The sequence below is a fragment of the Catenuloplanes niger genome (genome assembly GCF_031458255.1).
Classification (GTDB): Bacteria; Actinomycetota; Actinomycetes; order Mycobacteriales; family Micromonosporaceae; genus Catenuloplanes; species Catenuloplanes niger.
In genome coordinates this window covers 7302501-7359841 of record NZ_JAVDYC010000001.1, presented here as the reverse complement: position 1 = coordinate 7359841, position 57341 = coordinate 7302501, and the positions used below count along the sequence as shown (strand labels likewise).

The following is a 57341-nucleotide window of genomic DNA, read 5'->3' as shown; positions in this document are numbered from 1 at the left end:
GGCCGCGATCGCGCCCGCACCGATCAGCGCGAAGTCCACCAGCGGGGCGATGCCGGCCACGTACAGCCCGGTGGCCACCGCGCCGACGAGCGCGAACATCCACCACAACCGGTTACGCCACCGGTCGCCGCCGTCCGCTCCCGCTCGTCCGCTCAGCCGTCCCACCCCTGAAGGTCGATGAACACCCTTCCGATCGGCAGGCCGGCGCGTTTCATTCGGCTTTCCGCACAGACCCGCACCCGGCCGACCTACCGCGGATCTTCATCGATCCACCGAGGTAGCGTAGATCCTCTTGCCCGCGCACGGGACCCGAAAACCTCAGCACCCCCACAAAGATCAAAGGCTCCGGGCCCCTCTTCCCACTTCCGGCGTGGCCGCGTCCCGAGTGCTCCCGCGGGCACCGGTCGGCCGCGGGCGGCCTCCCTGCCGGCCGGGTGGCCGGTCACCGAACACCCCGACCCGCCACCGGCGGGCGTCAGACCGTCACGGAGGTGAGGTGGCGGGCGATGGCGACGGTGGCGGCGCCGCGGGCCCACTGCGCGAACGGGAGCGGGCGGACCTCGACCGTGGCCCGGGCGGCGGCACCGAACGCGTGGGTGTCGATGGCGGCGCGGATGTGCGGGTCGAGGAGCGCGAAACCGTCCAGGTGGTCGGCGGAGAAGACCACCAGCTCGGGGCCGAGCAGGTTGATCACCCCGCCGACCGCCTGCCCGATGGCCCGGCCCGCCTCGGCGAATGCCTCGCCGACCCGCGGGTCGCCGAGACGGGCCAGCTCGATGGCGCGACCCAGCGTGATCGCGGGGATGCCGGTGATCTCGGCGACGCGCCGCAGCAGCGCGGGCTCGGACGCGATCGCCTCGAGGCAGCCGCGCGCGCCGCAGTAGCACTTGGGGCCACGCCGGTCGACCGGCACGTGGCCCAGCTCGCCCGCGACCCCGTGCGCCCCGGTCAGCACCCGGCCGTCGACGGCCAGGCCGCTGGTGACGCCGGAGCCGACCGCGACCAGCAGGAACGACCGGGCGTCCGCGCCCGCGCCGAACCAGTTCTCCGCCTCGGTGAGCGCGCGGATGTCGTTGTCCGCGACCGTGGGCAGGCCGGTCTCGGCGGTGCACAGCGCGGCGAGCGGCACGTCGTGCCAGCCGAGGAACGGCTCGTAGCGGGCCAGCCCGGTGGTCCGGTCGACGTCACCGGCGACCGAGACGCCGAGCCCGCGCACCGGCCGCGCCGCACCGCCGCGCAGCTCCGTGACCAGGCGGGCGATCGCGCGGACCACGTCGGGTGGCGTGCGGGCGTCGCCGAGCGGCGCGTGCGCGGTGACCCGGACGACCGCACGCAGGTCGGTGACCACGCCGATCAGCTCGCCGGGCGTGACCTTGACCCCGGCGAAGAACTCACGGTCGGCATGCACGTCGAGCGTCGCCGCCGGCCGGCCGATCCGCCCCGGCCCGCCGCCCGCGGTCGTCTCGGTGAGATAGCCGGCGTCGATCAGCGCCCGGGTCAGTTTCGCGATCGTCGGCTGGGACAGGCCGGTCCGTGCCTCCAGGTCGGCGCGGCGCAGCGGGCCGGCCGCGAGCACCGACCGGACGATCACAGTGATCGATGACCGGCGATCCATAGACGGGCACGCTAATCAATGGACTTTCATTCGTCAAGCATTGAAGTGTTTCGGACGTGAGAACTAAGGTGCGGTCGTGGACCTCCCCGCGGAAGACCGGACCCGCTCGCCGTACACCGGCTGGACACGCGCGCACTGGGAGGCGATGGCCGACCACCTGCTGGAGTCCGTCGTCCCGTTCGCGGTGCCCGGTTTCGCCCAGTTCCGGCTGCCCGGCCGGACCAGCTGGGCCGGCGTCGAGTCGGACGGCTTCGAGGGGTTCGCCCGCACGTTCCTGCTGGCCGGCGCGCGCATCGCCGGCGAACGGGGACAGACCCCCAGAGCCCGGACCCTGATCGAGCGGTACGCCGAGGGCCTGGCCGCCGGGACGGATCCGCGCCACCGGTACGCCTGGCCGCCGATCGAGGACTACTCGCAGCCGATCGTGGAGGCGGCGTCCGTCGCGCTGATGCTGGCCGAGACCCGCCCCTGGCTGTGGGACCGGCTCGGCCACGACACCCAGCGGTCGGTGCACCGCTGGCTGGAGCAGATCGTCGGCAAGCGCCCGTGGCCGTGCAACTGGCTGCTGTTCCAGGTGATCGTCGAGCAGTTCCTGGCGGACACCGGCGGCCGCTTCCGGCAGAAGGAGATCGACGGCGGCCTGGACGCGATCGAGGACTGGTACCGGGGCGGCGGCTGGTACTCGGACGGCGCCGGCCAGCACTACGACCACTACACCGGCTGGGCCATGCACCTCTACCCGCTGCTCTGGGCCCGCATGCCGGGCGCGGCCGGCAGCGACCGGGTGGCGCGCTACCGGGAGCGGCTGCACGCGTTCCTCGACGACTTCCGGCTGATGTTCGGCGCCGACGGCGCACCGATGCACCAGGGCCGGTCGCTGACCTACCGGTACGCGGCCGCGGCCGCGCTCTGGACCGGCGCGCTCGCGGACGCCACACCGCTGCCGCCCGGCGAGACACGGCGGCTCGCGTCCGGCACGCTGCGCTACTTCGCGGACCGCGGCGCGCCGGACGAGGCCGGGCTGCTGCGGCTCGGGTACCACGGCCAGTTCCTACCGATCACGCAGCCGTACTCCGGTCCGGCCTCGCCGTACTGGGCGGCCAAGGGTTTCGTGGGGTTGCTGTTGCCGGCGGACCATCCGGTGTGGACCGCGACCGAGGAGCCGGCCGCGGTCGAACGCGGCGACTTCACCCGGACGCTGCCGGCGCCGGGCTGGCTGCTGCACGGCACCCGGGCGGACGGCGTGGTGCGGCTCTACAACCACGGCAGCGACCACATCAAGGTGCCGGCCGAGCTGGGCGACGACCCGGAGCGGGACGACCCGCACTACGCCAAGATCGGGTACAGCACGCACACCGCGCCGGAGACCGAGGCGCGCGCGTGGGAGGCGGACGTGGACGGCCACACCGGGCTGGTGCCGCCGGGCGGCGGCGCGGTGACCCGGCGGCGGCGCATCCACCGGATCGGGTGCGCGGACCGGTTCGCCGCGTCGTACTACACGGACGGCGACGTGCGGGTGGAGACCGCGAGCGTGCTGCACCGGGACGCGGGCGAGCTGCGGATCGAGCGGATCACCGGGCCGGCCGGGTGGATGCCGCGGACCGGCGGGTTCGCGATCGCGGGCGCGGAGACCCCCGCGGGACGCGCGCACGAACGCACCGCCGAGGTCACCGGCCCGGACGGGCCGACCAGCCGGGTGGTGGGGCTGCTGGGCTGGTCGGCCGCGGGCGTGCAGCGGATGTCCGGGGCGAACGCGTTCGGGAACCGGTCGGCCACTCCCTACCTGACCGCGGCGCCGCTCGCCGGGACCGCGTACTTCGCCGCCCTGGTCACGCTCTCCACCGGCCGGCCCGGCGCCGACGTGCGGGTCACCCACGACGGGGACGAGGTGGTGGCGGTCTTCGCGGACGGGGAGGAGATCCGCGTGCGCCTCGGCGACGCCCCCCGATACTCCCGCCGTCCGCCACCGGGCGGCGGGCCGTCCATCACCTGGGATCCGACCGTCCCATGACGCCCACTTGGAGGTCGGCGTGTCCGCCCGTACCCGTACCCTCGCTGCTCTCGCGGTTCTCGCCGCGTCGGCGGCGCTCCTCGCTCCCGTCGCTCCCGCCTCGGCCGCCCCCGTCACGGTCACCAACGCGGTGCAGTTCCGCGACACCGCCGGCAACCCCGTGCACGCGCACGGCGGCGGCATCCTCAAGCACGGCTCCTACTACTACTGGTTCGGCGAGAACCGGAACGCGAACAACACGTTCCGGGCCGTCTCGGTCTACCGCTCCACGGATCTGCGCACCTGGGAGTTCCGCAACGACGTGCTGACCCAGTCGTCGGCCGCGGAGCTGCAGGTCGCGAACATCGAACGACCCAAGGTGATCTACAACGCGAGCACCGGCCAGTTCGTGATGTGGATGCACAAGGAGAACGGCGTCGACTACGGCGAGGCGCGCGCGGCCGTCGCGGTCTCCGCCACGGTCGACGGCGACTACACCTACCGCGGCAGCTTCCGGCCGCTCGGCCAGCACATGTCCCGGGACATCACCGCGTTCGTGGACACCGACGGCACCGGCTACATGATCTCGGCGGCGAACGAGAACTACGACCTGCACGTCTACCGGCTGACCGCGGACTACACGAACACGGCCGCGCTGGTGCGTTCCTGGCCGGGCGACCACCGCGAGGCACCGGCGCTGTTCAAGCGCAACGGCGTCTACTTCATGCTCACCTCCGGCGCCACCGGCTGGAACCCGAACCAGGCCAGGTACTCCACGGCCACCTCCATCACGGGTACGTGGAGCGCCTGGCAGAACGTGGGCGACAGCGTGACGTTCGGGTCGCAGAGCACGTTCGTGCTGCCGGTCGGCAACGCGTTCCTGTACCTGGGCGACCGCTGGGGCAACTCGATCGGCGGCACGGTCAACGACTCGCAGTACGTGTGGCTGCCGGTCTCGTTCCCGTCCTCGACCACGATGAGCCTGTCCTACTACCCGGAGCTGTCGATCGACGCGGCCGCCGGCACCGTGTCCGGGCTCACGTCCGGTTACGTCACCCTCGCCGCACGGCACTCCGGCAGGTGCGTGGACGTGGTGAACGGCAGTTCGGCGAACAACGCGGAGGCCGTGCAGTACGCCTGCGGCACCGGGCACAACCAGCAGTTCTTCCTCAAGCCGCTGGGCAACGGGTACGTGCAGCTCCAGGCCCGGCACAGCGCGCGCTGCCTGGACGTCACGTCCGGCAACACCGCGGACGGCGCCCGGGTCATCCAGTACGCGTGCGGGCTCGGCACGAATCAGCAGTGGCAGGTGCAGGACGCCGGCTCCGGCTATGTGCGGCTGGTGGCCCGGCACAGCGGCCGCTGCCTCGATGTGATCAGTGCCTCGACCTCGGACGGCGCGAGACTTGCGCAGTACGGCTGTAATGGTGGGGCCAACCAGCAGTGGCTGTGGCGGACACCCTGACCTCACCAGGTGTATGGGGTGGCCGATGCAGTGATCGTTGTCCTACTATCAGTCGCCCCTTCCACCTGAGCAGGACGGATGAACGTGAAAGCGCGGTATGTCTCGGTACCGGAACGGCTCGGCCTCGTCGGCCTCGCCGCCGGCGTCGCGGCGGCCGGGTGGCCCATGTTCACCTCCGCGACCGGGTTGGGTGCGCCGTGCCCGCTCTACACGGTGACCGGCGTGCCCTGCCCGTTCTGCGGTCTGACGACCGCCTCCGTCGCGCTGGTCCACGGTGACGTGGCCGGCGCGGCCGCCGCCAACCCGGGCGTTCTGGCCCTGGCGGCGCTCGCGATCTCCGTGGTGCCGTTGCTGGCACTGCGGGCCGCAGGGATCATGGCGGCGCCGCGGCCCATCGGGGGCGCCGCGCGACGGTGGCTGGGGGCGAGTGCCGCTCTCCTCGCCGTGGCGAGCTGGGTGTTCCAACTGAACCGGCTCGTTCTGAGCTGATCCTTCAAGGAGCTTCACGTGACATACCCGCCGAACCAGGGCCAGCCGTACGGGCAGCAGCCCAACTACGGCCAGGGCCAGCAGCCGGGCTACGGGCAGCAGCCGCCGTCGTACGGGCAGCAGCCGCAGCAGCCGTCGTACGGTCAGCCGCAGCAGCCGTCCTACGGGCAGCAGCCGCAGTCGTACGGGCAGCCGCAGCAGCCGTCCTACGGGCAGCAGCCGCAGTCGTACGGGCAGCCGCAGTCGCCGGCGTACGGTCAGCCCGCGTACGGCACCCCGCAGGGCGGTGGCGGCTACGGCGGCGGTTACGGCGCGCCGCAGGAGTACGCGAGCTGGTTCCACCGGGTCGGCGCCACGCTGGTCGACGGCCTGGTCGTCGCGCCGTTCTCGATCCTGGCCGTGATCCTCGGCGGCTCGTTCTCCACCCAGGTCGACCCGACCACCGGCGTTGCGACCCCGACCACGCCCAACGCGCTGTACTTCATCTTCCTCGCGCTCGGCGGTCTGCTCGGCATCTACAACCAGATCTGGCTGCAGGGCAAGACCGGTCAGAGCTGGGGCAAGAAGGCGCTCGGCATCAAGCTGATCAGCGAGAACGACGGCCAGCCGATCGGCCCGCTGCTCGTCTTCGTCCGCGGCATCGTGCACATCCTGGACAGCTTCCCGTGCTACATCGGTTACCTGTGGCCGATCTGGGACGACAAGAACCAGACCTTCGCTGACAAGATCATGAAGACGGTCGTCGTCTCGGCGCGCTGATCTTCCCGATGGGGCCGCCCTCCGGGGCGGCCCCATCTTTTTTCCGGCTTTTTCCGGGCCGCGTGTCGATCGGGGCCCCGCTCGTTCGTGTAGGTGGTGGAAGCACCCACGAACCGTCGGAGGACGACATGCCGAAGTACCTGCTCAGCATCGAACAGCCGGACGGTCCCGCGCCGGAGCCGGAGATCCTCGAACCGATCATGCGGGAGGTCGGCGCGATCCGGGACGCCATGCGCGAGGCCGGCATCTGGGTCTTCGGCGGCGGCCTCACCGCGCCGGAGTCCGCGACCGTCGTGCGCGACACGATGATCACCGACGGGCCGTACGTCGAGGGCAAGGAACACCTCGGCGGGATCACCGTCATCGACGTGCCGGACCTGGACACCGCGCTGCACTGGACCAAGCGCCTGGCCTCGGTCATGGGCCTGCCGATCGAGGTGCGCGCGTTCCACTGGTCGTGACCCCGGCCACGCCGGCACCGGCAGGAATCTCCCAGGCGGGGATGGCAGGGTCGGCCCGGTGAGGGCGAGCGAACTCGACGCGATCTACCGGGCGGAGTACGGGCGGGCCGTCTCCGTGCTCACCCGCGCCTACGGCGATCTGGACCTGGCCGAGGACGTGGTGCAGGACGCGTTCGCGGCGGCGGCACGGCGCTGGACCACGCACGGGCCGCCGCCCAGCCCGGCCGGCTGGATCATCACGGCCGCGCGGAACCGGGCCGTCGACCGGCTGCGGCGCGAGGCGGTCGGCCGGGACAAGCTGGCGCTGCTGGCCTCGTCCGAGCCGGCCCCGTCCGGCGCGCCGTCACCCGGCGACGACTACGGCGACGACCGGCTCCGGCTGATCTTCACCTGCTGCCACCCGGCGCTGCTCCTGCCGGCCCGGGTGGCACTCACGCTGCGGCTGCTCGGCGGGCTGGGCACCGGCGAGATCGCCCGCGCGTTCCTGGTGCCGGAGCCGACCATGGCGCAGCGCCTGGTGCGGGCGAAGGCGAAGATCAGGGACGCGCGCATCCCGTACCGGATCCCGGCCGGCGACGAGCTGCCGGAACGGCTGGCGGCGGTGCTCGCGGCGATCTACCTGATCTTCAACGAGGGGCACACCGCCACCGCCGGGGACGCGCTCACCCGGGACGACCTCGCGGCCGAGGCGATCCGGCTCGGCCGGCTGCTGGTGCACCTGATGCCGGACGAGCCGGAGGCGACCGGGCTGCTCGCGCTGATGCTGCTCGCCGAGGCCCGCCGGCCCGCGCGCGTCGACGCGGACGGCGACCTCGTGCTGCTCGCCGACCAGGACCGGGCACTCTGGGACGCCGCGCTGGTCGCCGAGGGCCACGACCTGGTGCGGGCCTGCCTGCGCGCCGGGCGGCCGGGGCCGTACCAGATCCAGGCCGCGATCAACGCGGTGCACACCGCGGCCGAGACGGACTGGGCGCAGGTGGTGACGCTCTACGACCAGCTGCTGGTCGTCGCGCCCGGCCCGGTCGCGGAGCTGAACCGCGCGATCGCGGTCGCCGAGGTGCACGGCCCCGCGGCCGCGCTCGCGCTGGTCGACGCGTTGCCGCTGCACGACTACCAGCCGTTCCACGCGGCCCGGGCCGACCTGCTGCGCCGTCTCGGGCGCGCGGCGGAGGCGGTCGCGGCCTACGACGAGGCGATCGCGCGCACGGGGAACGGCCCGGCCCGGGCCTTCCTGCACCGGCGGCGCGCGGCGCTACAGTGACGGAAACCTGGGGAGGTGTGCGGTGAGCGGTGCGGGACGACGGGCACCGGGTGCGCTGGAGGCGGAGGTGATGGCCGCGCTCTGGGCGGCCGACCGTGCGCTGACACCGTCCGAGGTGCAGGCCGCGCTGGGCGGCACGCTGGCGTACAACACGGTGCTCACCATCCTGGGCCGGCTCCAGGACAAGGGCCGGCTGATGCGGCGGCCGGAAGGGCGCGGGCACGTCTACTGGCCCGTCAAGGACGAGGCCGCGTTCGCCGCCGAGGCGATGCGCGCCACGCTGGCCGGCCGGCCGGACCGGGAACGGGTGTTGCAGCAGTTCGCGGCCACGCTCGACGACGCGGACGCGGCGGCGCTGCGCGCGTTCCTGGAGGCGGGCCGCCCGTGACCGTGTGGGTCTACGTCCCGATCGTGCTGTCCGCCGCACTCGCGCTGCTGGCCCGGCCGATCGCGGCCGGATCCGCCCCCGCCGCCGCGGCCCGCGCGCTGGCCCGTGCCGCGCTGATCGCGGCCGTGACCTCGACCGCGTCGCTGATCCTGCTGGTCGCCACGCTGCTCGACCGCCTGCCGCCGCCGCTGGTCGCCCGCAACGAGCCCGGGCGTCCCCGGCTCCCCGAACCGGTCCCGGACGTGGTCGCGATCACCGCGGTCGTGCTGCTGATGATCGCCCTGGTCCGCTACGGCGTGGACGTGCGCCGCCGGGACGCCGTCCACCGCGGCCTCCGCGCGGCCGGCCGTCCCGGCGACGACGGCGTGGTCGTCGCCGACTGGGCCGCCCCGTTCGCGGTCGCGATCCCCGGCCGGCCCGGCCACGTCCTGCTGACCACCGGCATGATCCGTCTGCTCACCGCGGACGAACGCCGCGTCGTCCTCGCCCACGAACGCGCGCACCTGGCCCGCCGGCACCACCGGCTGATCGCCATGGCCTCCACCGCGGCCGCCCTCAACCCGATCCTGCTGCCGGCCCGCGACGCCGTCTCCTACCTGGTCGAGCGCTGGGCCGACGAGGAGGCCGCGACCGAGGTGGGCGACCGCCACCTCACGGCCCGCAGCGTCGCCAAGGCCGCGCTCGCCACGCTCGACCGTCCCGTCGCTGCCGCGGTCCCGGCCACCGGGCCGCGCCACGACCGCACGGCCGGCGCGGCGGGCGACGCGGCCGCGCACGCGCTCGCCGGGCCGGGCGGGGCACGCGGACCGCAGACGCCGGGGGTGGCCGGCATGCACGGGTCGCGGCCCGGTCACGCGCTGGGCCGGGTCCGGGCGATGACCGATCCGGCGGTGACGACGCGGCGCACCCGCGCGGGCCTGATCGCGCTGGGGCTGCTCAGCCTCGCCTTCGTGCTGACCGACGCGGTGGCCGCCACCGACTTCGTGGTCTTCGCGACCGCCTGGATGCCGTGAGCGGCCCCGCCCGGCGGCCGAGGGGAGCCGGCGGGGGTCAGCGGGCGCGGTAACCGGCCAGGCCGTTGAGTTCCTGACTGGCCAGGAAGACCGAGGAGGCGTGCGTGAGGACCTCCTCGACGTGCGCCGGGCAGCCCCAGGCGTGGTCGCCCCAGGTGTCCGCGACCTTGAGCTCGGCCGGCGCGGTGCAGCCACCGAGGCCGCCGAGCTGGCAGGACTGCGGGAGCAGGCCGGCGTCGCGCTGGGCGGCGCCGGCCGCGCGCATGCGGTTGACCAGCGCGGCGGAGGCGGTGGCGCGGGCATCCGCGTCGTGGCGCAGGGCCTGTTCCGCGCGGACCGCGAGCAGCGTGGCCAGGCGCAGTTCGAGGTGCTGGGCGACCAGGCCGGCCAGGTCGGTGAGCAGCGTGGTCTCGTCCTCGGTGACGTCGCGGGGCGCGGAGTCGATGACGTTGACCGTGCCGAGCCGGTGACCGTCGCGGGTGGTGATCGGCGCGGCGGCGTAGAAGCGCAGGCCGAGTTCGCCGCGGACCAGCGGGTGGTCCATCGTGCGCGGGTCGACCAGCGCGTCGTTCACCACGTACGGCCCGGCGCGCAGCACCGCGGACGCGCACAGACCCGGCTCGGTGCCGATCTGCGCGACGCCGGGGAGGCCCTCCGCGGCCGCGAACCAGACCCGGTCGGCGTCCACGATGGTCACGGTCGCGATCGGCACGCGGAACTGGCGTGCGGCGACCCGCGCGAATCCTTCGAACGTGCCGTCCCGGGGGGTGTCCAGGATCTCGTAGCGGTAGACGGCGGCCAACCGCGCGTCGATGGTGCCGGTCACGGGTGCTCCTCTCCCTCGCGCCTCATCCTGGCCGCGCGGCCGGCGGTCAGCGACGGACACGGGGTCCGTCGTGTCACGCGCCGCGGACCGCGGCCTTGCGGGCGCGGTAGCCCGCCGCCTTGACCCGGTTGCCGCACTCGCTCATGCCGCACCAGGTGCGGGTGCGGCCCCTCGACCGGTCGAGGAACAGCCGGGTGCAGTCCTGCCGCTCGCACTCCCGCAGGTGCGGCCCGCGGCCGGCGTGCAGGTCGGCGACCAGCGTGATCGCGGCGACGGCCACCTCGGCCCCGATGGCCGCGGCCGCGCCGGTGCGGCGGGCGTCCAGGCCGGCGAGGCTGACCAGGACGCGCGGGCCGGCCGCGGCCGCGTTGACCGCGGCCCGGTCGGCGGGCGGGATCGGCGTGCCCACCCGCACGGCTTCGACCAGGCGATAGACGCTCTCCCGGAGCGCGCGGAGCGCTTCCACGTCGGCCGGGGTCAGCGCCGGGGGGACCGTGACCAGCCCGGCCTCGACCGCCCAGCGCGCGGCGTCGTCGGGCGTGCGCAGCCCCTCGAGCGGCTCGGTGCGGCGCCACTTGAGCGTGCCGAGCAGGTCGAGCGCCAGGTTCCCGCCGATGAACACGAACTCCACGTCACCACCTTGACAGGTGACGCGTACCCGCGCAATGGTTCTTGCCGTCACCGGCTGAGGCGGTGACGCAGACGCCCGGAGGCCGGATTGATATCAACGGATGACTACCTCTACTTCGCCGGACGCGCGCTCGGCGGGATGTCCGCGATCGTGGCGGAGCTCGGCGACGAGCTGGCCAACACGACGCCGCCGCTGCCCGGTGCCAACTCGCCGTTCGCGCTGCTGACACACTGCGTGGGCGTGGCCGACTACTGGTCCGGCGCGCTCGTCGCGGGCCGGGCCGTCCCGCGCGACCGGGACGCCGAGTTCACCGCGACCGGTCCGGTCGCGCCGTTGCTGGCCGAGGTGCGCGCGCTGCGCGACCGGCTCGCCGCGGACGTCGCCGGCCTGACCGGTGACGCACCGCTGCGCGGCACTCCCCCGGCCGCCTACGCCGGGCCGCCGCGCACACTGACCCGCGGCGGCGCGCTGCTGCACGTGCTGGAGGAACTGGCCCAGCACCACGGCCAGATGGAGATCCTGCGCGACGCGCTGCGGAGCGGGGTCCGGTCGTGAGCGACTTCGCGGTGGACACCGCCCGGCTGCGGTCCGGGCACGGCGTCAAATGGGGCTCGCTGCCGCCCGGCACGCTCGGCGCCTGGGTCGCGGACATGGACTTCGCGCCCGCCCCGGTCATCCGCCGGCGCCTCGCCGAACTCACCGACCTCGGCTACCCGCACTGGCCGGACGGCGACCCGGTGATCGCCGCGTTCGAGGAGCGGATGGCGGCGCGGCACGGCTGGACGCCCGCGCCGGGCCGGACCCGGATCTTCTCCGACCTGATCCAGACGCTGCAGGTCGTGATCGAGCACGCGACCCGGCCCGGCGACCGGATCGCGATCCACGTGCCGAACTACCCGCCGTTCCTGGCCTCGATCACCCGGGCCGGCCGGCACGTCGTACCGCTCCCGGTCGTACCGCCGGATGATTTCGATCTCCTGGGGACGCTGCGCGGCTGCGCCATGCTGGTCGTGGTCAACCCGCACAACCCGACCGGCCACGTCTTCACCCGCGCGGAGCTGGACGCGCTCGCGACCGCCGCCGCGGAACTCGACCTGGTGGTCCTCGCGGACGAGATCCACGCCGACCTGGTCTACGCGCCGCACCGGCACCTGCCGTTCGCGTCGCTCTCCGCGGACGCCGCGGCCCGCACGATCACCGCGACGTCCGCCACCAAGGCCTTCAACATTGCGGGGGTACGCTGCGCGGTCGCCCACGTCGGGCACGCCGGCCTGTGGACGGCGCTGGCCGCGCTGCCGCTCGACTACCTCGGCCAGCCCGGCCTGCACGGGCGGGTCGCCACCGTCACGGCCTGGCGGGAGGCCGGCCCCTGGCTGGACGGGCTGATGGCGCTGCTCACCGAGAACCGCGACCGGGTCACCGAGTGGGCGGCGACGCTGCCGTGGGCGGCCGGCTACCGCGCGCCGGAGGCGACCTACCTCGCCTGGCTCGACTGCACCGGCTCACCACTCGGCCCGGACCCGGCCGGCGACCTGCTCCGGCACGCGGGCGTCACGGTGAGCGCGGGCGCGGAGTTCTCCCCGGCGACGGCCGGCTTCATCCGGATCAACTTCGCGACCGCGCCGGACGTCCTCACCGAGATCCTGTCCAGGATTTCTCGCCGGGCTGTCTACGCGGCGGCCGGCTGACCGCGTTTCATGGGGCGTGACGTTCGATGAGTACGTGCTGGCGCGGGGCCCGGCCCTGGTGCGGTTCGCGCGGCTGCTGACGGGCGACGAGCACCGGGCCGAGGACCTGGTGCAGGACGTGCTCGCCACCGCCTACGTGCGATGGCGGCGGGTGGGCGCGGTGGACCGGCCGGACCTCTACGTCCGGCGGATGCTGGTCAACGCGCACCACTCGTGGCGGCGCCGGCTGATGAACCGTGAGGTCAGCGTGGACACGGTGCGGGAGACCCCGAGCGTGCGGGACGCCGCGGCCGAGACCGACGAACGGGACGCGATGTGGCGGCTGGTCACCCGGCTGTCACCACGGCAGCGGACCGTGATCGTGCTGCGGTACTACGAGGACTACGACGACGCGACCATCGCGGAACTGTTGCAGTGCAGTCAGGGCACCGTCCGCACCCAGGCGAAACGCGCCCTGGACAGGTTGCAGACCCTGACCGGCCGAGGGGAGACCGCCGATGTCCGCCGATCGTGAGACGCTGCTGTCCGAGAGCCTCCGGGCCCGCGCGGACGCCGGACGGCCGATCGAGGCCGGGCTGTTGCTGAGCGCCGCGCTGGTACGCGGCCGGCGGAGGCGGACCCGGCGGCAGATCCTCGGCGCGACGCTCGCGGCGGCGGCCGTGGTCACGGTCGGCGCGGCCGCGGCCACGGTGCTGCCGCGCCGGCCCACCGCGGTCCCGGCCGTCTCGTCCGTGCCGCCGTCGCCGGCGCCCTACGTCCGGCCGCAACCGGTGAACCAGAACCTCGCGCTGATGCCGGACGCCGGGCAGCCCGGTGCGATCACCCGCCCCGACCTGGTCGGCACCGACCCCGGCGTCGTGCACTTCTCGGTGGACGCACTGGCCGGTGCCGCGTTCGAAACCACGCTGAGCTCCGGTCCCGGCGTGGAGAGTGCGGTGGTGGCCGCGCTGCCGGAGTTCCGCCTCGCCGTGACACTCGCCCGGGACGAGGCGGACCTGCCGCCGGAGACCGCGTCGTTCGGGCGGCCCGATCCGGGCGGCGAGACACCGCCGGGCGTCGACGCCGGCGTGGGCGGCCGGCCCGCGGTCGTGCGGGCGTTCCCCGGCCTGTTCTGGATCACCTGGCAGCCGGTGGACGGGCTGTGGGCGCGGGCGACGGTGCAGGCCGGCACGCAGGACGAGGCCGTCGCGCACGTCCTGCGGGTGCGGTTCGACCGGTCCCGTCTCGTCCGGCTGCCGTTCCGGGTGACCGGCCTGCCGGCCGGGATGGCCGTGCGGGAACGCGCGGTCACGCTCCGGTCGGACAGCGATGTCGTCCCGTTCATGTACGGCACGATCGGCGTCGGCGACGGCCGGCGGCGGCTGCTGTTCGAGGGCCACGGCACGACCACCGCGGACGACCGGCCGCACACGCACACGGCCGGGCCGTACCGGGTGTCCGCGCAGTCGGACGGCGATCGCTGGAGCGTCGACATGACGCACCGCAACGTACGCATCCTGGCGAACACCGAGTCCGACGGCGTGTCCGGCACCCAGGCGGAGGCGCTGGAGGTGATCGCCGGTCTCGAGTTCGCGGACCGGCTGGACGACACGTCCGGCTGGTTCTGACGGGGGCGCGCCCGCCGTCCCGCCAACGGGTGGCGGGACGGCGGGCGCGGCGGCGGGCCGGATCTCAGGTCTTCAGCAGACTCCAGGCGGCCGCGCGGATGGCCGCGATCGCCGGGGCGGACGAGTTCTCCGCGAGCCAGGCCAGCGCCGAGGTGGACGGTGGCAGGCCGGTGACGTCCACATAGGTCACACCGGGCCGGGCGAACATGGTGCGCGCCGCCGCCGGCAGGAACGCGATGCCGCGCCCCTCCGCGACCGCCCGCAACAGCGTCTCCAGGTCGCCGACGACCGGGCCGTAGGTGACCGGCGCCCCGTCCGGCCGCGGGTCGGCGGCCCAGAACGACCACCAGTCCCGCGGTACGCCGGCCGGCACGTCCAGGACCGGGTGCCGGGCCAGCCGGGCCAGCGGCACCGGGCGGCCCGCGCGGGCGAGCGGATCGTTCGCGGACAGGCAGGCGACGCGCGGCTCGGTGGCCAGCTGCAGCGACTCGATGCCCGGCGGCAGCGGCGGCCGGAGAAACGCGACGTCCACCTTGCCACTGGTCAGCGCGCGGATCTGGTCGACGAACCCGATGCTGCGCACGCTCACCCGGATCGGCGGTTCACCGGTCTGCACCCGGCGCAGGATCGCGGCGGTGTGCGGCATCGCGGCCTCGGTGTCGACCGCGCCGACGATCAGCTCGCGGTCCAGGTCGGCGCTGCGGGCCGCGGCCGCCTCGAGCAGCCGGTCGACGGCCGCCACGGTCTCCTCGATCGCCGGCAGCAGCGCGCGCCCGGCCGTGGTCAGCTCCGCGGTCCGGCTGGTGCGCTCGACCAGCCGCACGCCGAGCCGGTCCTCCAGCGCGCGGATCTGCATGCTGAGCGCGGACTGGCTGATCCGCAGCGCCTCGGCCGCGCGTCCGAAGTGGAGGTGGGCGGCGAGGCCGAGGAGCAGCCGCAACTGGTGGATGCTCGGCTCACGGCGGTCGCCCATCCGCCGATTCTGCTACCGCCGTCCTGACGGAGACAAGCATGTCGATCGATTCGGATGGACGTTCGGCCGGTAAACACACACCTTCGCGGGTACGCCGGGCGTGACTCGGCCGCGTACCGTCCCTGCCATGGATCTACTCGCCGACGCGACGCTGGTGCTGGCCGGTACGCTGACCGCGCTCATCGCCGGCCTGTTCTTCTCGTTCTCGTTCGTCACCAACCGGGGCCTCGGCCGGCTCGGCGACACCGGCTACCTGCGCGCCATGCAGTCGATCAACGTGGCGATCGTGAACCCGGTGTTCCTGGTCGCCTTCCTCGGACCGCTGGTGCTGCTGCCGCTGGCGCTGATCCTCCGCCTGCAGGACGGCTGGTCGGCCGTGGGCGGCCTGCTGCTCGCCGCCTCCGTGCTCTACATCGTGGGCGGCTTCGGCGTCACGGTCGGCGCGAACATCCCGCTGAACAACCGGCTGGACGCGGTCGACCTGGTCTCCGCGACCGACGCGGAGGCCAGCTCGGTGCGCCGCTGGTTCGAGGAGCCGTGGGCCCGGTGGCACGCGCTGCGCACCGTCGCGACCACGCTGTCGGTCGCGCTGATGCTGATCGCCGCGCTGATGTCTTAACCTCGCCTTACCCGTCGCACAGCGCGCCGCTATCCCGTCACGGGCGAACCTCTGGTGGTCGTCGACACCACGACGACCGATCAACCCACGGAGGTACGACCATGAAGCGCACGACGATGCTGGCCGCGGTGGCCGGGGCCGCGCTGGTGCTGGGCTTCGGCGGCACCGCGGTGGCCGCCGGCCTGAGCGACGACTCCGGCAGCGCCACCAGCGGCCTGGGCGCGGCAGCCACGCCGTCCGCGCCCCCGACCACCGGCGGCCCGGTCACGCCCCGGTCCACTCCCTCGTCCGCCACGCCGTCCTCGTCCGCCTCGTCCGCGTCCGCCTCGTCGGCGCCGGCGCCGGTCGCCGGTGGGCCGGTGAGCCGGGAGCGGGCGGTGGCGATCGCGCGGGCCTACCTGGGCTTCGGGACCGTGCGCGAGGTGGAGAGCGACGACGTCCACGACGTCCCCACCTGGAAGGTGGAGTTCACCACGGGCGACGGCCGCCGCGAGATCGACGTCGAGAAGGCCACCGGCCGAGTGATCAACGACGAGCTCGACGACCGCGGCGGCCGCGACAGCGACGACGACCACGGCGGACGCCACGGCGACGACGACTGACGACCCGCGACGGGACCGGCCCACGCCGTCCCCCGCCGGTGTCGGCCGGCCAGGCCCAGCCGGCCACCGGCCACCGGCGCCACCGCAGGCCGGACCGGTCCCACCGGTGCCGTGGCGAGCGCCACCGGGCCGGCCGGCACAGCCGGGCTCAGGCGCGCGGCGGGCCGAGGTGCAGCGTGATCGCGGCGCCGCCGTGGTCGGGCGCGGCCAGGTCCAGCCGGCCACCGGCCGCCTGTGCCGCGCGGCGGGCGATGTCCAGGCCGAGGCCGGTCGAACCGCCGCCGCTCGCGCCGCGGCGGACCGGTCCGGCCGGGATGCCCGGGCCCCGGTCCGCCACGGTGAGCGTCGCGCCGCCGGCCGGCGCGCGGCGCAGCCGTACCGTGAACGGGGTGCCGTCCGGCGTGTGGGCGAAGACGTTGCCGAGCAGCGCGTCGGCCGCGGCCGCCAGATCGTCCGCGGTCAGCGCGACCGGCAGCGGGCCGGGCGCGATCTCGGTGGTCACGCCCCGGCCGGTGTCCTCCGCCAGGACGCTCCAGAACTCGACGCGGTCCGCGACCACGGCCGCGGCGTCGCACTCCCCCGCGGTCACCGCGCCGGCCGAGGTCGCGGCGCGCGCGGCCCGGATCACGGCGGTGACCGCGCTCTCCACGCCGTCCGCCGCGGCCTGGATCCGCGCGGCCTCGTCGCGGTCCCGCATCGACTCGGCCTCCAGCCGCAGCGCGGTCAGCGGCGTCCGCAGCCGGTGGGACAGGTCGGCCACGTGTTCCCGTTCCGCCCGCAGCAGCTCCTGGATGCGGCCGGCCAGGTGGTTCAGCGCGCCGGCGACCTCGCGCACCTCGGGCGGCCCGGCCGGCTGGGCGCGCGCGGTCAGCTCCGCGCCGGCCAGCCGGTGCGAGACCTCGGAGAGCGCCACGATCGGCCGGACCAGCGCGCGGGCCAGCCGGTCCGCGACGGCCAGCCCGAGCAGCGCCAGCACCGCCGCGAGCACGGCCAGCAGCAGCCAGGACCGCAGCACGCCCCGGTGCAGTTCGGCGGCCGGGACGAGCGTGCGGATCACGGCCGTACCCTCGGCTCGGCCCTGGACCGCGATGACGATCTCCCGGCCGCCGTCCGCGGTCCGGGCCGTGAGGCTGCGGCCGGTCGCGCCGAGCCGGGTCGCGGGCGTGGGCGCCACCGGGTCGCCCAGCACCGTGCCGTCCGCGAGGAACACGGTCACCGGCCGGCCGGCGGCGAGCGCGAGCCGGTCCACGGTCAGGCGCACGGTGGGCGCGTCGGCGGCGCCGACCACGGACACGATGGCCTGCGCGTCCGCGGTCGCGGTGACGGTGGCCCGGTCCGCCGCGACGTCGCGCAGCAGCATCGCCAACGGCACCAGGAACGCGATCATGGTGAGGCCGGTGGTCGCGGCGACCAGCAGCGCCAGCCGGCCCCTCACGGTGCGCTCAGCCGCACGCCGACGCCGCGGACCGTGTGCAGGTAGCGGGGCGCGGCCGCGTTCTCGCCGAGCTTGCGGCGCAGCCAGGAGATGTGCACGTCGACGGTCTTGTCCGCGCCGCCGTACGGGATCCGCCACACCTCGGTGAGCAGGTCCCGCTTGGTGACCACCTCACCGGCCCGCCCGGCCAGATGGTGCAGCAGGTCGAACTCGCGCGGCGTCAGCTCGACCGGCGCACCCGCGAGCGTGACCACCCGCGCGCGTGGGTCGATGCGCAGCTCGCCGACCGTGATCGTGGCGTCGGCGTCGCCGGCCGGTGCGCCGCGCCGCAGCACCGCGCGCACCCGCGCGTCCAACTGCGCCGCGCTGAACGGCTTGACCAGGTAGTCGTCCGCGCCCGCGTCGAGCACCCGGACGATCTCGGTCTCGTCGTCGCGCGCGGTGGCCACGATCACCGGGACCGCGCTGACCGCGCGCACCATGCGCAGCGTCTCGCGGCCGTCCAGATCGGGCAGTCCCAGGTCGAGCACGACGAGGTCGGGCCGTTCGTCGAGCGCGAGGCGGACGCCGTCCAACGCGGTGCCGGCCGCCGCGACCGCGTGCCCGCGCTCGGTGAGCGCGCGGACCAACGGCAGGCGGATCGTCAGATCGTCCTCGATCAGGAGCAGTCGGGCCACGCCTGGCAGGTTAGCCGCTGCGCGCGCCGGTCCCGGCCGTCTTAACCGTCCCTTATCCCCGGCCTGTCCGTCCGTTAGCGGGGTGTGCGGCATAGTCGGGACATGAGTCGCCGTACCGTGCTCGCCGTGGCCGGGTGGCTGGCCGCCGCGGTCGTCGCCACGCTCATCGGCCTGGCGGCCGTCCGCCTGATCGGCGAGAGCATCACCGGTACGCCCGGCGGCGTGCTCTCCGAGCGGGAGGTGCTGGCCGCGCTGGACTCGCTGTCCCCGCCCGCGTCGCCGTCCGCCGCGCACCCGTCACCGGCCGCGCCGTCGCTGTCGACGCCCGCGTCACCGGCGCCGTCCGCGTCACCGGCGCCGTCCGCGTCACCGGCGCCGGACGCGTCACCGGCGCCGGACGCGTCACCGGCGCCGGACCGGCGGAGGTCCTTCGCGGTGTCCGGTGGCACGGCCGTGGCCGGCTGCGCCCCGGACGGCCGCGCGGAACTGATCACCTGGTCGGCGGCGCCGGGCTGGTCCATCGCGCGGGTGGAGCGCGGCCCGGCCCGCGAGGCACGGGTCGAGTTCGAGAACGCGGAGTCCGAGTCCGAGCTGCGGATCCGCTGCTCCGCCGGCCTACCTGTGCAGCACGACTCCGGCGCCGCCGACGACTGACGCCGCGCGAGCCCGCCCCCTCGTCCGCGGGCCGGACGGCGGTAGCGCGCCCATCCACGAACCGGTGCGGCGGTGACGCATCCCGTCCACGAACCGGTGCGCCCGTCCGCGAACCGGTGCGCCCGTCCGCGAACCGGTGCGCCCGTCCGCGAACCGGCGCGGCCATCCACGAACCGGTGCGGCCATCCACGAACCGGTGCGCCCGTCCACGAACCGGTGCGGCCATCCGCGAACCGGTGCGACGCCTAGCGCGCTCGTCCGCGAGCCAGGGCGCGGTAGGGCGCCCGCTTCGCGGTCCGGGCGGCGGTGACGCACGCGGGTCCCGCGCCGTCGCGCGGCGGCCGGGGACGGTGGTGCGTCACGGCGTGTCGTCGTCCGGCGGGGTGCTCGGGGCCGGGAAGATCGGCGGCAGGATGATCGACCAGGAGGGCCGCGGCGAGCCGGTGGCCGGTGGGCGGCTGGGGCTCGGTGTGCCGGTCGGCGCGGCGGGCGTGGCCGGCGGGCGGCTGGGGCTCGGCGCGGCGCTGGTGGGTGCCGGGGTCGTGGTGGGCGCCCAGGTGCCGGGCACGCCGGCCGCGGGCGCGGTGGCGTCGGCGGTGGCCGGTGCGGTGCTGGCCGACGGGCTCGGTGACCCGGGTGTGCTGGTCGTGGGCGGCGACGGTGTGGTGCCGGACGCCGGCTCCGGGACCAGGCTGCCGCCGATCCAGACCGCGGGGCCGACGCCGAACGCGACGATCACCCCGAACAGATGCCACGGCCGTACCGCCACGAGAGCCTCCCCGGTCGCCTCCTCAGTCCTTCCCCGCGACGTCCACCCTAGACCGATACGCCGGGATCGGCACGCCACAAACGCCACGATCCACCACATCAGCGACGAGAGCGGCGGCGGCGTGAACCCGCCGAAGGCGGCTCTGACCAGGGACGACGCGGAGTCTGACCGGCACGGCCGCTTTTTTCCGCCGGATCGCCGCGCGGCCAGTCCGTACCCTCGAAATTTCCTGATTTTTGGGATTTTGGAGGGTTAGGCTGCCGCGGTGCGCGTGTTGATCACGCCGCCGGACCGGGACGGGCGGCGATGGCGGATCCAGATCGAGGAGCGGCGGATCCGGGTGTTCGAGCTGCTCGGCGTCAGCGTGTCGGCGCACGGGCGCACGCTGCGCGGCATTCCGGAACTGGGTGCCTGGCTGGTCGCGCGCGAGCTGGCCGCGGACGACCTGATCGAGGCGTGAGGCCGCCGCTCGGCGCAGCGCGGCCACCGTCCACCGCCGCGCCCCTATGAACCGGTTCAACCGTGCCCAGAATCGACGCATGTCGATTCTCAAGCGCCTCGCGATCCTGGTGCTCGCGGTCCTGCTCCTGCCCGCGGCGCCGGCCGTCGCGCACGGTCCCGCCCCGGGCTCGCTCGCGGACCCGAACCTGCACTTCGCCGGCCGGTGGGACACCGGCGACCCGGGCACGTACGTCGGCAACTGGGGCGCGCCCTACGTCACCGCCACGTTCACCGGCAGCACGCTGACCGCGCGGGTCCGCGACACGGTCAGCCTCTACGTCAGCATCGACGGCGGCGCGGACACGCTGCACGAGAACGTGCGCGGTGCGGTCGACCTCACGCCCGCGCGGCTGCGGCCCGGCGTGCACACGGTGCGGCTCTCCTACCGCACCGGTGACGTCCCGAGCTGCGCCACCTGGCCGGCGCCGTGCGCGACGTTCCAGGGATTCGTGCTGGGCCGCGGCGAGCGCACGCTGCCGCGACGGAACCCGCGCACGCTCGTCGAGTTCGTCGGCGACTCGATCACGGTGGGCGCGCTGTCCAGCAGGAACTCGCTCACCAGCTATGCCTGGCAGACCGGTGAGCGGCTCGGCGCCGACCGTACCAACATCGCCCGCTCCGGCGCGTGCCTGGTCGACATCCCGGGCACCTGCTTCGGCATCGGGGCCAACTACCGGAAACAGGCCATCGCCGGCACGGTGGACTGGGACTTCTCCCGGTACCGCGCGGACGCGGTGGTGATCAATCTCGGCACGAACGACGCCGGCCGGGGCGTCTCCGGGGCGGACTTCCAGGCGGCCTACGAACGGCTGCTGCGTGAGGTGCGCGCGGCCCACCCGTCGGCGCACGTCTTCGCGCTCGAGACACTTCGCCGGCGGTACGTGGCGGAGACCCAGGCCGCGGTGCGGGCGGTCGCCGACCCGCGGGTGCACTGGGTGAGCACCGAGGGGTGGCTGGCCGAGGCGGACTACGTGGACGGCGGGCACCCGACGGACGCCGGGCACGCGAAGATCGCGGAGCGGCTGGCACCGGTCGTCGCGGGACACCTCGGGCTGCGGCTGGCGGGTGCGCCGACCGACCCGAACCTGACGTTCACCGGCCGCTGGGACACGTCCGATCCGGCGACGTACCGGGCGAACTGGGCCGGGTCCTACCTGACCACGCGCTACTCCGGCGCTACGGCGGCGCTGCTGCTGCGCGGCACGATCGACGTGTGGGTGAGCGTCGACGGCGGTCCGGACCAGCTGCTGGCCGGGGTGAGCGGACGGGTCGGGCTGCCCTCGCCGCCGTCCGCCCGGCCCTGGCACACGCTGCGGGTGGCCTATCGCAACGTGGACGGGTCCTACCGTGGCGACGCGGCGTTCCAGGGGCTCGCCCTCGAGCCGGGCGCGCGCACGGCGCCGTGGACGTCGCGGCGGCTGATCGAGTTCGTCGGCGACTCGATCACGCGCGGCAGCACGTCCAGCATGACCACGCTGACCAGCTACGGCTGGCTGGCCGGCGAGCGGCTGGGCGCCCGCCACACGCACATCGCGTACGGTGGCGGCTGCCTGATCTCGGCGGCCGACGGGTGCGCGGGCATGCGGGAGCGCTACTTCCGCTCCGGCTTCGCGGCCGATTCGCCGCCCTGGGACTTCTCCCGCTACCACGCCGACGCCGTGGTGATCAACCTGGGCACGAACGACCTGAGCCACCGGGTGCCGGCCGCCGATTTCCAGGCCGGCTACGTGCGGTTCCTGCGCGACGTGCGGGCCGTCCACCCCAGGGCGAAGATCCTGGTCCTCGGTACGTTCGCGGGCCGCTACCTGCCGGAGACGGAAGCCGCGGTCGCACTGGTGAACGACCCGCGCACGAGCTTCGTCGACACCACGGGCTGGCTGCCGCCCGAGGGGCTGACCGACCGCGTCCACCCGAACGACCTGGGCCACCGCCTGATCGCCGACCGCCTGACGCCGCTGCTCTGAGATCCGGGGCGGCGGCCCCGCGGACCGGGACCGGCGGGGGTGCCGCCGGCCCCGGCCCGGTCAGGCCGCCTCGGGAAGCGCGGCCAGCACGTCCTGACGCAGCACCTGGAGGTCGAGGCCCGCGTCGACCAGCACGCGCGGGCCCAGCCCCTGCTCCTCGCGCAGCAGGCCGAGCAGGATGTGTTCCGGCCGCAGCTGCCGGGAGCGCAGCGCGAGCGCCTCGCGCAACGCCAGCTCCAACGTCTTCTTCGCGGGTGGGCTGAACGGGATGTGCCCGCCCTTCGGCAGCTGCCACCATTTGCGGCCCGGCTCCGGTCGCGGGTCCACCGGCTGCACGCCGAACGTCTCGTCCATCCGGGCCAGCACCGCGTCCAGGTCGATGCCGATCGCACGCAGCGCGACCGCGTCCTCCGGCCCGAGCGTGGACCGGTTGCGCAGCGCCTGGATGCGCGCCCGCACGGTGTCGCGGTCGAGACCGGCGCCGCGCAGCACGTATCCGGCCTCGCCCGCGTCCGCGCCGAGCAGCGCGAGGAGCACGTGCTCGGTGCCGATCCTCGGGTGCCCCAGCTCGCGCGCCTCGACCTGGGCCTGGATGACCACGGCCCGCGCCTCGGCGGTGAATCGCTCAAACATCCCCGTTCCCCCTCGCTCGTCCGGCGTGCTTCTTGTGCACGGCCTGCCGGGAGACCTCCAGCGCGTCGGCGATCTCCTGCCAGGACCAGCCCTGGCGTCGTGCGTTGGCCACCTGGAGCGCCTCCAGGCGCTCGGCCAGTTTCCGCAGCGCCACCGTGGCCCGCAGCCCGACCTTCACGTCGGGCCCGGCCGCCGCGGTGGCGAGATCCGTTCCCTCACTCATGCTGTCAACCGTAGTTGACAGCATCGCGTTCGTCAACCTTGGTTGACACGCACGAGCGCGGCGGCCTCGCCGCGCGAGCTCACGCCCAGCTTCTCCAGGAGGTTGCGGACGTGGAACTTGACCGTGTGCTCACTCAGCCGCAGCTCCGCCGCGATCGCCCGGTTGCGCAGCCCGCGCGCGATCCCGTCCAGCACCTCCAGCTCCCGCGCGTTGAGCCGGGCCCGCCGCACCGCGCCGGACGCCGCGGCCGGCCACGTCGCGGCGACCGCCTCGGCGCCACCGGCGGCCAGCGGCAGCGTCGCGGTGACCGTGGTCCCCCACCCCGGCACCACGTCGGTCTCCCAGCGGCCACCGGCCGCGGCGACCCGTCGCGTCACGTCGTCCGCGGCACCCGGACCGGCGTACCCGTCCGGGCCCGGGCAGTCGTCGCGAACCGTGATCCGCAGCGCCGCGCCGTCGACCCGCCAGGAGGCCCGCACCCGGGTGGTGGCCGGCCGGTCGACCGGCGTGGTCCCGGTCGGTTACGGCGCCGGCTGGCCGGACCGGGTCCGCGCGGTCGCGCCGCGGGGCGTGGACGCGGTGCTGGACGCCTCCGGCCACGGCATGCTGCCCGGCTCGATCGCGCTGCGCGGCACCACGGACCGGATCGTCACGATCGCCGACCCGGACGCGTTCGCACTCGGCATCCCGTTCTCCACCGGCGGCGAGCAGACACCGGAGTTCCTGGCGGAGACCGCACGATGGGTCACCGACCGCGGCGTCCGGATCGCGCACCGGCGCGGCTACCCGCTCGCCGAGGCCGCCGCCGCGCACGCGGAGAGCGAGCGCGGTCACCCGCACGGCAAGCTGACCCTCGACCTGCGTTGATCGGGCCACCCGCGACGAACGGACGAAAGGCCACGCCGGGAACGGCGTGGCCTTTCGGTCGTCGGTGGGACGGGTCAGCCGTGCGCCTTGCCGCGCCCGCCCGGGCCGAGCTGCTTGCGGGGCTTGACCGCGATCTCGATCGGCGACCCCTCGAACCCGAACTCCTCGCGCAGCTTCCGCTCCACGAATCGCTGGTAGCCGGCGTCCAGCGGCCCGGTCGTGAACAGCACGAACCGCGGCGGCGCGACGCCCGGCTGGGTGGCGAACAGGATGCGCGGCGCGCGACCGCCGCGGACCGGGTGCGGCGTGGCCTGGGTGAGCGCGGTCAGCCACTGGTTGAGGTGCCCGGTCGGCACGCGCAGCTCCCAGCTGGCCAGCGCCTTGCGGATCGCCGGTGCCAGCTTGTCGACCGCACGCCCGGACTTCGCGGAGACGTTGACCCGGACGGCCCAGGGGATGCGGCGCAGCTCGCGCTCGATCTCCTTGTCCAGGTAGTGGCGGCGGTCGTCGTCGACCAGGTCCCACTTGTTGAACGCGATGACCACCGCGCGCCCGGACTCGACGACCATGCTCAGGATGCGCTGGTCCTGCTCGCTGATCACCTCGGACGCGTCGAGCAGCACGACCGCGACCTCGGCGGCCTCGAGCGCCGCGTTGGTGCGCAGCGACGCGTAGTACTCCGTGCCGCTGGCCTGGCCGACGCGCTTGCGCAGCCCGGCGGTGTCGACGAACTGCCAGACCTCGCCGCCCAGCTCGACCAGGCTGTCCACCGGGTCGACCGTGGTGCCGGCGACCGAGTCGACGACCGCGCGCTCCTCCTTGGCCAGCCGGTTGAGCAGGCTGGACTTGCCGACGTTCGGCCGGCCGACCAGCGCGACGCGACGCGGGCCACGCTCGGTCTCCTCGACCAGGCGCGGCGCGTCGGGCATCGCGTCGAGCAGCGCGTCCAGCAGTTCGCCGGAGCCCCGGCCGTGCAGCGCGGAGACGGGGTACGGCTGGCCGAGCCCGAGCGACCACAGGCTGGTCGCCTCGACCTCGAGGTTCTGGTTGTCGACCTTGTTCGCCACCAGGATGACCGGCTTGTGGCTGCGGCGCAGCATCTTGACCGCGGCCTCGTCCACGTTCGTGCTGCCGACGACCGCGTCGACCACGAACAGCACCACGTCGGCGGTGGCGATCGCGGCCTCGGCCTGGGCGGCGATGGCGGCGGCGCGGTCCTTCGCGTCCGGCTCCCAGCCGCCGGTGTCGACCACGGTGAACTGGCGGCCGAGCCACTCCGCGTCGTACGGCACCCGGTCGCGGGTCACGCCCGGGGTGTCCTGCACGACCGCCTGACGGCGGCCGATGATCCGGTTGACCAGCGTCGACTTGCCCACGTTCGGGCGACCGACCACGGCCACGACCGGATTGACCACGGCCACCGCGGCGGGGGCATCCACTATTTCCGACATTTCCGAAACCTCAACTGACGTCATGCGGTCACCCGCGTATCAAGTAGCTCGCGAAGACGCGCCACGGCCTCGTCGATGCCCATCGCGGTGGTGTCCAGCACGACCGCGTCCTCCGCCTGGGTGAGCGGATCCACCGCACGACTGGAGTCGATCTTGTCGCGCCGCGCCAGGTCGGCCTGGGTGGCCGCGACGTCCGCCGCGTTCTCCAGACTGCGCCGCTGCGCACGCGCCTCCGCGGACGCGGTCAGGTACACCTTCAGCGACGCGTCCGGCGCCACCACCGTACCGATGTCCCGGCCCTCGACCACGATCCGGCCGGCGTCCGCGATGATCGCCCGCTGCTGGGCGACCAGCTGCTGTCGGACCGCCGCGACCGACGCGACCGCGGAAACGGCAGCGGTCACCTCGGCGCCACGGATCGGGCCGTCGACGGCGACGCCGTCCACCCGGACGAACGGCGCGGACGGGTCGGTACCGACCTCAAGGTTGACGGCAGCGGCCACCGACGCGACCGCGGCGGCGTCCGGAACCGCGACGCCGGACCGCAGAACGGCCCAGGTCACCGCCCGGTACATCGCTCCCGTGTCCAGGTAGCGCGCGCCGAGCGCCGTCGCCAGCCGCCGCGACACGGTGGACTTCCCGGACCCGGACGGCCCGTCGACGGCCACCACACATCGCCCGTTTTCTTCCACCGTTCCTCCACTCGCCATGCCCCGGACAACTCTCCAATCATGCCCGGTGACCCGGCCCACGGAGGAGCCGGGTCAGTCCTCCACGGCCGCGAACAGCGCCGCGATCTCGCCGTTGTTCAGCCGGCGGGTGCGGCCGGAGCGCAGGTCACCCAGCTTGATCGGGCCGATCGAGGTGCGGATCAGCCGGGACACCGGGTGCCCGACCTCGTCCATCAGCCGTCGCACGATGTGCTTGCGGCCCTCGTGCAGCGTGATCTCGATCTGCGCGGTCTTGCCCAGCGTGTCGACCAGCTTGAACGCGTCCGCCTTCGCCGGGCCGTCCTCCAGCTCGACACCGGCGAGCAGCCGCCGGCCGACCGCGCGCGGCAGCGGGCCGGCGACCTCGCACAGGTAGGTCTTGGCCACGCCGTACGACGGGTGGGTCAGCTTGTGCGCGAGCGTGCCGTCGTTGGTGAGCAGCAGCAGGCCCTCGGAGTCCTGGTCGAGCCGCCCCACGTGGTAGACGCGCTGCTCGACCCGGCCGAGGAAGTCGGAGATCGCGGAGCGCCCCTTCTCGTCGGCCATGGTCGACACCACGCCCTGCGGCTTGTTCATCGCCAGGTACACCAGCGTCTGGTCGGCGGCGAGCCGCTCGCCGTTGACCATGATCACGGAGGTCGCCGGGTTCGCCCGGTCACCGAGCCGGGCGAGCCGCCCGTCCACGGTGACCTTGCCCCGCGCGATCAACGTCTCGCAGGCGCGGCGCGACCCGACACCGGCCACGGCCATGACCTTCTGCAGCCGTTCGGCACCGTCGTTCTCAGGCATCGGTAACGATCTCTTCCACATTGTCCGGCAGGAACGGCGCGAGCGGGGGAAGCTGCGCGACCGAGTCGATGCCGAGTTTCTCGAGAAACAGGGTGGTGGTCTTGTAGAGGTAGGCGCCGGACACGTCCGCGCCGCACTCCTCCACGAGCCCCCGGGTGACAAGCGTACGCATCACGCCGTCACAGTTCACACCGCGGATGGCGGAGACCTGTGACCTGCTGCACGGCTGCTTGTAGGCGACGACCGCGAGCGTCTCCAGCGCGGCCTGCGTCAACCGCGCGGTCTGCCCGTCCAGCACGAACCGTTCGACGTACGCCGCGTACTCCGGACGGGTGTACAGGCGCCAGCCACCGGCCACCCGGCGCAGGTCGAAGCCGTGCCCCCGATCGGTGTACTCGCCGGACAGCAGGTACAGCATCTGCGTCACCCGCTCGGTGGGCTGCTCCAGCACCTGGGACAGCATCACCTCGGCAACCGGCTCGTCCACGACCAGCAGGATCGCCTCCAGCGCGCCCCGCAGCTCCGCGTCGTCGATCAGCGACACCGGATCCGGTTCCGGCTCCGCCGGCTTGGGCTTCGCCCGGCGCCGCTTCGGCGCGGCCGGCGGCGGTGTCGTCCCGTCAGCCGCTTCCGTCCCGCTCGCCCCCGGCTTTCCTTTCTGCGCGGGTACGGCAGGCGCGCCGGACGGCTCGACCGTGACACTCCCGGGCGGCGCGACCTCGGGTTCGACGGCGCCGGCGGGCGCGGTGTCCGTCCCCGCCCCGGCCGCCGTCCGCCCGGCCGCCGGCTCCGCATCGGCCCGCGGCTCGCTCTCCGGCCCGGCCACGGTCCCCGGCCCGGCCACGGTCTCCGGTTCGACCACGGTCTCCGGCGCGAGATCGAGCTCCGGCGCGACCTCGGTCTCGTCCTCATGCCCGGCTCGCGCCTCTGGCTCAGGCCCCGCCTCGGGCGCGGATTCGGCTCGGGACCCGTCCTCCGGCTCCTGCTCGGAGGCCGGCGGCGGCTTCGGGCGGTCCCAGGGCGGCACCCACGCGGCCGCCGCATCCGCCAGCGACCCGCGATCGTCGTCCGTGGTCACGCCTCGCCCTCCGTCTCCCGCGCCTCGTCGCCGGCCGCGGCCGGTGCGTTCGGGTCGTCCTTCGCCGTGTCGACTTCCTTGGTGCCCTCGTAGTCGTCGACCTCCAGGTCGACGTCGGAGTCGCCGCCGGTCCACTTCACGGTCAGCACGCCCAGCGACTCCGGCTGCGCGAACTCGACCAGGCCCTCCCGGTAGAGCTCCAGCAGCGCCAGGAACCGGGCCACCATCTCCAGGGTGTTCTCGCAGTCCGCGCAGAGCACGTCGAACGTGGCGATCCCGACCCGGCGCAGCATGTTCTGCACCATGTCCGCGTGCTCGCGCACGCTGACCCGCACCTGGTGGATGTGGTGGACCGCCACGGTCGGCGGCACCTTCGGCGTGAACGCCTTGATCGCTATCTTGAGCAGCCGCTCCGGCCCGAACCCGAAGATCAGGTCGGGCAGCGCCTCGGCGTAGCGCGGTTCCAGGCTGACCGCGCGCGGGTAGCGGCGGGCGCCGTCGCGCTCCAGGTCCGCGATGACCGCGGACGCCTCCTTGTACGCCTTGTACTGCAGCAGCCGGGCGAAGAGCAGGTCGCGGGCCTCGAGGAGCGCGAGGTCCTCCTCGTTCTCCACCTCGGCCGCGGGCAGCAGCCGGGCCGCCTTCAGGTCCAGCAGCGTGGCCGCGATGATCAGGAACTCGCTGGTCTCGTCCAGGTCCCAGTCGTCGCCCATCGCCCGGATGTACGCGATGAACTCGTCGGTGACCGTGTGCAGCGCGATCTCGGTGACGTCCAGCTTGTGCTTGCCGATCAGCTGGAGCAGCAGGTCGAACGGCCCCTCGAAGTTGTGCAGCCGGACCCGGAAGCCACCGCTCGGCGTACCGTCGTCGGCGGTGTCCCGGTGGTCCTCCCGGACCGGCGCGTCTGCCACCGGCTGACCGTAGCCGACGCTGTCATCCCCGACGGGCTCCGAACCCTGGCCGGTGACGTGATCGACGCTCACCGGGCGCTCACCAGGCCCAGACGCCCAGCAGCGGCGCACCCACCACGTCCAGCACCACGAAGACCAGCGGCGTGCTGAACGGCAGGAACATCAGTGCCAGCAGGATCGCGACGCCGAGGTTGTTCTCGACCAGCCACGTCCGCGCGGTCTGCGCCGCCGAGCCGGGCTGGCGCAGGCTGCTCCAGAGCAGGCCCCACCCGTCCAGCGGCGGCAGCGGGATCAGGTCGAACAGCGCGAAGCAGAACAGCCCGACGCCGATCGCGGCGAGGAACTCGATCAGCATGGTGAAGCCGCCGGCCGCGGTGTCGCCGGTCGCGAGCAGCGCCACGCCGCCGCGCACGTCGACCGGGCTGGGCTCGTACAGCGTCACCCGGTCGGAGCCGAGCGCCACGATCAGCAGGAACACCTGGGAGAGCAGGAGGACCGACAGCGGGCCGGAGCCGTAGACCAGCGCGCGCCGGCCGCGGCCCCGGTGCGCGGAGACCTCGTCGACGTCCAGCCCCTTGCCCCAGCCGGGCCCGCCGATCAGCGCGGCGACCACGCCGAACACGTCGAAGTCCCGGCGCGGGTGGAAGCGGATCGGCACCGGCCGGCGCGGCGCCAGCCCGACCGCGCGCATGGTGAGCCGCATGACCGTCGCCCGCACCGCGACCGCGATCAGGAACGAGACGACGAACCCGGCGAACGAGATGGGCTGGCCGAGCGAGAAGAGCACGCGTTACCCGCGCTCGGCCTGCGCCGCGATGACCTCTCGGGCCAGCTGGCGGTAGTTGCGGGCGCCGGAGGACGCCGGGTCGAGCGAGGTGATCGGCGCGCCGGCCACGGTCGACTCCGGGAACTTCACGGTCTTGGTGATCACGGTCTGGTAGACCTTGTCGCCGAACGCCTCCACGACGCGCTGCAGCACCTGGCGGCAGTGCGTGGTGCGGGAGTCGTACATGGTGGCGAGGATGCCTTCCAGCTCCAGGTCGAAGTTGAGCCGCTCGCGGACCTTGTCGATCGTGTCGAGCAGCAACGCCACACCGCGGAGGCTGAAGAACTCGCACTCCAGCGGGATCAGGACACCGTGCGCGACGGTGAGGGCGTTTATCGCGAGCAGGCCGAGCGAGGGCTGGCAGTCGATCAGGATGTAGTCGTACTCCTTGCGGACCGTGCGCAGCACCCGGGCCAGCGCCATCTCCCGCGCGACCTCGTTGACCAGCTGGATCTCGGCCGCGGACAGGTCGATGTTGGCCGGCAGCAGGTGCAGGCCCGCCACGTCGGTCTTGATCACGACGTCCTCGGCCGTGACGTCGCTCTCCATCAGGAGGTTGTAGACCGTGAGGTCGAGATTGTGCGGGTTGACCCCGAGGCCGACGGAGAGCGCGCCCTGCGGGTCGAAGTCGACGACCAGGACCTTCCGCCCGTACTCCGCGAGCGCGGCGCCCAGGTTGATGGTGGTCGTGGTCTTGCCCACGCCGCCCTTCTGGTTCGCCATCGCGATGATCCGCGCGGGGCCGTGCCGGTCGGTGGGCATCGGTTCCGGGATCGGCTTGCGCATCGTGTAGGCCGCGGGATCGGCGGGCCCCAGCTCGGCGCCGATGTCCAGGGAACTCTGCTGCTCTCGGAGGACCGAGGTCCACGCCTCGGCACGGTCACCACTGCCCGCCATGTCCTCTGCGCCCCCTCCCACGACTGCCCGACGCTACACCCTGGTGAGCGTCTCAGCCGACCGGCGCACTCCATGAGATCCACGCCGATTCCCGACTCTACGACACGACCCGCCCACACACCGCCCACCCTTCCCGGCGTGTCGCGCTCGGCAACGGTGTATACAGTCCGGTTCAGGCGAGCGCGCGAGGGTGCGCGGTGGCGTAGATCTCGCGCAGCCGGTCCACGGTGACCAGGGTGTATATCTGCGTGGTGGTGACCGAGGCGTGGCCGAGGAGCTCCTGGACCACCCGGACGTCGGCACCACCGTCGAGCAGGTGGGTGGCGAACGAGTGGCGCAGCGTGTGCGGGGAGACCGCGCGCGGGCCGTCCACCGGCAGGCCGGCCGCCTCGGCCGCGCGGTGCAGGATGGTCCAGGCGCTCTGCCGGGACAGCGGCCCGCCGCGCGCGTTGCAGAACACCGCCGGCGTGCCACGACCGGCCTGGACCAGCGTCGGGCGGCCCTGCACCAGGTAGGCGGCGAGCGCCTCCCGCGCGTAGCCGCCGATCGGGACGAGCCGGGACCGGCCGCCCTTACCGCGCAGCAGCACCGTGGCGTCGTCCAGGTCGACGTCGTCGACGGCGGCGCCGACCGCCTCGGAGATGCGCGCGCCGGTGCCGTAGAGGAACTCCAGCAGCGCCCGGTCGCGCAGCCCGCGCGGCGTGTCCGTGACCGGGACCGCGAGGAGCCGCTCGACCTCGTCCACCTCCAGCGCCTTGGGCAGCCGGCGCGGCGGGACCGGCGGCTTGACCTCGCGGGACGGGTCGTCGGCCGCGATCCCCTCGCGGACCGCGAACCGGTGCAGGCCGCGCACCGCGGACATGGCGCGCGCGGCGGACGACGCGGACAGCGGCGGGTGCTCGTCGTCGCCGGTCCGCAGCGCGCTCAGGTGCCGGGTCAGATCGCCCGCGGTGACGGCGCCGAGCGTGTCGATCTCCGCGCCGGCCAGGAACTCCAGATAACGATCGAGATCCCGCCGGTACGACACCAGCGTGTTCGCCGAGAGCGCGCGCTCGACCGTCAGGTGGTCGAGGTAGCCGCGCACGGCCCGGTCGGTCGCCAACACGCCGCTGACCATAGACGACCGGTACGACATGAACTCAGGCGAGCACCTCGGCCAGCGGTCGCACGGTCATCCCGTGCGCCTCCGCGACCGGGCCGTAGGTGACCTCGCCCGCGTGCGTGTTGAGCCCCTTGGCCAGCGACGCGTCCGCGCGCAGCGCGTCCCGCCAACCCCGGTCGGCCAGCGCCAGCGCGTACGGCAGCGTCACGTTGGTCAGCGCGTACGTGCTGGTGTGCGGCACCGCGCCGGGCATGTTCGCCACGCAGTAGAAGATCGAGTTGTGCACCCGGTAGACCGGGTCCGCGTGCGTGGTCGGCCGCGAGTCCTCGAAGCAGCCGCCCTGGTCGATCGAGATGTCGACCAGCACGCTGCCCGGCTTCATCCGGGAGACCAGCTCGTTGGAGATCAGCGTCGGGGCCTTCGCGCCCGGCACCAGCACCGCGCCGATGACCAGGTCCGCGTCCAGCACCGCGCGCTCCACCTCGTACGCGTTGGACGCCACGGTCTGCAGGTGCCCGCGGTAGATCGCGTCCGCGCCGCGCAGCCGGTTGATGTTCATGTCCAGCAGCAGCACCTCGGACTGCAGGCCGAGCGCGATCGCGGCCGCGTTCATCCCGGAGACGCCGGCGCCGATCACCACGGTCTTGGCCGCGTAGACGCCGGAGACGCCGCCGAGCAGCACGCCGCGCCCGCCGCCGGAGCGCATCAGGTGGTACGCGCCGACCTGCGGGGCGAGCCGGCCGGCCACCTCGGACATCGGCGCCAGCAGCGGCAGCTGCCGGTCCGGCGTCTCCACCGTCTCGTACGCGATGCCGGTGACCTCGCGCTCGATCAGCGCGTCCGTGCACTCCTTCGACGCGGCCAGGTGCAGGTAGGTGAAGAGCACCTGCCCCGCGCGCATGCGGTGGTACTCCTCCGCGATCGGCTCCTTGACCTTGAGCACCAGCTCGGCCGTGCCCCAGACCTCGTCCGCGGACGGCAGGATCGTCGCGCCGGCCGAGGTGTACTCCTCGTCGGTGATGGACGAGCCGGCACCCGCGCCGGCCTCGATGAAGACCTCGTGGCCGTGACGGGTGAACTCGTGCACGCCGGCCGGCGTGATCGCGACCCGGAACTCGTTGTTCTTGACCTCGCGGGGAATGCCGACCTTCACGTCGATGACCCTTTCACGCGCGTTTATCCGCAGTCTACGAGCGAACGGTGACCCCCGCTCTCCGACGCGCACTTTAGATCATGAAGGCAGAACGCGCCACGGCCGACGTTTCGAAGGAAACGTCGGCCGTCGGCATATCTTGTTTCAGGCGGGTGTCGGCGTATCCGTCGGGCGCAGCGGCGCCCAGTTCAGGTCCCGGGCACGCGCCGCGGCGAGCAGGCCGGCGACCGCCGCCGCGTTGGTGATCTCCCCGGCGAAGATCATCGCGATCGCGTCGTCCAGCGGCAGCCAGCGCACCTCGATGTCCGCCTCCTCGTCCGCGCGGTCGTGCCGCTCGGACGCCGGCACCGGCGACAGGTCCCGGGCCAGGAAGATCCGGATCTGCTCGTTCGTCATGCCCGGCGACGAGTGCAGGTCGAGCAGCACGTCGATCCGCCCGGCCCGCAGGTCGGCCTCCTCGGCCAGCTCACGCAGCGCGCCGATCGAGAGGTCCTCCCCCTGCACGTCGCGCAGCCCGGCCGGCAGCTCCCAGAGCCGGCCGCCGACCGCGTGCCGGTACTGATTGATCAGCACCACCCGGCCCCGGTCGTCCAGCGCGACCACGCCGACCGCGCCGACGTGCCGCAGGTAGTCCCGGTCCGCCGCACCACCGCCGGGCATGGTGACCCGGTCGGTGACGACCGAGAACACCCGCCCGCTGAACCGTTCGGTGCGGCTGATCACCGCGTGCGCGAAACCGGTCACTTCGCGGCACCGACCCGGCGCTTGCCGCCGCGCGCGGACGTCTCCGGCTCCTCCGCGGCGGGCACGATCTCCAGCGGCAGCTCGCCCGCCTTCGAGAACCGCACGGACGCGGCCACGAACGCGGCGAACAGCGGGTGCGGCCGGGTCGGGCGGCTCTTCAGCTCCGGGTGCGCCTGGGTGGCCACGAAGAACGGGTGCACCTCGCGGTCCAGCTCGATGAACTCGACCAGGCGCCCGTCCGGCGAGGTGCCGGAGAAGCGCAGACCCGCGGCCTCGAGGCGAGGCCGGTAGTCGTTGTTCACCTCGTACCGGTGCCGGTGCCGCTCGGAGATCTCCGGCGCGCCGTACGCCTCCTCGACGATCGAGCCCGGGGTCAGCGCCGCCGGGTACGCGCCCAGCCGCATGGTGCCGCCCAGGTCGCCCTTGCCGGAGACGATGTCCTGCTGGTCCGCCATCGTGGAGATGACCGGGTGCTTGACCGTCTCCTCGAACTCCAGCGAGTTCGCCCCGTCCAGGCCGGCCAGGTTGCGCGCCACCTCGATGGTCATGCACTGCAGGCCGAGGCAGAGGCCGAGCACGGGGATCCGGTTCTCCCGGGCGAACGTGGCCGTCCCGATCTTGCCTTCGATGCCGCGGACGCCGAAGCCGCCCGGGATCACGATGCCGTCCACGCCGGCCAGCGCGGCCGCGGCACCGGCCGGGGTCTCGCAGGAGTCGCTCGGCACCCACCGGATGTTCGCCTTGACCCGGTGGCCGAACGCGGCCGCGCGGATCGCCTCGGTCACCGACAGGTACGCGTCCGGCAGGTCCACGTACTTGCCGACGAGCGCGACGGTGATCTCGCCGGACGGCTGGTGCACGCGGTCCAGCAGGTCGTCCCACGCCTTCCAGTGCACGTCCCGGAAGGACAGGCCCAGCCGCCGTACGACGTAGGCGTCCAGCCCCTCGGAGTGCAGCACCTTCGGGATGTCGTAGATGCTCGGCGCGTCCGGGCAGGCCACCACGGCCTCGCGGTCGACGTCGCAGTAGAGCGACAGCTTGACCTTGAGCTTCTCCGGGATCTCCCGGTCCGAGCGGCAGACCAGCGCGTCCGGCTGGATGCCGATGTTGCGCAGCGCCGCCACCGAGTGCTGGGTCGGCTTGGTCTTCAGCTCACCGCTCGGCGCGAGGTACGGGATCAGCGAGACGTGCAGGTAGAAGCACCGGTCCCGGCCGATCTCGTGGCGCACCTGGCGGATCGCCTCCAGGAACGGCAGCGACTCCATGTCACCGACCGTGCCACCGACCTCGGTGATGACGACGTCCGGCACGCGGCCGTCCTCGTCCGGGTCGGCCATCGCGAAGATGCGCTCCTTGATCTCGTTCGTCACGTGCGGGATGACCTGCACGGTGTCGCCGAGGTACTCCCCGCGCCGCTCCTTGGCGATCACCGCGGAGTAGACCTGGCCGGTGGTGACGTTCGCCTTCGCGGACAGCGGCCGGTCGAGAAACCGCTCGTAGTGACCGATGTCGAGGTCCGTCTCCGCGCCGTCCTCGGTCACGAAGACCTCGCCGTGCTGGAACGGGTTCATCGTGCCCGGGTCGACGTTGAGGTAGGGGTCCAGCTTCTGCATCACGACCCGCAGGCCGCGCGCGGTCAGAAGGTTGCCCAGGCTGGAAGCGGTGAGTCCCTTACCGAGTGAGGAGGCGACGCCCCCCGTGACAAAGATGTGCCTGGTCTGAGTCGAAGGGCTCAAGGCCTGCTCCCGTGGTCGTCTGGCTGCCAATACGAACCGGCGCGACGCCCTCGAGCCCGATCTCACCCCCGCTGACCGAACTGTCAGCGGACGTTGACACGGCTGTCGTGATCACGCGATCCACGGGATTCCACGGTAACACCATCCGCGGGCGACCCCCCGGCCCGGCCACCATGATCGCTTCACGTCGATCCGCAGCTCGGAACACTTCCGCAGGTCAGACCCCTAAAGATCAACACCGTGCGCCGGTACGCCCGTGCGCGGCGGCGTTCACCCGCCCGGGTGCTGGTCAGTTCTCGTCGGATTTGTTACTCACGGCCACGTCGTCACCGATCGTGACGTCGCCGTCCCGTTGGGTTCCGGCGGCCACATCGCGGTCGATGATCGCCGGGCCGGTCGCGTCGCCGTCGCCGTCGCCGTCGCGGGGAACGACACCGTCGCCGGGAGCGACACCGGCACCGGGCGCGTTCCCGGGACTCCCGGCAGGGGCGCCGGGCGGGTCACCACCGGGCTCCGCCGCACCGGTCCCGCCGCTCGGGGACGCATTGCTCGTGGTGCCGGTCGCGCTGTCCCCGCCCGTACCCTCGGCCCGGTTCGGGGGTTCGGTCATCGCTGCCATCGGCGGCCGGGTCCGGATCGCCGCGTGGTCGAGCACGCGCAGCGCGGTGAGCGCGGCCAACGGGCCCGCCACCGCGGCGGCCGCGCCCGCGACGTGCAGCGCCGACCCGCCCAGCACCCCCGCCGCCAGCGTGGTGACCGCGGTGCCGGCCAGCGCGGCCCGGACCGCCGGTTTGAGCCCGAACAGGCGCTTGAGACCGCCCCACGGCCGCAGCAGCACGAACCAGACCAGCACGGCCACGGTCAGCACCAGCAACGTCAGCGGGCTGACCAGGGCCACCACGTTCGACCCGGTGGCGCGCTGCACCGCGATGCCGCTGGTGCCGTCCACCAGCGCGGCCAGGATCCGGCCGAGGCTGCCGCGCTCCGCCTCCGGGCGGCGCACGTCCAGCAGCGCGAAGCCGAACGTCACCACCAGGCCGGCCGCGGAGGTGGCCGCGATCCGGCCGAAGCCGATCCAGCCGCCGGTGGAGAGCGCGGTCGCCACGCAGACGCCGGCGGTCAGCGCGACCGCGCCGACCGCGTGCGCGCCCAGGAACGGGCTGCCGACCACCATCACGGCCGCGCCGCCGAGCACCACCATGATCAGCGGACGGAGGTGCCGCATCATCTGCCCGAGCGCGGCGGCCGCGAGCAGGATGCCGGCGGTGAGCAGGCCGAGCCCGACCGTGCCGATCCCGGCGTACCGGCCGCCGGCCAGCGTGGAGTAGCCGGCCACGCCGTTGAGCTGCAGCGTCGACCCGGAGAGCACGTCCGCGACGACCACCACGGCGGAGATCGCGGCGACCGTGCCGAGCGGCCACAGCGTCGACCGGTACGGGCGGGCCAGCCGCACCGCGAGCGTGCCGGCCAGCGTCAGCGCCACCGTCACGGCCGCGAACACCAGCGACGGCCGGCTCGCCCGCCACCACGGCACCAGGTCCGCGACCAGCGCGGCCGGCGTGACCAGCGCGGCCGCGATCAGCGCCAGCTCCGCCCCGTCCATCAGCCAGCGCGGCGGCAGCGGCGGGCCGGGCGGCCCGCTGTGCGCCCAGGTGCGCCGCAGCAACGGCACCAGCAGCGCGTACAGCGCGATCTGGGTGGCGGTCAGGATCGAGAAGAACCACTCCGAGGTGCGGCCCTGGGCCCGCGCCTCCCGGTCCGCGTCCGCCGGTCGCGCGATCGCGTCCGCGAGCCCGTCCGGGCGGCCGTCCGCGGTCGTGGCCGCGTGCCCGTCGAACCGGCCGGCCGGCAGCTCCCGGCCGAGCGCGGTCAGCGCGGTCGGCGCCAGGTCGACCAGCGCCAGGTAGCCGTCCCGGACCGTGCTCGCGGACGTGAGCCAGGACCGGTCCCAGCCCGGCCCGTCCGCGATCGCCACGTGCAGCCGCTGGTCCGCGCCGGTGTCGGCGAGGCCGGCGACCAGCACCAGCGACCGGTCCGGGCGGGCGGCGAGCACCCGGCCGAGCACGTCGTCCGCGGCCGCGACCGCGGCCGTGCGCGCCGCACCGTCCCCGGCGACCGTGCCGGCGTCCACGATGCTGAGCACGCACTGGGACAGCACGGTCGCGGCGTCGGCCGGCAACGTCGCCTGGTATCGGTCGACCCGGCCGAACGGGCGGGCCGCCGCGACCGCCGCGCCCGGCCCGACCGCGGTGGTGCAGCGGACCGACTCGGCGAGCGCGCCCGGCACCGCGCCCCACGGCTGGCGTCCGTTGTAGTCGACGGCGACCGGCTGGCGCGACACGTTCGCGCCGATGCCGTCCGGCTCCTCGATCTCCACGTCGAGCGGCGCGCAGACCGCCGCGCCGTCGGACTCGTCACCCCAGCTGGCGAAGTTGCCGGCGCCGAGCGTCAGCCAGCCGTCGACCGGGCAGGTCGGCTCGCTCGCGGACCGCACGGACAGCGCGCCGATCGCACCCCGCTCGGCGAGCGCCCACAGCGCCGGTGTCCCGGCCGGGTCGAGGTCGTCCCAGCGCAGGCCGGGCACGCCCACGATCACCACGTAGTCGGCTTCGGTGTCCACCGTGGCGGAGACCGGGCGGACGCTGAGCGCGACCATGCTGCCGATCACCACGGCCAGCACGATCAGCCACGGTGTGAGGCGGCGCAGCATCAGCCGTGGTCCTCGCGTGGCGCCGGTGCCGGGGCCAGTTCCGCGTAGACCGCCCGGACCGCGTCCACCGTGTCCGTCTCGGTCGGCCACGCGGCCGCGTGCGCGCGGGCCCGGGTGCTCAGGTCCTGGCGCAGGCCCGGGTCGTCGAGCAGGCGGCGCACGGCCGCGTCGACCGCGTCCACGTCGCCGGCCGGGACCAGCACGGCCGCGTCGCCGACCAGGCCGGGCAGGCCGCCGACCGCGGTCGCGACCAGCGGCAGGCCGGCCTGCAACGCCTCCTGCGCGAACAGCTGCCGGGCCTCCCAGTCGCTGGTGACGACCGCGAGGTCCGCGCCGGCCAGCAGGTCCGCCACGTCGGTGCGGTGACCGAGCAGCGTGACCGGCGCGTGCGCGGCGGAGATGCTGGCGGCCAGCGGCAGGTAGCTGGGGCCGGTGCCGGCGATCAGCACCACCGGCGTGGGGCGGCGCTCGCGCCACCGCCCGGCCGCGGCGACCAGCACGTCGTACCGCTTCTGCGGGTGCAGCCGGCCGACGGACAGGATCAGCGGCGTGTCCGGCCCGACGCCGAACTCGGCGCGCACGGCCGCGCGGGTGCGTCGGGCCGGGCCGAGCGCGGGCGCGGCGACCGGGCCGAGCCGGGCGTCCCGGGCACCGACCGCGCGGGCCCGGTCGACCAGGTCCTCGGAGGCACCGAGCGTGACCCGGGCCGCGGCCGCGACCGCGCGCTCCAGCAGCTGGGCGACCCGGCCGCGCAGGCCACCGGCGAGCATCGCGTTGTGCCAGGTGACCACCAGCGGCTGGCGCGGGCGGGCGAGCGTGGCCACGAACCCGGCGCGCAGGCCGTGCGCGTGCACCACGTCGATGCCGTCGGCGGCGAGCGCGGCGCGCAGCGCGCTGACCGCGCGCGCGTCCGACGGCGCCGGGTTGGCCGGGATCTCCACCGGCACGAACCGCGCGCCCAGCTCGGAGAAGTGGAACAGCCGCTCGGTCGCGTCCGGCCCGCAGACCGTGACCGTGATGCCGGCCGCGGTCAGTCCCCGGACCAGCGAGGCCACGTGCTGCCCCACGCCGCCGGTGCTGGACGCGAGCACGAGCGCCACCCCACCGGCCCAGTCGCCTGCGGTCACGTACGGTCCCCTCCGTCCCGCGCGGCGGGAGTCCGCGCGTCGTTCTCACCGTCCGGCAAGGTACCCGACTCGGGCGCACCGGGCCGCGCGCCGCCACGCCGGGCGAGTTTCGTGACCTGGTCCCGGTCGAGCACGAAGGCGACACCGAGGAACACCGCGACCCCGACGAACCCGCACAGCATGCCTTGCAACACCGCGAAGCCGGGCGCCGGGGTCGGGTCGGTGAGCGCGGCCAGCGCGTACCCGGCGGCACCTGCGGCGACCGCACCGGCCAGCCCGGCCGGGAGCGTGCGGGCGAGACCGGCGAGCGCGGCCGGCCCGGCCGTGCGCCGGACCGCTGCCAGCAGCAGCGCGCCCAGGACCAGCATGCCGGCGGTGTGCGCCAGGCCGAGCACGAGCACCCGGTGCTCCGGCGCGGTCACCGCGCCGAGGACGGCCGCGAGGAACGCGACGACGGCCCACCCGGCCGCGGTCGCACCGGCCACGGCGGCGGTCCGCCCGCGGGCGTAGAGCGCGCGGGACAGCAGCGCGAAGAGTCCGTAACCGATCAGTCCGGGCGCGAACGCGACCACGCCCGGGGTCATCGCCTGACCGCCGGTGAGCACGGCCGTCGCCGGGATCGCGACCGCGACCAGGCCCGCCGCGCCCAGGCAGCTGACCAGAGCGGTCTGCCGGGCGGTCCGGGCCAGCAGCGATCGGTACCCGGCGTCGTCCGCGGTGGTCAGGCCCGGGTACGCCGCGGTCGCGAGCGGCACCGCGAGCACCGCCCAGGGCAGCAGGAACACGGTCTGCGCCAGGTTGAACAGCACGGTCGTGCCGTCCGGCCCGCCGCTCGCCTGACCGATCAGGACCAGCAGGGCGAGTTGCTGCGCGCCGACCGTGACCAGTCCGGCCCAGCCGAGCCTGACGACCTGCTCCCGGGCGTCGGCCGGCAGGCCGAGCGTGGGGCGCAGCGGCAGCCGCAGCCGGGAGACCGGGATCAGCAGGCACCCGGACAGCACGACGACGCCGCAGGTCGTGCCGGCGGACAGGATCAGCTCCCCGGCACCGGACACGTCCGCGATGCCGGTCCGGGTGCCCTCGGCGAGCCCGAACGCCGCGTAGACCCCGATCACCGTGAGACTGGACAGCAGCGGTGCGATCACCGGCCAGGCGAACCGGCGGTGCGACTGGAGCACGCCGGTGAGCACCACGCCGACGCCGTAGAGCGGCAGCTGCGGCGCGAACACCCGCAGCATGCGGGCGCCGGTCTCCAGCTCGGCGGGCGACGCCAGCGGCATGATCACCTCGACCAGTGGGCCGGCCGCGAGCGCCACCAGGACCGCGACCGGCACCAGCAGCACCAGCACCCAGCCGAGCAGCGCCGACGTGATCCTCCCGACCCGCTCCCGGTCGCCCGCCTCCACGGCCCTGGCCAGCAGCGGCACCACCAGGCCGGCCAGCGCGCCGCCGGCGACCAGCTCGAAGATGACGTTCGGCAGCGTGTTCGCCGCCAGGTAGGTGTCGCCCAGGTCGGTCGGGCCGACCGTCCAGGCGAACACGGTGGTCCGCGCGAAGCCCGCCACGCGGCTGACCACGGTGAGCACCGCGATCAGCGCGGCGGCTCCGACGACGGTCCGCGACCTCAGGCCGGACGCCACGTCAGCTCTGCCGCCGCCCGAGCTCGTCGAGTTCGCGCAGGCCGGGGGTGCGCTGGATGACCGCGGTGAAGCTGACCCGCTCGCTGGCCGCGGTCAGCCCGGCCAGGCCCGCGAAGATCACCGCGCGGCCGATCGGCCCGGCCTTCGCCGCGATCGCGACGCCGAGCAGCGCGCCCAGCGCGTTCGCGCCGGAGTCGCCCAGCATGATCCGCTCGTCCAGGTCGTCCGGCAGCAGCCCGGCCGCGGCGCCGGCCGCTCCGGCGGCCAGCCCGCCCGCGGCGGTCGTGGACAGCAGCGGCGCGGCGATCAGCGCGCTCGCCTTGATCGCCCGGCCGGGGCGCAGGTCGAGCAGGTTGACCAGGTTCGCCGTACCCGCGATGACGCCCGCGCCCAGCGCCACGTCGGTCAGCGTGCCCCACCGGGACCGGCCCGGCCGGTCCAGCGCGAGCAGCGCGGACGCGGCCAGCCCGGCGCCGCCGACCCCGGCGATCTTCACCAGCCCGCTGGTGACCCGGCCCTGGCGCAGCGCGCGCAGGTGACCGGCGAAGCCCTTGGCCGCCTTCTGCTCCGGCCGGTTGCCGACCACGTCGTCGTAGAGGCCGACCGCGCCGGAGGTGAGCCCGGCGGTCAGCGCGGCCGCGGCGGCCGGGCCGCTGGACGCACCGGCCGCGGCCGCGATCGAGGCACCGGCGGCGAGCGCGGGGCCGCCGGCCAGCGTGACCGTGCGGCCGCGGAAGTTGGCCCGCTCCAGCGACGGGTTGACCGAACTGCGGCGGACCGCGGTCAGCGCGGCACGCGCGGCGAGCGCGCCGGCGGCGAACACCAGAATCCTAGGAACGGGCATGACGCGATTCTAGGAACCGGGCACTCACTGTGCCGGAGTGGGCAGTATCGACGTGGCGCCCGCGCCGAGCCCGTAGTGGCCGACCTTGTTCGTGCCGAGCAGGTCGGTCAGCGCCAGGCAGGTGACGACCGAGCCCTGCGCGGTGTTCACGTTGTCCACGGTCGCGATCGTCTTGGACAGTGCCGCGTCGCCGCGGATCGCCGCGACCACGTTGCCGTCGCCGACCCCGTTGCCGCCCACCACCAGTTTCCCGGCCGCGTCGAACTGGGCGACCAGCGTCACCGTGGAGGTGTTCTTCTCGTCCGCGCGCTCGTCGGTCGGCGGCAGCCCGCCCACGATCACCACGGCCTCGGCCGGGCCGGCGACCCGATCGTCCTCGACCGTGATGTAGTTCGCGGCCGCGTACGCCGCCAGCACCGCGTTGCGGTCCGAGTCGGTGGCCGGCGGCGTCCGGTCGTAGAGCGCGGTCGCCAGCAGCGCCGCCGAGGTCTCCACGCCGTCCGCGTTGCTGGGCAGCCCGGCGGCCGGCAGCGACGTCTGCACCGCGCGGTGCGCCAGGTCCAGCAGGTTCACGCTGTTGTCCGGGTCGGTGAAACTCTCCTGGACGTCCACCCGGCCGGTCACGGTCGCGCCGGCCGTGGCCAGCATGGTGCGCAGCTGCTCCGCGTAGTCACCGCCGGTCGGCAGCACCACCAGCGCCACCCGCCGGCCGGTCAGCTTGCCGCCGAGCAGTATCGGCGCCGCGCCGACCGCGAAGTCCTCCTGCGAGTTGACCTCGTTCTGCAGCTGGCCGACGCTGTCCCGCAGCTGGCTGTTGTCCTTGCTGAGCTTCTGCACCTGGCCGTCCAGCGCGTCGACGGCCGGCCCGTTCAGCGCGGCGGTGCCGACCACCAGCCCGATCGCCAGCGCGAGGAAGACCGCGGTGAGCGACACGACGTGGTACCGGAAATTGATCACAGGTAGCGCTTTCTGCTCTAGAACAGCTGACCGAGCTGGAACACGAGATTGTCCCACCACTCGGAGACCACACCGAGGTACGCCTTGCCCACGGTGGAGACCGTCACCGCCGCCGTCATCGCCGCGATCGCCGACCCGGCGAGCAGCAGCAGCGACGAGCCCGGGATGGTCTGCTTGTAGAGCCGGCTCACGCCCTTCGCGTCGACCAGCTTGCCGCCGACCCGCAGCCGGGTCAGGAACGTCGACGCCATGCCGCCGCGCCCCTTGTCCAGGAACTCGACCAGCGTGTAGTGGGTGCCGACCGCCACGATCAGCTCGGCGCCCTTCTCGTCCGCCAGCAGCAGCGCGATGTCCTCGCTGGTCGCCGCGGCCGGGAAGGTGATCGCCGGCACGCCGAGCTGGTGCACGCGCGGCAGGCCCGGCGCCCGGCCGTCCGGATAGGCGTGCACCACGATCTCCGCGCCGCAGCGCAGCACGTCGTCGCTCACCGAGTCCATGTCGCCGATGATCATGTCGGGCGTGTAGCCGGCCTCGATCAGCGCGTCCGCGCCGCCGTCCACACCGATCAGCACCGGCCGGTACTCCCGGATGTACGGCCGCAGCACGTCCAGGTCGGCGCGGTAGTCGTAGCCCCGCACCACGATCAGCACGTGGCGCCCGCTGATCCGGGTCTCGATCTCCGGCACGCCCACGCCGTCGAGCAGCAGGTCACGTTCCTGCTTGAGGTAGTCCATGGTGTTCGCCGCGAACGCCTCGAGCTGCACCGACAGCCCCTCGCGCGCGTCCGCCATCGCCTTGGCCACGGTCTCGGCGTCCTGCCGGGTGCCGTGCACCAGCGCCTCGGCCCCGGCGTACACGGTGTTGCCGTCGATCCGGACCGTGTCGCCCTCCCGGATCTGCTGGAACAGCCCCTCGCCGAGATCGTCCAGCAGCGGGATGCCGGCCTTGACCAGCACCTCGGGGCCCAGATTCGGGTACCGCCCGGAGATCGACGGCTTCGCGTTCAGCACCGCGGCCACCCCGACCGCGACCAGCGAGTCGGCGGCCACCCGGTCCAGGTCGACATGGTCGATCACGGCGATGTCACCGGGGCGCAGCCGACCGGTCAGCCGCTTCGTGCGGCGATCGAGCCGAGCGGTGCCGGCGACGATCCCGGGTTCGGCGGCCCGGGTGCGGCGAAGAGTGGGTAGGCGCATCGCCATCATCGTGACACGTTGACTCGACCTCGTGTTCGCACGACATGCCGACAAATCGGCTTTGACCAGCAGATTCCCGGCCAAATAGATTTCCGCTGTGTCCGCGGTCACGTCACGCTGCGTCTTTTCGCCGCCCACCTCCGGCGTGGTGACGTTCCGCATGCTCCCGCGGGCACCAGTCGTCGCCGGCGCTCCTCCTTGCCGGTCCCGGCGCGAAGAGCCCGAACCCGCCGGTCCCGGCGTGGCCCGCTCCGAACCGCCGGACCCGGCACGCCAATCCCAACCCGCCGGTCCCGGCGCGGCCGGATTCCGCACCGCCGGACGCGGCGCGGCCGAATCCCGAACCCGCCGGACCCCACGTGGCCGGATCCCCAACCCGCCGGACCCGGCGCGGCCAAATCCCGCACCGCCGGACGCGACGCGGCCAAATCCCGAACCCGCCGGACTCGACGTGGCCGGATTCCGCACCGCCGGGCGCGGCTCGGCCAAATCCCGCACCGCCGGACGCGGCGCGGCCAAAATCCCGAACCCGCCGGACCCGACGTGGCCGGATTCCGAAACCGCCGGGCGCGGCGTGCCGGAAACGGACCGCCGGAAACGGCGCGGCCCGATGACGGACCGCCGCATCCGGCGTGGCCGAGGACCGGACCGCCGGGCTCCCGATCGGAGGCCCGGCGGTCGCGCGTCAGCGGCGCTTCTCCCGGTCGGCGACCGCCAGCAGCTCCTCCGCGTGCGCGATGCCCAGGTCCGAGTCGGGCAGGCCGGCTAGCATCCGGGACAGTTCCCGGGCCCGGTCGGTGTCCTCCACCACCCGCACCCCGCTGGTCGTCACCGCGCCCCCGGTGTCCTTCGCCACCACCAGGTGCCGGTCCGCGAACGCGGCCACCTGCGGCAGGTGCGTCACCACCAGCACCTGGTGGCTGCGCGCCAGCCGGGCCAGCCGCCGCCCGATCTCCACCGCCGCGGTGCCGCCCACGCCGGAGTCGACCTCGTCGAAGACCAGCGTCGGCGGGCCACCGGCCCCGGCGAACACCACCTCGATCGCCAGCATCACCCGGGACAGCTCACCGCCGGACGCCCCGCGCTGCAGCGGCAGCGCCGGTGCGCCCGGGTGGGCCAGCAGGCGCAGCTCGACCTCGTCCGCGCCGTCCGCGGTCACGCCGACCTCGGTGCCGTCCACGGTCACCGACGGCTCGCTCTTTCCCGCGCTCCGCGGCAGCACCGCCACCTCGACCCGCGCGTGCGGCATCGCCAGCCCGGCCAGCTCGACGCTGACCTCCTCGGCGAACCGGCCCGCCGCCTCGGTCCGGGCCGCGGTGAGTCGGGCCGCCTGCTCCGCGACCTCCGCCTCGAGCCGCTGGCGCTCCTTCTCCAGCTCCTCGAGCAGTTCGTCCGACGTGTCGAGCTCGCCGAGCCGGGTCCGCGCGGTCTCCGCCCAGGCGATCACACCGTCGATGTCGTCCGCGTACTTCCGGGTGAGCCCGCGCAGCAGCGCCCGCCGCTCGTAGATGGCGGCCAGCCGGTTCGGGTCCGCGTCCAGCGCGTCCAGGTACGACGAGAGCTCCGCGGTGACGTCCGCGACCAGCGTGGCCGCCTCCTCGATGCGGGCCGCGAGGTCGCCGAGCTTCGCGTCGACGGCGGCCTGCCCCTCCAGCGTGCGGCGCGCGGTGCCGAGCAGGCTGGTCGCGTCCGGCGTCTCGTCGGCGGCCTCGGACCCGCCGGCCACCGACTGGTAGGCGATCGCGGCCGCGGTCCGCAGCCCCTCCGCGTGCTCGAGGCGCTGCGCCTCCGCCTTCAGCTCGTCGTCCTCCCCCGGCTGCGGGTCGACGCGGGTGATCTCGTCCAGCCCGAGCTTGAGGAGGTCCGCCTCCTGGTTGCGGTCGCGCGCGTTGCGGCGCCGGTCCGCGAGGTCGTCCGCGGTCCGCCGCCACTTCGTGAACGTCTCCCGGAACGTCTCCAGCAGCTTCTCGTGCTCGGGCCCGGCGAACCGGTCGAGCGCGGCGCGCTGCTCCGCCGGCCGCAGCAGGCGCAGCTGGTCGGACTGGCCGTGCACGGCCAGCACCCGCTCACCGACGTCGGTGAGCACGGCGACCGGCGCGGACCGGCCGCCGACGTGGGCCCGGGAGCGGCCCTCGATCGTGACGGTGCGCGACAGCATGACCGCACCGTCGTCGTCCGCCTCCGCTCCCGCGTCGGTGATCCGGGCCAGCACGGCGTCGGCGATCGCGCCCTTCAGGCGCAACCGTCCCTCGACGACCGCGCGGCCCGGGTCGGATCGCACGCGACCGGCATCGGCCCGCCCGCCGAACAGCAGGCCGAGGCCGGTCACGACCATGGTCTTCCCGGCGCCGGTCTCACCGGTTATCACGTTCATGCCGCCGGTCAGCGGCAGTGTGGTGTCCTCGATGACGCCCAGGCCGGTGATACGCAGCTCTTCCAGCACAGGCAAAGACAGTAGCCGCGTCCTCTGACACATTTCCAGCCGAGCGGTGCGCCAATTGCGGAGAAGACCGTGATTACCGCCGCTTCGTACCCCGCCAGCCGAGAACCGGGAGGTCGAATTTCGCCACCAGCCGATCGGTGAACGGCCGCGGCGTCAGCTGAACCACACGCACCGGTTGCGCGCCGCGCCGGACAGTGACCTTCGCACCCGGCGGCAGGTCGAAGACGCGGTGCCCGTCCGCGCAGAGCGTGGCGACCGACGTGTACGGATCCACCGTGATCACGAACGTCGACGTGGGCGCGGTGACGAGCGGCTTGCTGAACAGCGCGTGCGCGGCGACCGGCACCAGCAGCAGCGCCTCCACCTCGGGCCAGACCACCGGGCCGCCGGCCGAGAACGCGTACGCGGTGGAGCCGGTCGGGGTCGCGCAGACCACGCCGTCGCAGCCGTACCGGGACAGCGGCCGGCCGTCCACGTCCACGCGCAGCTCCAGCATCTGCGCCCGCTGGCCCTTCTCCACCGTGACCTCGTTGAGCGCCCAGCTCTCCGCGATCAGCTCACCGTCCAGCTCGGCCTTGACGTCCAGCGTGAGCCGCTCGTCCACGGTGTAGGCACCGCGCACCACGTCCGCCACGGCCTGGTCGATGTCGCTGATCTCGGCCTCGGCCAGGAAGCCCACCTTGCCGAGGTTGATGCCGAGCAGCGGCGCCTTGTTCGGCCGGGCCAGCTCGGCCGCGCGCAGGAACGTGCCGTCCCCGCCGAGCGCGAACACGATCTCCACGCCCTCGGCCGCGGACGGTCCGAACACCGGCGTCACGCCGGGCGGCAGGTCCAGATCGCCGATCTCGGAGGCCACCACCCGCACCTCGAAGCCCGCGCGTACGAGGTCGTTCGCTATCGACGCCGCGTGCTCCGTGCTGTGCCGGCGGCCCGTGTGGGTCACCAGCAGCGCCGACCGGTTAGCGGTGCTCGTCACTCGTCACTCCCCTGTCAACAAGCGATTCCGCGCCTGGCTCCGGCGCGTGCTCCGCCACCGTACCCGTGGGTCCGGCCTCGACGACCGCGCGCACGTGGACCGGGTCCGCGGCCGGCGCACCGCGCCGCAGCCACACGAAGAACTCGACGTTGCCACTCGGTCCGGGCAGCGGGCTCGCGGCCACCCCGGCCAGCCCGAGCCCCAGCTCCAGCGCCGCCGCGCACACGTCCAGGACCGCCTCCGCGCGCAGCGCCGGGTCGCGCACCACGCCGCCCTCGCCGACCCGTTCCTTGCCCACCTCGAACTGCGGCTTGACCATCAGCGCGAGGTCGGCGTCCGGCAGCGCGCAGCCGGCCAGCGCGGGCAGTACCAGGCGCAGCGAGATGAACGACAGGTCGGACACGACCAGGTCGACCGGGCCACCGATGGCCTCCGGCGTGAGCGTCCGCACGTTCGTGCGTTCGAAGACCCGCACCCGCTCGTCGGTACGGAGTTTCCAGGCGAGCTGGCCGTAGCCGACGTCCACGGCGACCACCTCGGCCACGTCCGCGCGCAGCAGCAAGTCGGTGAACCCGCCGGTGGACGCGCCCGCGTCCAGCGCCCGCCGCCCGGCCACCGCCAGGCCGCGGGGCCCGAACGCGGCCAGCGCGCCGGCCAGCTTGTGCCCGCCGCGGGACACGTACTCGTCGACCGGGTCCGCGCCGGTGACCACGATCGGCTCGGCGGGGTCGAGCTGCGCGGCCGCCTTGCGGGCGACCACGCCCCGGACCTCGACCCGGCCGGCCTCGATGAGCGCGGCGGCCTGCTCGCGGGAGCGGGCCAGGCCGCGGCGGACGAGTTCGGCGTCTAGACGGATGCGGCGTGCCATGCGCTCTTCTTCACGTGTCTTTCGGGGGGAGGTCCGGTCGGTTCGGTCAGGCCTGGTCGATGGTGGCGAGCGTCTCGCGCAGGATCTGGTGCGCGGCCTCGTACTCGGCGATCTGGTCGGCCGGCGACAGCGATGCCGCGTTGGCCAGCGAGGCCAGCATCGCGTCCACGGCCGGATGCCCGGTGGTCCCGTCGCCGGGCTCGGTCATCCGCACCGGCGGCGCGTACGCCGGCGTCGGCGGCCGCGGCGCGGCCGGCGGGCGCGGCACCGGGAACGGCGTGCTCATCGGCCGGGCGTCCCGTCGTCGAAGAGCGGCGGCACGACCTTCTTCGCGCGCTTGGCCGGCGCCTTCTTGACCGCGGGCGGCAGGTCGGCGGGCGTCGGCACCGCCTTCCGGCCGGCCGGCGGCGCGGCCTTGATCGTGGGCACCTTCTTGGCGGCCTTGCGCGGCGGCGTGATCGTCCGGGCCGGCGCCGGCACCTCGGCGACCGGCTCGTCCGCCGCCGGGACCGCGGGCGCGGCCAGCGCGTCCGGAACCGCGGTGCCGCCGCCCGGAGCCTTCGCGACCGCCTTCTTCGCCACCGTCTTCTTCGCGACGACCTTCTTCACCGGTGCCGCGGCCGGTTCCGCCACGGACGCCGCGGCCGCGGCCTCGACCGCGGGTTCGACGGGCAGATCACCGGGTACGTCCGCCGGCCGGGCCGCGAGCCGGTCCTCCAGCTCGGCGACGCGCTGCCGCAGCGCCGCGACCTCATCGGACTTGGCCAGTCCCACCACGGTCAGCGCCCGGTCGACCTCGGTGCGGACCAGGCGCTCGACCACGGCCCGGTTCGCGGTGCCGGCCGCCAGCGCGTCCTCGACCAGCGCCTGCAGCTGGACCGCGGTCGCGCCGCCCTTGCCGACCAGTCTCATCGCGGTCTTGGTGGCCTGCTTGCGGGAACTCTCGGTCAGTCCCAGGGCGAGGTCCAGGTAGGCCCGCCACGCTTCCTTCGGCATCCGGTCGTCCCTTCACTGTTCCGATACGCTCAGGTCCCCCGCGCGTGCCACGCTACCGGGCGACGTCGCCGGACCCGTGCGGTACCGTGCGGGAGATCGGTGACCGGCGTGGAGAGGATCAGGCGTGGCCAGCGTAGACGAGGTTCGGGCGGCATTGAACACCCTCGCGGCGCGGCTCGCCGCGAACGCGGACGCCCAGCAGCGCATCGACCTCAACCGCACGCTCGCCGCACGCGTCCCGGACCTGGGCACCGCCTTCCACGGCACCCTGGTGGACGGCCGCCTGGTCGACATCGCGGACGGCGACGACCCGAAGGCCAAGATCTCCCTCACCGCGAACAGCGACGACCTGATCGCGCTGGTCAACGGCCGGCTCGACGTGATGAAGGCGATCGGCTCCGGCCAGGTCAAGATCGGCGCCAACCCCTTCGACCTCCTCAAGCTCCGCAAGCTGCTGTAGTTCCGGTCGTCGCCGCGCCCCTCCGGCCCGGCGCCACTCCCGGCGAGGACAGGTCCGGCCAGACCCAGAGGCGTGTCCGGCCGGCCCGCCTTCTCCGGTCGCCCGCACCGCACGGCGTACCCCCGGACCGTTTCAGGCCTTGTAGTCGTCCGCCTTGACCGCCGGTGCGAAGAGGCCGCTCAGGTCCGGGGCGACGAACGTGGCCCGCTGCTCGGCCGGGGCTGCGCGCAGGTCCTCGACCGTGTGCACGCCGGTGAGCACGAGCAGGCCGTCCATGCCGGCCCGGACCGCGCCCTCCAGATCCGTGTCCAGCCGGTCGCCGACGACCAGCGCCTTCGTGGCGCCGACCCGCTCGGCCGCGGTGGTGAACAGCGCGGGCGCGGGCTTGCCGACGATCACGTCCGGGTCCCGGCCGAGCGCGTGCCGCAGCGCCGCGACCAGCGAGCCGTTGCCCGGCAGCGGGCCGCGCGGGCTGGGCAGCGTCTTGTCCGTGTTCGTGGCCAGCCACATCGCGCCGGCCCGGATCGCCACGCTCGCCTCGGCCAGGTCCGCCCAGCCGACCGCGGGACCGTAGCCCTGCGCGACCGCTTCCGGCCGGTCCTCCGCCTTGCTCACCACGGTCAGCCCGACCGCCTCGATCTCGGCCCGCAGTGCGTCCGCGCCGACCACCAGCACCCTCGCGCCCGCCGGGAGCCGCTCCGCGAGCACGGCCGCGGACGCGCCGGCCGAGGTCAGCACCTCGTCCGGCGTGGCCGGGATGCCCATGCCGGTGAGCAGCCCGGCCACGTCGGCGGCGCGCCGGGACGCGTTGTTCGTGGCGTAGGCGACCGGTATCCCCGCCTCGTGCAGCCGCGCGATCGCCTCGACCGCGCCGGGGATCGGCTCGTCGATCAGGTAGACCACCCCGTCCAGGTCGAAGATCACCAGGTCGTACCCGTCGATCAGACGATCGCTCACGCTGCCTCCTCGGCCGTTGCGGTTCCGCCCCCGATCATTCCAGGCGCGCCCGCGGGTCAGCCCGCCGTGGGGTAGGCCTGCGGCGGGCCGGCCAGCATCGCCTTCGCGGCCGCGCCCAGCTCGTCCGGAATGATCTCGATCTGGCCCTCCTCGAACGCGGCCAGCGTGCGCCGGGCGATCTCCGCCGCGTCGTTCAGCGGCCCGGTCCAGAAGTCCTGGTGCCCGGTGTCCGTCATGCCGAAGTACGCGCCCGCCACGTGCGTGCCCTGACCGGCCAGCTCGGCACGCACCGAGTTGGTCATCGCCCACTGCGCGGCCTTCGCGACGTGATAGGCGTTCGCCCGGTCACCGGACACCCAGGACATCGCCGAGTTGATGTTGAGGATCCCGCCGCCGCCGTTCGCCCGCAGGATCGGCGCGAACGCGCGCACCAGCCACAGCGGCCCCCAGAAGAACGCGTCCAGCTGCCCCCGGATCTCCGCCTCGTCGCCGTCCACCAGGTTCGCGAACGACGAGTTGCCCGCGTTGTTGACCAGCACCGTCACGTCCGGCGCCGCGTCCACCGCGGCCGCGATCGAGGCCCGGTCCGTGACGTCGAGCCGCAGCACCGTCGCCCCCGGCAGGTCGACCGACTCCGGCCGGCGCGCGGTCGCGTAGACCCGGGCGGCGCCGCGCGCCAGCAGCTCCTGCGCGAAGTGCCGGCCCAGCCCGCGGTTCGCGCCGGTGACCAACGCAACCGAATTCTTCAGATTCATGGCATAGCTCCTCAATCGGGGGAATCCCGTGGCGCTACGCTAAAACTTCACGTTGACGTCAAAGGCAAGTCGCGTGACCGGCGTTACACGACCTGGAGTCCCACATGATCCGCATCGGCGACCTGGCCGCCCGGACCGGCGTGAGCACCCGCGCGCTGCGTTACTACGAGGAGCAGGGTCTGCTGCCCGCCGCCCGCACCGGTGGTGGCCAGCGGCTCTACCCCGAGGCGGCGGTCGACCGGGTCGGCCTGATCCAGGGCCTGTTCGCGGCCGGGCTGTCCAGCCGCTCGCTCACCGTGCTGCTGCCGTGCGTCGACGCCCGGGAGGCCACCGACGAGGCGGTCACGCTCCTGCGCACCGAACGGGACCGCATCGACCGGCAGATCGAGGAGCTGGCCGCCACCCGCGACCGCCTGAGCGAGGTGATCGTCGCGTGCACCACCGCGACGCCGGCCACCTGCGGCCACCTGGTCTACCCGTCCTCCGGGGAGTAGTACCCACGCGGGCCGGACGCCCGTCTCCCGCCGGGAGCTACGCTATTCGAGCTGACGTTGACGTCAGAGGCATGTCTCGTGGGGGCGGTGCCCCCGCCGTTCCGCTCCCGGAGGAGTTCCGCATGATCCGCATCGGCGACCTGGCCACCCGCGGCGGCGTGAGCGTTCGCGCGCTGCGCTACTACGAGGAGCAGGGCCTGCTGTACGCGACGCGCAGCGCCAGCGGCCAGCGCTACTACCCGGAGGCCGCGGTCGAGCGGGTGCGGCTGATCCAGCAGCTCTACGCGGCCGGCCTGTCCAGCCGGAACATCGCGGCGCTGCTGCCGTGCGTCGACGCGAACGAGTCGACCGAGGAGTCGGCCGCGATCCTGCGCGCCGAGCGGTACCGCATCGACCGCCAGATCCAGGAGCTGATCACCACCCGGGACCGGCTCGACGCCGTCATCGCCGACTCGCAGAACCCGGCCGGCTGCGTCCACCACGTCGCTCCGGAACTCTCCACCCCGCTCGCCGCCGTCTCGTAGTCCGGGCCCACCGGCCGGCATGCAGAACGGCCCCGGCCTGGTGGCCGGGGCCGTTCTGGGGTCAGTGACGGGTGCGGGTCAGCGGGTGCTGCCGTCGTTGAACTTCGGGCCGAGGTCACGCGGCGAGGTGGACTCCTCCTCCGCCTCCTTGGCCTTCAGCTTCGCGTCCTCGTCGTCCGCAGCCGTCTCCACAACGGTCTCCGAGGCCTCGGACTCCGCGCCGGCGCCCGTCAGCTCCTCGTCCTCGTCCTCGTCCTCGTCCGACTCATCGTCGTCATCCGACTCGTCGTCGTCATCGTCGTCATCGTCGTCGGACTCATCGTCATCGTCGTCGTCGGACTCATCGTCGTCATCGTCGTCCGACTCGTCGTCGTCATCCGCGTCGGACTCATCGTCGTCGTCGTCATCGTCGTCGTCCGCGTCGTCGTCCGCGTCGTCGTCGTCCGCGTCGTCGTCGTCCGCGTCGTCGTCGTCCGCGTCGTCGTCGTCCGCGTCGTCGTCGTCCGCGTCGTCGTCGTCCGACTCGTCGTCGTCCGACTCGTCGTCGTCCGCGTCGCGGTCGGCGGCGGCCGAGGTGGCGGACGTGGCGGAGTCCTCGCCGGACTCGTCATCGCCCTCGATCTCGACGCCGTCGAGCTCCAGCAGCCGCTCGGCCGCGTCGGTGACCGCGTCCTCGTCGGCGGTCGCGGCGCGGGCGAACCACTCCCGGGCCTCCTCGCGGCGGTCGGTCTTGAGCAGCGCGTCCGCGTAGGCGTAGCGCAACCGGGCCGTCCACGGCTCGATCTTGCCCTCCGCGGTCAGCTCACGAACCTGCAGCATCGACACGGCCGCGTCGTTCTGGCCCATGTCACCACGCGCGCCGGCGGCCACGATCAGCAGCTCCACGGCGGTGTCCTTGGGCAGCGTCGCGCTGTCCGTGTTCCGGAACAGGTCGATCGCCCGCTCCGGACGGCCGAGCGCCCGCTCGCAGTCCGCCAGCACGGCCACGTGCGACTGCTTCCCGGTCATCCGGTGGTACGTCCGGATCTCCGCGATCGCGGTCTGCCACTCTCCCGCGTGGTACGCGGCGAGCCCCACGGCCTCCCGCACGACCGCGATCCGGGATGCCAGACGCCGGGCCGCGAGCGCGTGCGCGAGCGCGAGCTCCGGGTCCTCGTCGATCAGCCGGCCGGTCATCACCAGGTGCCGGGCCACGCTCTCCTGCACCGGCTTGTTCAGCGAGAGCAGCTCCGCGCGTACGTCACGGTCCAGCTCGGTCGCCTCGACCTCGTCCGGGATCGTGGGCGCGACCGGGGTCGCCTCGACGCGCTCGTCGCTCCGCTCACCGCCGCGGAACCCCTGGCCCTCGCGCTCCCGGAACCCGCCCCGGTCGTTACGGAAGCCGCCTTCGCGCTCCCGGAAGCCGCCCCGCGAGTCACCGCCGCGGGCACCGCCCTCACGCTCCCGGAAACCGCCACCACGCGAGTCCCGGTCCCCACCGCGGAAGCCACCGCTCTGGCCCTCGCGGTCGCGGAAGCCGCCACCGCGCGAGTCACGGTCGCCACCGCGGAAGCCGCCCTCACGGTCGCCGCCCCGGAAGCCGCCGGTGCGCTCGCCACCGCTGGTGCGCTCGCCACCGCCGCTGCGGAAGCCGCCGCCCTGGCCGTCCCGGGTTCCGCCGCTGCGGAAACCACCGCTCTGGCCGTCCCGGTCGCCACCGCTGCGGAAGCCACCGCCGCGCGAGTCACGGTCACCACCGCGGAAACCGCCCTCACGGTCACCGCCGGACCGGAAGCCGCCACCGCGGGAGTCGCGGTCGCCGCCGGGCCGGAACCCGGCACCGCGCGAGTCACGGTCGCCGCCACTGCGGAAGCCGCCGCCACGCGAGTCGCCACCGCGGTTGTCGCCACCGGACCGGAAGCCACCGTCACGGTCGCCACCCCGGAAGCCGCCCTCACGGTCGCCGCCCCGGAAGCCGCCGGTGCGCTCGCCACCGCCGCTGCGGAAGCCACCGCCCTGGCCGTCCCGGGTTCCGCCGCTGCGGAAACCACCGCTCTGGCCGTCCCGGTCGCCACCACTGCGGAAGCCACCGCCGCGCGAGTCACGGTCACCACCGCGGAAGCCACCGGTCGGACGGTCACCGCCGGACCGGAAACCGCCGCCACGGGAGTCACGGTCGCCGCCGGACCGGAAACCACCGCCACGCGAGTCGCCACCGCGCGAGTCGCCGCCACGGAAGCCGCCGCCCTGACCCTCACGGTCCCGGAAGCCGCCGCCACGCGAATCGCCACCACGGAAGCCGCCGCTCTGGCCGTCCCGGTCGCCGCCGCTACGGAAGCCACCGCCGCGCGAGTCACGGTCACCGCCGCGGAAGCCGCCCTCACGGTCGCCACCCCGGAAGCCGCCGGTGCGCTCGCCGCCGCCACTGCGGAAGCCGCCGCCCTGGCCGTCCCGGTCGCCACCGCTGCGGAAGCCGCCACCCCGGGAGTCACGGTCGCCGCCACTGCGGAAGCCGCCCCCGCGGGAGTCGCCGCCGGACCGGAAGCCACCGCCACGGGAGTCGCGGTCACCGCCGGACCGGAAGCCGCCGCCCTGACCCTCACGGTCCCGGAAGCCGCCGCCGCGCGAGTCACCGCCGCGGAAGCCGCCCTCACGGTCGCCGCCACCGCTGCGGAAGCCGCCACCGCGGCTGTCGCGGTCGCCGCCACTGCGGAAACCGCCGCCACGCGAGTCACGGTCGCCGCCGCCGGACCGGAAACCGCCGCCGGCGGCACCGCGGTCACCACCGCTGCGGAAGCCGCCGCCACGCGAGTCACCACCGCGGGAATCGCCACCGCGGGAGTCGCCACCGGAACGGAAACCACCGTCGCGGTCGCCGCCCGAACGGAACCCGCCGCCGGTACGGTCGCCACCGCCGGACCGGAAGCCGCCACCGCGGGAGTCCCGATCGCCGCCACTGCGGAAGCCGCCGCCGGCACGGTCACCACCGGACCGGAAGCCACCGCCACGCGAGTCACGGTCGCCACCGCCGGAACGGAAGCCACCACCGCTGGAGCCGCGGTCACCGCCGCCGCTGCGGAAGCCGGCGCCGCGGGAATCACCACCGCGGGAGTCACCACCGCGGGAGTCGCCGCCCCGGAAGTCGCGGTCGCCGCCTCGAGAGTCGCGGTTGCCGCGCGCGTCGTCGCGGCCCCGCCCGTCGCGGCCGTCATCCCGCCGGGAACGCGGGTTGTCGCCGTCCGGTCCTGGGTTCACGAGTACATCCTTCCTGGGGGCGCTGCCGCTCGCAGCGCCGACGAAACTGTCGGTTCGAAGACGCCCGACCCCGGGCGAGCCCGTAAATACAACTAAGGGCCGCCCCGGGAAGGGTGGCCCTCAATTGTAAAGAAGTCCGGCGGTGTCCTACTCTCCCACACCCTCCCGAGTGCAGTACCATCGGCGCTGAAAGGCTTAGCTTCCGGGTTCGGAATGTAACCGGGCGTTTCCCTCTCGCTATAACCGCCGTAACACTATGAACTTAACCGGGTACCTTCACGGTTGTTTGTTCAGATATCACACAGTGGACGCGAGCATACTTTCAAAGTTTGTGTAGTCAAGTCCTCGGCCTATTAGTACCGGTCAACTCAACACGTTACCGTGCTTACATCTCCGGCCTATCAACCCAGTCATCTACTGGGAGCCTTACCCCACCAAGGTGGGTGGGATACCTCATCTTGAAGCGAGCTTCCCGCTTAGATGCTTTCAGCGGTTATCCCTTCCGAACGTAGCCAACCAGCCATGCCCATGGCAGGACAACTGGCACACCAGAGGTTCGTCCGTCCCGGTCCTCTCGTACTAGGGACAGCCCTTCTCAAGTATCCTACGCGCGCGGCGGATAGGGACCGAACTGTCTCACGACGTTCTAAACCCAGCTCGCGTACCGCTTTAATGGGCGAACAGCCCAACCCTTGGGACCTGCTACAGCCCCAGGATGCGACGAGCCGACATCGAGGTGCCAAACCATCCCGTCGATATGGACTCTTGGGGAAGATCAGCCTGTTATCCCCGGGGTACCTTTTATCCGTTGAGCGACACCGCTTCCACACGCAAGTGCCGGATCACTAGTCCCGACTTTCGTCCCTGCTCGACCCGTCAGTCTCACAGTCAAGCTCCCTTGTGCACTTACACTCAACACCTGATTGCCAACCAGGCTGAGGGAACCTTTGGGCGCCTCCGTTACCCTTTAGGAGGCAACCGCCCCAGTTAAACTACCCACCAGACACTGTCCCTGAACCCGATAAGGGCCCGAAGTTAGATACCCAGATCAACCAGAGTGGTATTTCAAGATTGCCTCCACCCGAACTGGCGTCCGAGCTTCACCGGCTCCCACCTATCCTACACAAGCCAACCCAAATACCAATGTCAAGCTATAGTAAAGGTCCCGGGGTCTTTCCGTCCTGCCGCGCGTAACGAGCATCTTTACTCGTACTGCAATTTCGCCGGGCCTGTGGTTGAGACAGTGGGGAAGTCGTTACGCCATTCGTGCAGGTCGGAACTTACCCGACAAGGAATTTCGCTACCTTAGGATGGTTATAGTTACCACCGCCGTTTACTGGCGCTTAAGTTCTCAGCCTCGCCCCGAAGAGCTAACCGGTCCCCTTAACGTTCCAGCACCGGGCAGGCGTCAGTCCATATACATCGTCTTACGACTTCGCATGGACCTGTGTTTTTAGTAAACAGTCGCTTCCCCCTGCTCTCTGCGGCCATACCACGCTCCACCAGCAAGTGGCTTCACGCGTCCGGCCCCCCTTCTCCCTAAGTTACGGGGGCAATTTGCCGAGTTCCTTAACCACAGTTCACCCGTCGCCTCGGTATTCTCTACCTGACCACCTGTGTCGGTTTAGGGTACGGGCCGCTCGGAACTCGCTA

At 73.7% G+C, this 57341-nt stretch carries 56 protein-coding genes, 2 rRNA genes and 2 pseudogenes (2 of these 60 cut by a window edge); 22 read left to right on the top strand and 38 right to left on the bottom strand.

The genetic code is table 11. The features are described 5' to 3' along the window. On the bottom strand, nt 1-99 hold the start of the coding sequence (locus J2S44_RS32160) for a putative bifunctional diguanylate cyclase/phosphodiesterase (protein ID WP_310421502.1). 2106 nt of this gene lie to the left of the window's left edge; 99 of the gene's 2205 nt are visible here — the first part of the coding sequence; the start codon lies at nt 97-99; its stop codon lies beyond the left edge, outside the window. A 376-nt stretch (nt 100-475) separates the two neighbouring features. After that, nucleotides 476-1615 carry an ROK family protein gene (locus J2S44_RS32155; protein WP_310421500.1) on the bottom strand — a complete coding sequence of 380 codons (1140 nt, stop codon included), beginning with the start codon at nt 1613-1615 and terminating at the stop codon, nt 476-478. A 76-nt stretch (nt 1616-1691) separates the two neighbouring features. On the opposite strand from J2S44_RS32155, the gene J2S44_RS32150 reads away from it, so the two are divergent. The 8 genes from J2S44_RS32150 to J2S44_RS32115 all read left to right on the top strand — a co-directional run bounded on the left by J2S44_RS32150 (nt 1692) and on the right by J2S44_RS32115 (nt 9441). Next, complete coding sequence (locus J2S44_RS32150) at nt 1692-3626, top strand: DUF2264 domain-containing protein (RefSeq protein ID WP_310421499.1); 1935 nt, start codon at nt 1692-1694, stop codon at nt 3624-3626. Between the two features lie 19 nt (nt 3627-3645). After that, entirely contained in the window at nt 3646-5070 is a 1425-nt protein-coding gene (locus tag J2S44_RS32145; protein WP_310421496.1) for an RICIN domain-containing protein, read from the top strand. Nucleotides 5071-5148: 78 nt separating this feature from the next. Further along, entirely contained in the window at nt 5149-5559 is a 411-nt protein-coding gene (locus J2S44_RS32140; protein ID WP_310421494.1) for a DUF2752 domain-containing protein, read from the top strand. Between the two features lie 18 nt (nt 5560-5577). Then, nucleotides 5578-6318, top strand: coding sequence for an RDD family protein (locus J2S44_RS32135; protein WP_310421491.1), 741 nt, complete (start codon nt 5578-5580; stop codon nt 6316-6318). A gap of 128 nt (nt 6319-6446) precedes the next feature. Continuing rightward, nucleotides 6447-6779: a YciI family protein gene (locus J2S44_RS32130; protein WP_310421489.1), complete on the top strand. Its 333-nt coding sequence runs from the start codon at nt 6447-6449 to the stop codon at nt 6777-6779. A 58-nt stretch (nt 6780-6837) separates the two neighbouring features. Next, on the top strand, nt 6838-8040 hold the full coding sequence (locus J2S44_RS32125) for an RNA polymerase sigma factor (protein WP_310421487.1): 1203 nt from the start codon (nt 6838-6840) through the stop codon (nt 8038-8040). Between the two features lie 22 nt (nt 8041-8062). Further along, a complete protein-coding gene (locus tag J2S44_RS32120) occupies nt 8063-8428 on the top strand; it encodes a BlaI/MecI/CopY family transcriptional regulator (RefSeq protein WP_310421485.1) in 366 nt (121 codons plus the stop codon). After that, nucleotides 8425-9441 carry a M56 family metallopeptidase gene (locus J2S44_RS32115; RefSeq protein ID WP_310421483.1) on the top strand — a complete coding sequence of 339 codons (1017 nt, stop codon included), beginning with the start codon at nt 8425-8427 and terminating at the stop codon, nt 9439-9441. The genes J2S44_RS32120 and J2S44_RS32115 overlap by 4 nt, the downstream gene beginning before the upstream one ends. A gap of 37 nt (nt 9442-9478) precedes the next feature. Here the strand turns inward: J2S44_RS32115 and J2S44_RS32110 are convergent, their stop codons facing one another. Then, nucleotides 9479-10267, bottom strand: coding sequence for a GAF domain-containing protein (locus tag J2S44_RS32110; protein ID WP_310421481.1), 789 nt, complete (start codon nt 10265-10267; stop codon nt 9479-9481). Nucleotides 10268-10340: 73 nt separating this feature from the next. Beyond that, nucleotides 10341-10898: a CGNR zinc finger domain-containing protein gene (locus J2S44_RS32105; protein ID WP_310421479.1), complete on the bottom strand. Its 558-nt coding sequence runs from the start codon at nt 10896-10898 to the stop codon at nt 10341-10343. An 87-nt stretch (nt 10899-10985) separates the two neighbouring features. On the opposite strand from J2S44_RS32105, the gene J2S44_RS32100 reads away from it, so the two are divergent. From J2S44_RS32100 to J2S44_RS32085, 4 genes are read left to right on the top strand one after another with little or no spacing between them, the layout of a single operon-like run. Further along, nucleotides 10986-11453, top strand: coding sequence for a DinB family protein (locus J2S44_RS32100; protein ID WP_310421477.1), 468 nt, complete (start codon nt 10986-10988; stop codon nt 11451-11453). Beyond that, the gene (locus J2S44_RS32095; protein WP_310421476.1) at nt 11450-12586 is read left to right on the top strand and encodes a MalY/PatB family protein; all 1137 of its coding nucleotides are present in this window, start codon (nt 11450-11452) and stop codon (nt 12584-12586) included. Before J2S44_RS32100 ends, J2S44_RS32095 begins: the two co-directional genes overlap by 4 nt. A gap of 16 nt (nt 12587-12602) precedes the next feature. Next, nucleotides 12603-13100 (top strand): SigE family RNA polymerase sigma factor, encoded by a 498-nt coding sequence (locus tag J2S44_RS32090; protein WP_310421474.1) that lies wholly within the window; start codon nt 12603-12605, stop codon nt 13098-13100. Continuing rightward, complete coding sequence (locus J2S44_RS32085) at nt 13084-14193, top strand: hypothetical protein (protein ID WP_310421472.1); 1110 nt, start codon at nt 13084-13086, stop codon at nt 14191-14193. The genes J2S44_RS32090 and J2S44_RS32085 overlap by 17 nt, the downstream gene beginning before the upstream one ends. A gap of 64 nt (nt 14194-14257) precedes the next feature. Here J2S44_RS32085 and J2S44_RS32080 read toward each other — a convergent pair whose 3' ends face one another. Then, on the bottom strand, nt 14258-15166 hold the full coding sequence (locus tag J2S44_RS32080) for a LysR family transcriptional regulator (RefSeq protein WP_310421470.1): 909 nt from the start codon (nt 15164-15166) through the stop codon (nt 14258-14260). A gap of 127 nt (nt 15167-15293) precedes the next feature. On the opposite strand from J2S44_RS32080, the gene J2S44_RS32075 reads away from it, so the two are divergent. Beyond that, entirely contained in the window at nt 15294-15785 is a 492-nt protein-coding gene (locus tag J2S44_RS32075; protein ID WP_310421468.1) for an anthrone oxygenase family protein, read from the top strand. A 101-nt stretch (nt 15786-15886) separates the two neighbouring features. Then, nucleotides 15887-16387 carry a PepSY domain-containing protein gene (locus tag J2S44_RS32070; protein ID WP_310421466.1) on the top strand — a complete coding sequence of 167 codons (501 nt, stop codon included), beginning with the start codon at nt 15887-15889 and terminating at the stop codon, nt 16385-16387. 148 nt (nt 16388-16535) lie between these two features. Here the strand turns inward: J2S44_RS32070 and J2S44_RS32065 are convergent, their stop codons facing one another. Both J2S44_RS32065 and J2S44_RS32060 read right to left on the bottom strand, forming a co-directional pair. Continuing rightward, a complete protein-coding gene (locus J2S44_RS32065; RefSeq protein ID WP_310421463.1) occupies nt 16536-17822 on the bottom strand; it encodes a sensor histidine kinase in 1287 nt (428 codons plus the stop codon). Continuing rightward, nucleotides 17819-18499, bottom strand: a complete 681-nt coding sequence (locus tag J2S44_RS32060) for a response regulator transcription factor (RefSeq protein WP_310421461.1) — start codon at nt 18497-18499, stop codon at nt 17819-17821. The genes J2S44_RS32065 and J2S44_RS32060 overlap by 4 nt, the downstream gene beginning before the upstream one ends. A gap of 102 nt (nt 18500-18601) precedes the next feature. Between J2S44_RS32060 and J2S44_RS32055 the strand changes: the two genes are divergently transcribed. Then, nucleotides 18602-19153, top strand: coding sequence for a septum formation initiator (locus tag J2S44_RS32055; protein ID WP_310421459.1), 552 nt, complete (start codon nt 18602-18604; stop codon nt 19151-19153). Between the two features lie 358 nt (nt 19154-19511). Here the strand turns inward: J2S44_RS32055 and J2S44_RS32050 are convergent, their stop codons facing one another. Beyond that, the gene (locus J2S44_RS32050; protein ID WP_310421457.1) at nt 19512-19922 is read right to left on the bottom strand and encodes a hypothetical protein; all 411 of its coding nucleotides are present in this window, start codon (nt 19920-19922) and stop codon (nt 19512-19514) included. Nucleotides 19923-20187: 265 nt separating this feature from the next. Between J2S44_RS32050 and J2S44_RS32045 the strand changes: the two genes are divergently transcribed. Next, nucleotides 20188-20382 carry a hypothetical protein gene (locus J2S44_RS32045; RefSeq protein ID WP_310421455.1) on the top strand — a complete coding sequence of 65 codons (195 nt, stop codon included), beginning with the start codon at nt 20188-20190 and terminating at the stop codon, nt 20380-20382. Between the two features lie 79 nt (nt 20383-20461). Further along, nucleotides 20462-22387 carry a GDSL-type esterase/lipase family protein gene (locus tag J2S44_RS32040; RefSeq protein WP_310421454.1) on the top strand — a complete coding sequence of 642 codons (1926 nt, stop codon included), beginning with the start codon at nt 20462-20464 and terminating at the stop codon, nt 22385-22387. A 60-nt stretch (nt 22388-22447) separates the two neighbouring features. On the opposite strand, the gene J2S44_RS32035 is transcribed toward J2S44_RS32040, so the two are convergent. The 3 genes from J2S44_RS32035 to J2S44_RS32025 are packed head-to-tail and all read right to left on the bottom strand — an operon-like array spanning nt 22448 to nt 23620. Then, entirely contained in the window at nt 22448-23020 is a 573-nt protein-coding gene (locus J2S44_RS32035; RefSeq protein ID WP_310421452.1) for a Clp protease N-terminal domain-containing protein, read from the bottom strand. Beyond that, the gene (locus J2S44_RS32030; RefSeq protein WP_307246082.1) at nt 23013-23243 is read right to left on the bottom strand and encodes a helix-turn-helix domain-containing protein; all 231 of its coding nucleotides are present in this window, start codon (nt 23241-23243) and stop codon (nt 23013-23015) included. Before J2S44_RS32030 ends, J2S44_RS32035 begins: the two co-directional genes overlap by 8 nt. 32 nt (nt 23244-23275) lie before the next feature. Next, nucleotides 23276-23620 carry a response regulator transcription factor gene (locus tag J2S44_RS32025; RefSeq protein ID WP_310421450.1) on the bottom strand — a complete coding sequence of 115 codons (345 nt, stop codon included), beginning with the start codon at nt 23618-23620 and terminating at the stop codon, nt 23276-23278. Nucleotides 23621-23678: 58 nt separating this feature from the next. Between J2S44_RS32025 and J2S44_RS32020 the strand changes: the two genes are divergently transcribed. Continuing rightward, complete coding sequence (locus J2S44_RS32020; RefSeq protein ID WP_310421448.1) at nt 23679-24110, top strand: zinc-binding dehydrogenase; 432 nt, start codon at nt 23679-23681, stop codon at nt 24108-24110. 74 nt (nt 24111-24184) lie between these two features. On the opposite strand, the gene der is transcribed toward J2S44_RS32020, so the two are convergent. From der to J2S44_RS31910, 22 genes are all read right to left on the bottom strand, one after another. Further along, on the bottom strand, nt 24185-25561 hold the full coding sequence (gene der, locus J2S44_RS32015; RefSeq protein WP_310421446.1) for a ribosome biogenesis GTPase Der: 1377 nt from the start codon (nt 25559-25561) through the stop codon (nt 24185-24187). A gap of 20 nt (nt 25562-25581) precedes the next feature. Continuing rightward, nucleotides 25582-26253 carry a (d)CMP kinase gene (gene cmk, locus J2S44_RS32010; protein WP_310421444.1) on the bottom strand — a complete coding sequence of 224 codons (672 nt, stop codon included), beginning with the start codon at nt 26251-26253 and terminating at the stop codon, nt 25582-25584. A gap of 72 nt (nt 26254-26325) precedes the next feature. Then, entirely contained in the window at nt 26326-27081 is a 756-nt protein-coding gene (locus J2S44_RS32005) for a pseudouridine synthase (RefSeq protein ID WP_310421442.1), read from the bottom strand. Next, nucleotides 27053-28138, bottom strand: coding sequence for an SMC-Scp complex subunit ScpB (gene scpB, locus J2S44_RS32000; protein ID WP_310421440.1), 1086 nt, complete (start codon nt 28136-28138; stop codon nt 27053-27055). The genes J2S44_RS32005 and scpB overlap by 29 nt, the downstream gene beginning before the upstream one ends. Further along, complete coding sequence (locus tag J2S44_RS31995; RefSeq protein ID WP_310421438.1) at nt 28135-29049, bottom strand: segregation and condensation protein A; 915 nt, start codon at nt 29047-29049, stop codon at nt 28135-28137. The genes scpB and J2S44_RS31995 overlap by 4 nt, the downstream gene beginning before the upstream one ends. A 79-nt stretch (nt 29050-29128) precedes the next feature. Continuing rightward, nucleotides 29129-29836, bottom strand: coding sequence for a M50 family metallopeptidase (locus J2S44_RS31990; protein WP_310421436.1), 708 nt, complete (start codon nt 29834-29836; stop codon nt 29129-29131). A gap of 3 nt (nt 29837-29839) precedes the next feature. Beyond that, nucleotides 29840-30772 (bottom strand): ParA family protein, encoded by a 933-nt coding sequence (locus tag J2S44_RS31985; protein ID WP_310430028.1) that lies wholly within the window; start codon nt 30770-30772, stop codon nt 29840-29842. Nucleotides 30773-30944: 172 nt separating this feature from the next. Continuing rightward, nucleotides 30945-31877, bottom strand: coding sequence for a site-specific tyrosine recombinase XerD (xerD, locus tag J2S44_RS31980; protein ID WP_310421434.1), 933 nt, complete (start codon nt 31875-31877; stop codon nt 30945-30947). Nucleotides 31878-31911: 34 nt separating this feature from the next. Further along, nucleotides 31912-33027: an alanine dehydrogenase gene (ald, locus tag J2S44_RS31975; RefSeq protein ID WP_310421433.1), complete on the bottom strand. Its 1116-nt coding sequence runs from the start codon at nt 33025-33027 to the stop codon at nt 31912-31914. A gap of 144 nt (nt 33028-33171) precedes the next feature. Continuing rightward, entirely contained in the window at nt 33172-33771 is a 600-nt protein-coding gene (locus J2S44_RS31970) for an NUDIX domain-containing protein (RefSeq protein WP_310421431.1), read from the bottom strand. Beyond that, nucleotides 33768-35507 (bottom strand): CTP synthase, encoded by a 1740-nt coding sequence (gene pyrG / locus J2S44_RS31965; protein ID WP_310421429.1) that lies wholly within the window; start codon nt 35505-35507, stop codon nt 33768-33770. The genes J2S44_RS31970 and pyrG overlap by 4 nt, the downstream gene beginning before the upstream one ends. Nucleotides 35508-35796: 289 nt before the next feature. Further along, complete coding sequence (locus J2S44_RS31960) at nt 35797-38217, bottom strand: hypothetical protein (protein ID WP_310421427.1); 2421 nt, start codon at nt 38215-38217, stop codon at nt 35797-35799. Continuing rightward, complete coding sequence (locus tag J2S44_RS31955) at nt 38217-39344, bottom strand: glycosyltransferase family 4 protein (protein WP_310421425.1); 1128 nt, start codon at nt 39342-39344, stop codon at nt 38217-38219. The genes J2S44_RS31960 and J2S44_RS31955 overlap by 1 nt, the downstream gene beginning before the upstream one ends. Next, entirely contained in the window at nt 39341-40984 is a 1644-nt protein-coding gene (murJ, locus tag J2S44_RS31950; protein WP_310421423.1) for a murein biosynthesis integral membrane protein MurJ, read from the bottom strand. The genes J2S44_RS31955 and murJ overlap by 4 nt, the downstream gene beginning before the upstream one ends. A 1-nt stretch (nt 40985) precedes the next feature. After that, nucleotides 40986-41828 carry a hypothetical protein gene (locus J2S44_RS31945; RefSeq protein WP_310421421.1) on the bottom strand — a complete coding sequence of 281 codons (843 nt, stop codon included), beginning with the start codon at nt 41826-41828 and terminating at the stop codon, nt 40986-40988. A gap of 24 nt (nt 41829-41852) precedes the next feature. Further along, the gene (locus J2S44_RS31940; protein ID WP_310421419.1) at nt 41853-42785 is read right to left on the bottom strand and encodes a copper transporter; all 933 of its coding nucleotides are present in this window, start codon (nt 42783-42785) and stop codon (nt 41853-41855) included. 17 nt (nt 42786-42802) lie between these two features. Then, on the bottom strand, nt 42803-43981 hold the full coding sequence (gene steA / locus J2S44_RS31935; protein WP_310421417.1) for a putative cytokinetic ring protein SteA: 1179 nt from the start codon (nt 43979-43981) through the stop codon (nt 42803-42805). Between the two features lie 685 nt (nt 43982-44666). Then, nucleotides 44667-46424, bottom strand: coding sequence for a DNA repair protein RecN (recN, locus tag J2S44_RS31930; RefSeq protein WP_310421415.1), 1758 nt, complete (start codon nt 46422-46424; stop codon nt 44667-44669). Between the two features lie 73 nt (nt 46425-46497). Beyond that, nucleotides 46498-47400 carry an NAD kinase gene (locus J2S44_RS31925; protein WP_310421413.1) on the bottom strand — a complete coding sequence of 301 codons (903 nt, stop codon included), beginning with the start codon at nt 47398-47400 and terminating at the stop codon, nt 46498-46500. After that, nucleotides 47384-48268, bottom strand: coding sequence for a TlyA family RNA methyltransferase (locus tag J2S44_RS31920; protein WP_310421411.1), 885 nt, complete (start codon nt 48266-48268; stop codon nt 47384-47386). Before J2S44_RS31920 ends, J2S44_RS31925 begins: the two co-directional genes overlap by 17 nt. 46 nt (nt 48269-48314) lie before the next feature. After that, on the bottom strand, nt 48315-48554 hold the full coding sequence (locus J2S44_RS31915; protein WP_310430171.1) for a hypothetical protein: 240 nt from the start codon (nt 48552-48554) through the stop codon (nt 48315-48317). Continuing rightward, nucleotides 48551-49264: a phasin family protein gene (locus J2S44_RS31910; RefSeq protein WP_310421409.1), complete on the bottom strand. Its 714-nt coding sequence runs from the start codon at nt 49262-49264 to the stop codon at nt 48551-48553. The genes J2S44_RS31915 and J2S44_RS31910 overlap by 4 nt, the downstream gene beginning before the upstream one ends. Nucleotides 49265-49388: 124 nt before the next feature. Here J2S44_RS31910 and J2S44_RS31905 point away from each other — a divergent pair, with 124 nt between their 5' ends. After that, nucleotides 49389-49724 carry an SCP2 sterol-binding domain-containing protein gene (locus tag J2S44_RS31905; RefSeq protein ID WP_310421407.1) on the top strand — a complete coding sequence of 112 codons (336 nt, stop codon included), beginning with the start codon at nt 49389-49391 and terminating at the stop codon, nt 49722-49724. Nucleotides 49725-49883: 159 nt separating this feature from the next. Here J2S44_RS31905 and J2S44_RS31900 read toward each other — a convergent pair. Next, nucleotides 49884-50681: pseudogene (locus tag J2S44_RS31900) on the bottom strand (HAD-IIA family hydrolase); the annotation flags it as partial. Nucleotides 50682-50737: 56 nt separating this feature from the next. Next, nucleotides 50738-51436, bottom strand: a complete 699-nt coding sequence (locus J2S44_RS31895; RefSeq protein ID WP_310421405.1) for an SDR family oxidoreductase — start codon at nt 51434-51436, stop codon at nt 50738-50740. Between the two features lie 107 nt (nt 51437-51543). On the opposite strand from J2S44_RS31895, the gene J2S44_RS31890 reads away from it, so the two are divergent. Both J2S44_RS31890 and J2S44_RS31885 read left to right on the top strand, forming a co-directional pair. Next, on the top strand, nt 51544-51930 hold the full coding sequence (locus J2S44_RS31890) for a MerR family transcriptional regulator (protein WP_310430026.1): 387 nt from the start codon (nt 51544-51546) through the stop codon (nt 51928-51930). 125 nt (nt 51931-52055) lie between these two features. Further along, the gene (locus J2S44_RS31885; protein WP_310430024.1) at nt 52056-52454 is read left to right on the top strand and encodes a MerR family transcriptional regulator; all 399 of its coding nucleotides are present in this window, start codon (nt 52056-52058) and stop codon (nt 52452-52454) included. A gap of 366 nt (nt 52455-52820) precedes the next feature. On the opposite strand, the pseudogene J2S44_RS31880 reads toward J2S44_RS31885, so the two are convergent. After that, nucleotides 52821-53648: pseudogene (locus J2S44_RS31880) on the bottom strand (tetratricopeptide repeat protein); the annotation flags it as partial. Between J2S44_RS31880 and J2S44_RS31875 the strand changes: the two are divergent. Beyond that, entirely contained in the window at nt 53583-55784 is a 2202-nt protein-coding gene (locus J2S44_RS31875) for a hypothetical protein (protein ID WP_310421402.1), read from the top strand. The pseudogene J2S44_RS31880 and the gene J2S44_RS31875 overlap by 66 nt on opposite strands. 38 nt (nt 55785-55822) lie before the next feature. Here J2S44_RS31875 and rrf read toward each other — a convergent pair. Beyond that, nucleotides 55823-55939, bottom strand: a 5S ribosomal RNA gene (rrf, locus tag J2S44_RS31870). Nucleotides 55940-56021: 82 nt separating this feature from the next. Further along, nucleotides 56022-57341: ribosomal RNA gene (locus J2S44_RS31865) — 23S ribosomal RNA — on the bottom strand; it runs 1756 nt beyond the window's last position.

Coding starts and splice junctions, on each gene's coding strand:
- J2S44_RS31910 (WP_310421409.1), bottom strand. CDS start 49,264: ATGCCGAAGGAAGCGTGGCGGGCCTACCTGGACCTCGCCCTGGGACTG.
- J2S44_RS32080 (WP_310421470.1), bottom strand. CDS start 15,166: ATGGGCGACCGCCGTGAGCCGAGCATCCACCAGTTGCGGCTGCTCCTC.
- J2S44_RS32130 (WP_310421489.1), top strand. CDS start 6,447: ATGCCGAAGTACCTGCTCAGCATCGAACAGCCGGACGGTCCCGCGCCG.
- J2S44_RS31920 (WP_310421411.1), bottom strand. CDS start 48,268: ATGGCACGCCGCATCCGTCTAGACGCCGAACTCGTCCGCCGCGGCCTG.
- J2S44_RS32140 (WP_310421494.1), top strand. CDS start 5,149: ATGAACGTGAAAGCGCGGTATGTCTCGGTACCGGAACGGCTCGGCCTC.
- J2S44_RS32005 (WP_310421442.1), bottom strand. CDS start 27,081: ATGTGGAAGAGATCGTTACCGATGCCTGAGAACGACGGTGCCGAACGG.
- steA (WP_310421417.1), bottom strand. CDS start 43,981: ATGCGCCTACCCACTCTTCGCCGCACCCGGGCCGCCGAACCCGGGATC.
- J2S44_RS31915 (WP_310430171.1), bottom strand. CDS start 48,554: ATGAGCACGCCGTTCCCGGTGCCGCGCCCGCCGGCCGCGCCGCGGCCG.
- J2S44_RS31960 (WP_310421427.1), bottom strand. CDS start 38,217: ATGCTGCGCCGCCTCACACCGTGGCTGATCGTGCTGGCCGTGGTGATC.
- J2S44_RS31985 (WP_310430028.1), bottom strand. CDS start 30,772: ATGGCGGGCAGTGGTGACCGTGCCGAGGCGTGGACCTCGGTCCTCCGA.
- J2S44_RS32155 (WP_310421500.1), bottom strand. CDS start 1,615: ATGGATCGCCGGTCATCGATCACTGTGATCGTCCGGTCGGTGCTCGCG.
- der (WP_310421446.1), bottom strand. CDS start 25,561: ATGTCGGAAATAGTGGATGCCCCCGCCGCGGTGGCCGTGGTCAATCCG.
- J2S44_RS32040 (WP_310421454.1), top strand. CDS start 20,462: ATGTCGATTCTCAAGCGCCTCGCGATCCTGGTGCTCGCGGTCCTGCTC.
- J2S44_RS32035 (WP_310421452.1), bottom strand. CDS start 23,020: ATGTTTGAGCGATTCACCGCCGAGGCGCGGGCCGTGGTCATCCAGGCC.
- J2S44_RS31945 (WP_310421421.1), bottom strand. CDS start 41,828: ATGCCCGTTCCTAGGATTCTGGTGTTCGCCGCCGGCGCGCTCGCCGCG.
- J2S44_RS31895 (WP_310421405.1), bottom strand. CDS start 51,436: ATGAATCTGAAGAATTCGGTTGCGTTGGTCACCGGCGCGAACCGCGGG.
- J2S44_RS32070 (WP_310421466.1), top strand. CDS start 15,887: ATGAAGCGCACGACGATGCTGGCCGCGGTGGCCGGGGCCGCGCTGGTG.
- J2S44_RS32075 (WP_310421468.1), top strand. CDS start 15,294: ATGGATCTACTCGCCGACGCGACGCTGGTGCTGGCCGGTACGCTGACC.
- J2S44_RS32055 (WP_310421459.1), top strand. CDS start 18,602: ATGAGTCGCCGTACCGTGCTCGCCGTGGCCGGGTGGCTGGCCGCCGCG.
- J2S44_RS32030 (WP_307246082.1), bottom strand. CDS start 23,243: ATGAGTGAGGGAACGGATCTCGCCACCGCGGCGGCCGGGCCCGACGTG.
- J2S44_RS32085 (WP_310421472.1), top strand. CDS start 13,084: ATGTCCGCCGATCGTGAGACGCTGCTGTCCGAGAGCCTCCGGGCCCGC.